The organism is Pigmentiphaga litoralis (assembly GCF_014651835.1).
In the GTDB taxonomy this organism is placed as follows: Bacteria; Pseudomonadota; Gammaproteobacteria; order Burkholderiales; family Burkholderiaceae_B; genus Pigmentiphaga; species Pigmentiphaga litoralis.
On sequence record NZ_BMXQ01000003.1, the window covers coordinates 1 to 57221 of the forward strand.

The window sequence follows — 57221 nt, forward strand, 5'->3', positions numbered from 1 at the left end:
TATACCCAGAACCCCTCGTAGCGAACGCTGCGGGGGGTTTTGCTTTTGGGGTCGCGCTGACTCCACTGCACATTCTCCTGTGCGCTGCTCCGCGCCCTCGGTGCATGGCTTCGCTGCTACCCCCGTTGCTGATAGAACGCTGACACCGCTGGTCAGCGTGCATTGGCAGCGCGTTGATATTCTGCGTCTCATCCGATCACCCGTTGTTGTGCCTTGGAAGCCGCCCGACCCGGCGCCTTCGCTGCACACCAGGAGCTGTCCATGAGCACTCAGATCCACACCTCGCCTCCCACCCGCCTTTTCAATCCTTGCGCCATCGATGCGGCCGCGACCATTGCGCGGCATGCGCAGTTGCGTGTGGCTGCCGTACCCCGCATTGGGGATGCGCCGGACGTGTTGGCAGCGATCGAAGCTGCGTTCAATCGCGTGGTGGCACAGCGTGAGGGATGGCTGGGCGAGGATGCCTATGCGGCGACGCTGTCAGCGTTCAAGCGCGACTTCGGCATGGCCGCAGCGGACTCGTGGGACACCTTATGTCATTGGCCGTTGAGCCGGGCGGCGCAGGTGCTGCATTACCTGAACGGTCGCTATGCGGAAGCGCTGGGACGCAGTCCCGAGATAGGTTGAGACGGCAGACTGTGGCCTCCGGTCACCGGATCGCGACACCCGTCAGGTGCATCACGCCCAAGTTGATGATGAGGCCGCCAACCAGCAAAAAGCCGAACAAGGTCGCGGCAAGGATCAGGGGCTTGGCGCCGGCCTGGCGGATGGCGCCGATGTGGGTGCGCATGCCAAGGGCGGCCATGGCGGTAGCGAGCAGCAGGAGGTCCAGCTTGAGCAGTACGCTGACGACTTCCCGGGGAATGATCTGGAGCGAGTTGACGCCGCTTGCCACGATGAACCATACGGCAAACCAGGGGATGCATAGCTTGCTGCGCTGGGCGCTGGCGCCCGCCGACCCGGTTGCCCCACCGGCGCCCGATTCAGCGCACTGAGGATCGTTGCGCTTGAAGCCCGACAGCAGCAAGAGGAAAGGGGCGAGCATCATGACGCGGATCATCTTTTCGATCACGGCCGTATTGGCCGCTTCCTGACCGATGGCATTGCCTGCGGCAACGACCTGCGCGACTTCGTGAATGGTCGAGCCGGCAAAGATGCCGAAGGCTTCCTGGTTCATGCCCAGCAGTGGGTACAGGAAGGGGTAGAGGAACATGGACAGCGTGCCGAACACGACGACCGTCGCAATGGCAACCGACACCTTGTGCGCCTGGCCTTTGACGACGGGTTCGCACGCCATGACCGCGGCGGCGCCGCAGATGGCGCTGCCGGCGCCGATCAGCATCGATGTTTCGCGGTCCAGTTTGAAGACCCGGGTGCCCAGTTGCACGGCAAGGGTGAACGTGAGCCCGACGATCAATGCGGCGATCAGAACGCCGGCCAAGCCTACCTGGGCGATCTGCTGGAAGCTGATCTGGAAGCCGTAAAGAATGATCCCCGCGCGCAGCAGCGTGGACTTGGCGAAGTCGACGCCCGGGTTGGCGTGGACCGCCACCTTCGCGTAGACCGTGTTGCCCAGAACAATGCCGATGACAATGGCCAGCGTCAGTGCGCTCAGCCCCAGCCCGGCCACCGCCGGAAGCATGGACAGGCCCAACGCGGCGGCGCCCACCGCTCCTGCGAGCAGGATGCCTGGCACGCGGCCCTTGAACAGGGGCGGGCGAAGGGCAAGACCGTCGGGCGCTGCGGACATGATCGACTTCCTTAGACATAAACGTTATGACGTTATGTCGGATACTAGGGGTCGTCAGGCCATGAGTACAGTTCATTTAAATTAACTTTGTATGAGCTGCGGTTATAAACTGGTCGGTTCTTGCCCCTTGCCGGTCTGCCCGCCATGCAACTGAATCTGCACCTGCTCCGCATCTTCCATCGCGTGGCGCTGCGCCAGAGCTTTTCCCGCGCGTCTGAAGACCTGTTCATCAGCCAGCCGGCGGTGTCGAAGGCGGTCAGGGAGCTCGAGCATTTGCTGGAACTGCCGCTGATCGAGCGTGGCGCGGGTGGCCCCCGGGGCAGCAAAGGGGTGCGACTGACAGAAAGTGGCGCGGCGCTGTTCGATCACGCGCGGGGCATCTTTGCGCTGGAGCGTGCGGCGGTCGAGGACATTGATCTGCGCATCAAGCTGCGACGGGGGACCCTGACGCTGGGCGCCAGCACCACGATTGCAAGCTACTGGTTGCCGCCGACACTGGGGCGGTTCGCGGAGTCCTATCCGTTGGCGTCTCCCCGGGTCGTGGTCGGCAACACGCATGAGGTGGTCGAGCAATTGCTGGACTGCCGGGTCGACCTGGCGCTGGTGGAAGGGCACGTGGATGACCCCCGGATCGACGTGGCGCACTGGCGGGATGACGAGATGGTGATCGTGGTGCCCATGGATTTTTCAGCGGGCATCGATCGGTTGCGTGCTGCGCGGTGGATCGTGCGGGAAGAAGGATCCGGCACCGGAGAGGCGAGCGCCGCCCAGCTGGCGGCGCTGGAGATCGTGCCGCAGGAACGCCTGGAAGTCGGCAGCAACGAGGCCATCGCCCGCATGGTGGCCGCAGGGATGGGGGCGGCCATCTTGCCGCGCGTGGCGATCGAGGATCTGGTCGCGCTCAAGCGGCTTGCCATCCTTTCGGTCACACCCGGAAAGCCGTTGCTGCGACCCCTGTATCGGCTCACCCTGCGCGACCGGCCGAAGAGCCCGGTGGCGGCCAGTTTCGAGGCATTGCTCGACGCTTAGGGCAGTGGCGCTCCAGCGTGCGTCACTGCACCGTTGCCTGCCGCGGCCCCTGCGGCGGGCTGCCCATATAGTTGTTATCGTCAACGAAGTAGTGTATAAAATCAACTATAAGCAAGCACCCGGAGGCAGTGCCACATGGCATACGAATTCACCACGATCACGCTCGATGTCAGCAACCATGTCGCGACGTTGACGCTGAACCGGCCCGAGAGCCGCAACGCACTGAATTCCCGCATGTGCGTGGAACTGGTGCAGGCGGCGGAGCTGCTGGCTGCCGATCCGGATGCGCATGTCGTCCTGATCCGCGGGGCGGGTCCGGTGTTCTGCGCCGGAGCTGATCTGAAAGAACGCAAGGACATGTCGACCGAAGAAATCACGGCGCGCCGGGTGCGGGGCTTTACGGCGTACGCGGCGATCGAGCGGTTGCCGCAGCCGGTGATTGCCGTGGTCCATGGCGCGGCCTTTGGGTCGGGATGTGAGATCGCCGGCGCCAGCGATTTCGTTCTGGCGTCGACCGAAGCGCGCTTCAAATATCCGGAAGTAGGTTGGGGCACCATCGGCGCAACGCAGCGCTTGCCGCGTATCGTGGGTGTGCGCATGGCCAAGGAACTGTTGTTCACGGGGCGTGTTGTTGACGCGCAGGAAGCGTTGACCCTGGGTCTGGTGAATCACGTGTACAGCGTGGACGAACTGCCTGCACGCGCGGCCGAGATGGCGGCGCAGATTGCGGCGGCAGCACCCCTGACCGTACGATTAACCAAACGCTGCGTCGATCAGGGTGTGGAGACGACACGCGAAGGCGCCATGGCGGTGGAGATGCTGGCCATTGAAGAAAACTTGCGCCATACCGACTGGAAGAAGGCGATTTCGTCATTCGGCAACAGCACCGGAGCCCAGTCATGATTGGCACACCCGTCACGCTGTACCAGGCACTGCTCGATACCGAAAAAACCTACGGCGCCAATGAAGCCTTCGTCTGCCAGGGCGAGCGCCTGACCTGGTCGCAGACGCTGGCCGGCACGCGGCGTATCGCCGCCGCCCTGCATGCGCGGGGGATCCGCAAGGGCGACCATGTCGGCATCATGATGGGCAACGGCGCGACGTGGCTGCAGATTTTTTTTGCATGCGCTGCGATCGGCGCCGTGACCGTGCCGGTCAACACGCGGTTCAAGACGGACGAGCTGGCTTTCTGCCTCAAGCAGGCGGACGTCAAACTGCTGATGTTTGTCGACAGCTTTCTGGGGATCGACTTTGTCGAGCTGCTCGAGGCAGTGGAGCCGGCGTTCGCCAGCCAACTGCCGGGTGACGTATTGCCCGAGTTGACCCATGCCGTGATGGCAGGGGATGGCAAGGCCCCGGCCGCGGCGCAGCGGTATGCGGACTTCCTGGCTGCCGGCGATGCCACGCAGGTGGACGTGGACGCATTGGCTGCGCAGGTCACGCCCGACGACATCCTGCTGATGCAGTTCACGTCGGGCACGACCTCGTTCCCCAAGGGCGTGATGCTGACGCACGCCAATATGGTGACCAACGCCTGGGCGGCGGGGCAGCGCATCGGGGTGCGCGCCGATGATCGTTATTTCAGCATCCGGCCGTTCTTCCATGTGTCCGGCACCACGCTGTCGGTGCTGGTGAGCCTGGTCTATGGCTGCTGCCTGTTGACCCTGCCGAAGTTCGATGTCGCCGAAACGCTGCGCATTCTGGACGAGGAACGCTGTACGCTGACATCCGGCAACGACACGATTTTCCTGATGATGATGGGCCACCCCGATTTCGACCCGAACAAGCTGCATCTGCGCGGCGGTTGGGCCGCGGCCGGACCCGAGGTCATGCAGCAGATCCAGGATGTGATGGGCGTGCCGAACGTCTGCAACGCTTATGGGCAATCCGAGGCATCGCCGAACGTGGTGCTGTCGGATCGCAACGATGCCTTCGAGTTGCGGGCGGCGGGCTGGGGCTTGCCGCATGAGGGTACCCAGGTGCGTATCGCCGATGCCGAGACGGGTGTCGAACCCCCGCGCGGCGAGCGGGGCGAGATCCAGGTAAAGGGATGGCACGTGATGCGTGGCTATTACAAGATGCCCGAGGCGACTGCCAAGGCCTTCACGCCCGATGGCTGGCTCAAGACCGGTGACCTGGGCGAGATGTCGGAAGACGGCCGGATCCGTATGGTGGGCCGCTTGAAGGATATGTATCGGGTGGGTGGCGAGAACGTTGCGCCGGCCGAAGTGGAAGAGACGCTGCATGCCCATCCGGCCGTCCAGCAGGCCCAGGTGATCGGCGTGCCCGATGCGCGACTGGGAGAGGTCACGGCCGCCTTCGTTTTGCTCAAGGCAGGCAAGACGGCCAGTTCGCAGGAGCTGATCGATTGGTGCAAGGGACGCTGCGCGAACTTCAAGGTGCCGCGCTACCTGGAGGTGGTCGATACCTTCGAGAACATCGGCATGACGGGCAGTTCGAAGGTGCAGAAGAACAAGTTGCGCGATCATGCGATCGTGTTGTTCGGACTCGGGTCGGGGCAGGCGCCCAAGGCGGTGCAAGGATGACCGACGTCACATTATGCGAGTGCTTCGCCCGCGACGGGCTCCAGCACGAAGTCGACTTCATTCCGACGGAAACCAAGGTCGCCCTGGTCAGGCAGTTCGCCGAGATCGGCTTCAAACGGGTCGAGGCGACGTCTTATTCGAATCCCAAGGTGGTGCCGCAGTTCGCGGACGCGAGCGAACTGCTCAAGTCCTTGCCGCGCCGCGAAGGCGTCTTCTACAAGGCGACCTGCGCGAACGTGCGTGCTGTCGAACGTGCGGTGGACGATCTGACCGCGGGCTTTGGCGCGAATGAGATCAGCCTGCTCGTATCGGCCAGCGAAAGCCATTCCATGAAGAATCTGCGGCGCAGCCGGGATGACCAGTGGCACAACGTGACGGACATGGTGCAGGCGGCGAAGGGCCAGTTCCGGCTGATCGGTACGGTATCGGTTGCCATGGGGTGTCCGTTTGAAGGCGATGTCGATCCCGCCAGCGTGATCGAGGATGTACGGCGATTCGCCGCGCTGGGTGTCCTGCACGTCGCCATTGGCGACACGACAGGCATGGCCACGCCCAAGACAGTCAAAGCCTTGTTCAGCCAGCTGCATGCCGAGGTCCCCGAGGTGCATACCGTTGCGCATTTCCATGACACGCGCGGCACGGCACTGGTGAATTATGTGGCCGCGCTGGATGCGGGCTGCCGCTATTTCGATTGCGCCTTTGGCGGCGTGGGCGGGCATCCGGCCAAGGTGAAATACGGCGGCGGGCACACCGGCAATGTGTCAACGGAAGATCTGGTCAGCCTGTTCGAATCGATGGGCGTGTCAACCGGTATCGACCTGGAAGGGATGCTGGAAGCCTCCGCGCAGTGTGAAGCCGCGCTGGGCCGCAGCCTGCACAGCCGCGTTGCCATGAGCGGACTGCATCCGCTGTTGCGGTCGGGCGCGAAGGCCGCTGCATGAACGACGACGTGCAGAGCGGCGCTGACGGTAAGCAAGACGCCGCCTCGCTCGCATCCTTGTCTGAAGGGTATGTGCCGAAGACCGTTGCATCGGGTCCCCTGGCCGGCTCGCCCATTGCCCGCTTCTCGGCCTGGCTGGGCATCGAAGTGCTGGAAGCGGATGGCGGCCGATCGGTGCTGCATCTGCCGCTCAAGCCTGAGCTGGCCAATCGGCGCAACACCATTCACGGCGGAGCGATCGCGACGCTGGTCGACTCGGCCATGGCGCTGGCGACGCGATCGGTGGAGGTCGGCCTTGAGACGCGGGGCACGGTCGACCTGAATATCCATTTTGTCTCACCCGGGCATGGCAGCCTGACGGCGACCGCGCAGGTCACGCATGCCGGTGGATCGATCGCATTCTGTCAATGCGAAGTAAGGGATACAACGCAAAAGCTGGTTGCAACGGCAATGAGCAGCTTCAAACTGCGACGCGCGAAGGCACTCTAAGGTAAATTGCAGGGGTTCCCTTAAAGAGATAGAAGAATGACCCGTCCTGTTCCCGCGAATCTGAAGGAGCTGTTCTCCTACCGCCTGAACCGTCTGGCCCACGTGTCGAGCCGCATGGCGGCCCGCGCCAATGAAAGCCAGTACGATCTCGGTTCCCGGGACTGGCGCATCATTGGCCTGCTCGGCGCCTTTGCTCCAATGTCGCTCAATGCCCTGGCGCACGAAGCCAATATCGACAAGAGCCAGGCCAGCCGCAGCGTTGGCGAACTGATCGACCGGGGCTATATCAAGCGCGGCGCCGATGAGTCCGATGGCCGGGGCGTGCGTCTCGATCTGACGACCCAGGGACGCGCGCTGTACCGCAAGGTGTTCCCCAAAGCGGTGGATCGCAATGAACGGATTCTTGAGATCCTGAGCCCCGAAGAGCGCGACGTGCTGGAACGTGCGATCGACAAGCTGACCGATCACACGCTGGGCCTGCTCGACGAACTGAAGAACAAGCCGGTGCGCGACCGCAGCAAGGCTGCCGTCAAACGCTGACCCTCCTGCAGTGTGCAGTGCGCTGACGTAGCGCAACCAAAAAAGCCCTGCCCGGGTGACCGCGGCGGGGCTTTTTTATCGCTTGAAAACGTCAACGACTGCCGCGGCGGGCACGCGGCGCAGCTGGCGCGGCCAAGGCCCCGGCCGGGGCAGATAGTTGATAAAATCAATTAAATGGTATATAAAATCAACTAGTTGCCGACCCTGTGGGGATCACGTCATCGACCCCGCGTCGTGAGGACCGATATGAATGAACTGCTGGTAGAAGATCGCGGCGCTGTCCGTATCCTGACGATGAATCGTCCCGAGAAACACAACGCCCTCAACACCGCGCTGACGCAGTCCCTGTTCGACGCGCTGCGTGATGCCGACACCGCGGCCGACGTGCATGCCGTGGTGCTGACCGGCGCCGGCAAGTCCTTCTGCGCCGGGGCCGATACGACCGAGTTCAGCGCCCTGGTGCCCGAGGCGCCGCATGCCGTCGGCGAGCGCGCACAGCTGACCACGCATCTGCACCTGGCCTTCTCGAGGATGGCCAAGCCTGTGATTGCCGCGGTGCGGGGCAATGCACTGGGTGGCGGGGCCGGGCTGGCGATTGCGTGCGACATGGCAGTGATGTCCGAAACCGTGCGCTTCGGCTACCCGGAGCTGAAGCACGGCATTGTTGCCGCAGTGGTGATGTCGAATCTGGTCCGCCAGATGGGACGCAAACAGGCGTTCGAATTGCTGGCGATGGCCGAGCCCATCGATGGCGCGCGGGCCCTGGCCCTGGGGATCGCCAATCGTGTCGAGCCGGATGACAAGGTGCTGGACGCGGCGGTGGAGATCGCGACCCGTGTGGCCAGCTGGAGCCCGATTGCCATGGCCACGACCAAACGACTGTTCCATCGCGTGGCCGACCTGACGCTGGCCGAAGGACTGGATGCAGGCCGCGATACCAATATCCTGATGCGCGGGTTTCGCGCCAAGGCGGCACCGTAATGCGGCCGCTCGATGGCGTGACCATCCTGGACCTGTCGCGGGTGCTGGCCTGCCCGTTCGCATCGATGATCCTGGCCGAGCTGGGCGCCACGGTCATCAAGGTGGAACAGCCGGGTGACGGTGACGAGACGCGCAGTTTCGAACCCAAGGTGGAAGGCGAGGGCGGCAGCGTGTCGGCCTATTACATGGCCTTCAATCGCAGCAAGCAGTCGGTGACGGTGAACTTGCGATCCCCCGAAGGTCAGGACGTGATCCGGCAACTGGCGTCCACGGCGGATGTGGTGCTGGAGAACTTTCCGGTCGGCACGCTCAAACGCTACGGCCTGGATTACGACCGCTTGCGCGCCTTCAACGAATCGCTGATCTACGTGTCCTGCACGGGCTTCGGGATGACAGGGCCCTATGCGCCGCGCAAGGGCTACGACACCGTCTTCCAGGCCATGGGCGGCATCATGAGCCTGACAGGCGAGAAGGGCGGCGGGCCGGTCAAACCGGGGCTGCCGGTGGCGGACCTGACATCCGGCCTGTGGGTGGCGATCGGCATCCTGTCGTCGCTGGTCGGGCGCGGCACGCATGGGCAAGGCTGCCATGTCGACTTCTCGATGATGGATGGGCAGGTCGGTCTGCTGTCGCTGGCAGCCGCACGCTTCTTTGCCTTGGGCGAAGTGCCGGCCAGGATGGGGACTGAACATCCAGGGCGCGTGCCTTCTGCAGCCTTCCGCTGCCGCGATGACAAGTGGGTGCAGGTGACCGGCAGCGATCAGCATTGGAAGCCGTTGTGCGACCTGCTGGGCCTGACCGAGTGGGCCGTCGACCCGGAGCTGGGCAAGAACCGCGCTCGGGTTGACCGCCGCCTGGAAGTGATGGCCGGCTTGCAGGAAGCGATCGGCAAGCTCGACCGCGATACATTTTGCCGGATGTGCGACGAGGCCAAGGTGCCGGCTGGCCCGATCCTGAGCGTGGACGAAGTGCTGACCAATGAACACGTGCTGGCGCGCGAGATGGTCGCCAGCTTTGCGCACCCGACCATCGGCACCTTCAATGCCGTGCCGGTGCCCTTCAAGTTTACCGGCTACGACAACCCCAGCCTGGCGCGGCCGCCTCTGCTGGGCGAGCACACTGAACAGATTCTGATGCAACAGCTGGGCATGAGCCGCGAGGCCGTCCAGGCCCTGCGGGACAAGAACGCGATCTGAACCAACCCGATACGACACCGCGCCCGGACACGCCTGCCAACAAGGCGATCCGACGCGACGGGCACCCACCAAGGAGAGAGACATGCATCACACGACATTACGGGTACTGAGCGTTGTTGCCGGACTGATCGCCAGCCTGGCGGCCAACGGCGTTTCGGCGCAGGCCTTTCCGACCAAGCCCATCGTGCTGGTCAATCCCTATGCGGCTGGCGGGCCGGCCGACCTGATCGCCCGCGCGCTGGCCAAGGACCTGGCCACGGAGCTTGGGCAAAGCGTGGTCGTCGAGAACAAGCCGGGCGCAGGGGCATCGATCGGTGCGGGCTTCGTGGCGCGGGCCGAGCCCGATGGCTACACCTTGCTGCTGGGCACGGCGGCCGCGCATATCGTGACGCCGCTGATCCAGAAGGTGCCGTATGACGGCATCCAGGACTTTGCCTTCGTGGCGCTGGCGCCGACGCAGCCGAATCTGCTGGTCGTGCACCCCGACGTGAAGGCCACCAACGTGAAGGAGCTGATCGCGCTGGCCAAGGCCAGTCCGGGCAAGCTCAACTATGGATCGTCCGGCGCGGGCACGTCGCCGCACCTGGGCGGGGAACTGCTCAAGCTGACCGCGAAGATCGACCTCGTACACATTCCCTATGGGGGCGCCGCGCCGGCCCTGACCGACCTGGTGGCGGGCCGTCTGCAAGCCGCGGTCATGAATCTGTCGGGCGAACTGCCGTACGTGAAGGCGGGCAAGCTGCGCGCGCTGGCGTATGCGTCGACCAAGCGGTCGCCCTTGCTGCCGGACGTGCCTACCTTTGCCGAAGTGGGCCTGGGCGGCGCCGAGTCGTCTTCGTGGTACACCGTGGCCGCGCCCAAGGGCACCCCCGCGCCGATCGTTGACAAAATCAACAAAGCGATCTCGACCGTGTATCAGCACGCCGAGTTTCGCAAGCTGATGGACGCGCAGGGCGCCGAAGTCACCGCCATGTCGCCTGAAGAGACCACGCGCTTCGTGAAGGAAGATGCCAAGCGCACCGTCGACCTCATCAAGAGCGCCAACCTGAAGCTGGAGTGACGATGGGCGACGCCGAATCGAAAGCCGGGGCATCGGTCGGCAGCTGCCTGATCGATCGGGTCGAGATCACGCCGTGCCGTCAGCGGCAGGATGATCCGACCTGGCGTTTTGCGCGCGGCACCATCACGCACGTGGATGGCTGGATCGTGGCACTGACATCGCGCGCGGGTGACGCGGGATACGGGCACGTACTGGGCACACCGATCTACGCGCCGGATGTCGCGCGGATCGAACCGGTGTTGCACGCGCTGGCCGGCGTGGTGCAGGGCAAGAATGCCTTCGAACTTGAGGCCCTGCATGCCCTGCTCGTTCCTGTAGCCGAAGACGAGGCCTGCGCCTTGTCGGGTTTCGTGAACGCCCTGTATGACCTGGTCGCGCGGACCTTGCGCATTCCGCTGCATACGTTGCTGGGCGGCAAGGTGCGCGACCGGATCGAGGCGTCGCGGCTCATCCCGCTCAAGTCGCCGGACGCCATGGCGGACCATTGTGCGCGGCTGGTGCACGAGGGCTACCGGTGCCTGAAGATCAAGCTGAGTGGCGAGGCCGATCTGGATGTGGCGCGGGTGTCTACCGTGCGTACGCGGGTCGGTGCTGCGATCACCCTGACCGTCGACGCCAACCAGGCCTACGATGCCGACGGCGCGATTGACGTGTGTCGCGCGCTGCAACCCTATGGCATTGCGATGATGGAACAGCCCGTGCCGGCAGACGATGTGGATGGGCTGATACGGGTGCATGCAAGCGGGCTGTTGCCGATCGAGGCGGACGAGTCGATCAAGACGCTGCGTGGACTGGTGACCCTGATCGGACAGGGCGCCGCGGATTCGTACAACCTGAAGCTGCATTACCTGGGCGGCATCCGCAATACGCTGATCGCGATACGGATCTGCGAAGCGGCGGGCGTCGGATATAGGTTCGGTGCGATCTTCGGGCCGCGTCTGCTGGCCGCGCAAGGGGTGGCGGTGGCGTCGGTGGCCGGGACGATCCACGCCGGCGCAGAGCTGTCTGAATTCGAGCATCTGCTGGATGATCCCTTCAGCGGTCTGACGACCGAGAACGGCGCGTTGGCGGTGCCGGACGGGATCGGGTCGGGGGTGACGTTGGGTGAGTGATGGGCTGTGGCTGAGCGGCGGGGGTGAGGTGGCGCGGGTTCCTGTCATCGCCTCGGCCGCAGGGTCCCGCGTGGTTCCTTAGTTGATGGCGTCGCGCAGTTCCGCAATCGCGGCTTCGGTCTCGCGCATCAGGCGTGCGACCAACTGGCCGGCGGGCTCCAGGGTGTCGATCAAGCCTGCACTCTGGCCCGCTTCGATCTTGCCCTGTTCGACATTGCCTTCCAGCGCCGCCAGCTTGAGCGAGCTGCCGGCGAACAAGGCATCCAGGGCCTCGTCGCCGGCACCGGACGTTTCCGCCGCGGCATAGGCCGCGGAAAATGCATTCTTGACCATGCGAATGGGTGATCGGCCTTTACCCACGACGGCCGTGTCATTGACGCGCGCCTGCAGCACCGCGTCCTTGTAGGCCTGGTGCAGGCCGGATTCCGGTGTGAGCAGAAAGCGGGTGCCGAGCAGCGCCGCGCCGGCGCCCAGGGCCAGCATCGATGCAATGCCCGCGCCATCCGCGATGCCCCCGCCGCCGATCACCGGGATCGACACCGCCTTGACCGTCGAGCGCACCAGGACCACCGTGCCGACTTCTTCGGGTCCCGGATGTCCGCCGGCTTCATAGCCCACGGCAATCACGGCGTCGACGCCCGCGTCTTCCGCCTTTTTGGCATGCAGGGGATTGGCAGTAACCTGGATCCATGTGACGCCGGCAGCCTTGAACCGCGCAATGTGCGCCTTGGGACCGCCCTGGGACGCAATGATGATGGGCACACGTTCTTCAAGCACGATGTCCAGGAATTCGGCGGCGCGTTTGTTGTAGAGCGGAACGTTGACGGCGAACGGGCGCGCCGTGCCTTCTCGCACTTCACGGATGGCGGCACGCAAGGCGTCGGGGTACATCGGCCCGGCCGCGATCACGCCCAGCCCGCCGGCCTGCGACACCGCCAAGGCCAGCGCCGCATTGGACGACGCCCAGCTCATGCCGCCCTGAATGATGGGGTGTTCGATATCGAGCAGGCGTGTGATGCGGGTGGTCAGGGTCATCGTGGCGTCCAGTGGAAGGCGGCGTCCGGCGTCGTGTCTTGATGGGATAGGGCGTTCAGTGGCCCGGGGCCTGCTGGCGCAGGGCAGTGTTGACATCGCGATTGGCCATGACAGCGTCGCCCTGAGTCATGTCGAACGCGGCATGGAACACGCGTTTGGAAGTTTGCATGGCGGCAGCCGGAAAGGCCGCAAGCCGGGCGGCCAACGCCAAGGCCGCAGGCAGCAATTCGTCTGCGGGCACCAGTTGATTGATGAGGTTCAAGGCGAGTGCGCGGTCCGCGCCGATCGGCTCGCCGGTGCCTATCAATTCGAACGCGATCTTGGGACCGACCTGGCGAATCAGGTTGGGAATAAGCAGGGCGGCCGTGATGCCGTGCTTGACCTCGGGATAGCCGAAGCGCGCGGCCGGGGATGCAACGACCAGGTCGCAACTCAGCGCCAGGCCTGCGCCGCCGCCGATCGCGCCGCCGTTGACGGCGGCAATGACGGGTGTGGTCATGCGTTGCGGCGCCAGCAGCAGGTCGACCAGCAGGGCGTTGCGTTCGGCCAGTACGGCTTCAGGATCCGGCGCGTTGCGGGATTCTTCAAGGTCCGCGCCTGCACAAAACGCCGAGCCATTGCCGGTGATGACGACGCAGCGGATGGCATCGTCGCGGTCGGCTACCGCCAATTCGTCGAGCAGCGCGCGGATCAGGCCGTTCGTCAGCGCATTGCGCTTGGCATGCCGATCCAGCGTAAGGAGTCGGGTCTGGTCCTGCGTGCTGACGAGAAGGTCGGCCATGGTGTTCCTGAAGGTGCGCTGATAGTTGACAATGATAACTAGATAGTTAACTTTGTCAACTTGTTGGGGCGGCTTGGTGGGACGCCGAGGACCTGTTCGTCACGCCTCCGCACCGGTGGCGCGGGCGCTGCAAATCGCATCGGCGACGGCCCTTGCGTGCGCTCGCAATGCGGCCGTCGCGTCAGTCCTGCAGCAGCTCCAATGCGGCTTGCATCAGGGCCGAATCCGGCTCGGCAAAGCCGTCGCAGACGGTCATGTGATTGAGGCCGGGCAGGGCCACGTCGCGCACGACGTTGTCGGGCCAGCGCTCGGCGATCAATGCGGTCTGGCGCTTGAACTCGCCGCTTTCGTCGCCACCCACCGCGGTGATCAGGCGCGCGTCCGAGCCTGGCGACATGAAGGCTGGCGACAGCATGTCCACGCGTTGCGGGGTCAGCCCCAGCGCGGCCAGGAACGGCGCCTTCGACAGCGGGTCGAGGTCGAACAGGCCGCTGATGGCAAGGCCGCCGTGGATCAGCGTCTGGGGCAGGTCATTGCCCCATTGCGGCCAGCGCGCAGCGATCATCATGGCGGTCAGATGGCCTCCGGCGGAATGCCCGCTGGTGACGATGCGCTCGCGATCGATGCGCAGGCTGTCGGCATGGCGGTACATCCAGGCATGCGCGGCCAGCATCTGGCGCACGATGCCTTCGATCGGATGGGCGGGCGCCAGCGCATAGTCGACTACGGCGACCGACACGCCTTGCCTGACGAGTTCGGGCGCGACCCATGAAAAATCCGACTTGTTCAGCGCACGCCAATAGCCGCCGTGCATGAACACGAACAGCGGCGCGTCGGCCGATTCGGCGGGAAAGAAGTCCAGGGTCTCGCCGGGCTGGTCGCCATAGGCCAGCGTGCGCATGCGCGGCTGGCGGTGACGCGCCTCGACGCTGGCTTCGGCCCAATGGGCCTGGATGGCGTGGAATTCCGGCACCCGCAAGCGAGTGTTGTAGTGCGCTTCGAAGTACTCAGGCGTGCCGGGCGTGGGGTCGGCGTCAGTCGAGGGCGTGCGTCGGGAGGTCGCCATCATCGCAGCGCCCGTTTGGCTTCCTTGGGGAAGTCGCCATCAACGTATTGCCAGATGCCGGCTTCACGGGTGAAGCGGCTGACTTCATGCATGCGCTGCGCGCGGCCCGCGAACTTGCTGCGCGCCACGAATTCGACCGTGGCGTGGTCATCACCGGTATCGGCGTGGCCGCGCAATTCGAGGCCCAGCCATTGCATGCCGGGTGGATTGGGATCGAGCGTGATGGGCCGCGTGCTGGGGTGCCAGGTATCCAGCAGGTAATCGAGGTCGTCCAGCACGAAGGCGCTGTACCGCGAGCGCATCAATGACGGCGCATCGGGCGCCTTGAGCCGGTCCGGTCCGGCGTGCCAGCGGCCGCAGCACGCCACGTAGGGCAGGCGGACGCCACAGGGGCACATTTGGTCTACAGTATCGCCTCGCTTCATTTGTCGGTACCCACCATGCTGTTTTTGCTTTCGCCCGCCAAGAAACTCGACTTCGAATCGCCGGCCCACGTCGCCAAGCACACGCAACCCCTGTTCCTGGATCAGGCCGCGTCATTGATCGAGGTGCTGCGACGCAAGTCGCCGCGCGAGATCGCCAAGCTGATGGATCTGAGCGAGACGCTGTCCACCCTGAACTCGGAGCGATACCACGACTGGACTCCCGAGTTTACGACCGAAAATGCGAAGCAGGCGGTGCTGGCGTTCAACGGCGACGTGTATGAAGGCCTGGACGCGCCGCACCTGTCGGCCAAACAGCTGGACTGGGCGCAGCAGCATCTGGTGATCCTGAGCGGCCTGTACGGCGCCTTGCGGCCGCTGGATCTGATGCAGCCCTATCGGCTGGAGATGGGCACCAGGCTGGAAACCCAGAGCGGCAAGAACCTGTACCAGTTCTGGGGTGGCGACATTGCCGCCTATCTGAACAAGCGGCTCAAGGGCAAGGACGAGCGCGTCATCATCAACCTGGCGTCCGAGGAATACTTCAAGTCGGTGGACCGCAACGTGCTGGATACCCGCGTCGTGCAGTGCGTGTTCGAAGACAAGAAGGGTGATGGCTACAAGGTCATCAGCTTCTATGCCAAACGGGCGCGGGGCCTGATGGTGCGCTACGCCATCGAGCACCAGGCGGCCGCCCCCAAGGATCTGCTGGGCTTCGACAAGGCGGGGTACACGTATGCGAAGGCTGCGTCGACCGCCGACCGCCTGGTGTTCCGCCGCGACGTTGCCGCGGACTGATCTGCGTCGTGCGCCGGCGCCGCGTCATGCAGTGCCCCCTCTTCAGGCGGCGACCGGCTTGCCCACTGGCCTGGATTTGAGCTGACCCTCGCGCGGAGCACGCAGCAGCCGCAGCCCGTTGAACACAACCAGCAGGCTGCCGCCCGCATCGGCAAACACGGCCATCCACAGCGTGGCATGGCCAGTAAACGTCAGGCCGAAAAACACGATCTTGAGCAGCAGCGCGAACGCGATGTTCTGCATCAGCACCGACGCCGTCCGCCGCGACAGGCGGATGAATTCCGGGATCTTGCGCAGGTCGTCCTGCATCAGCGCCACGTCGGCGGTTTCGATCGCCGTGTCGGTGCCTGCCGCGCCCATGGCGAATCCGATATCGGCGCGGGCCAGTGCGGGCGCGTCGTTCACGCCATCGCCCACCATGCCGATCCGGCCTTGGCCGGCCAGCTCGGTCACGATACGCAGCTTGTCTTCGGGCAGCAGGTTGCCGCGCGCATCGACAATGCCCAGCGACGTGCCGACGGCGGCCACCGTGGCGGCGTTGTCCCCTGACAGCATCACAGTGCGCACGCCCAGGGCGTTGAGTTCGGCAATGGCCTGCCGGCTAGTGTCGCGCACGGTGTCGGCCACGGCCAGCAGGGCCAGCGCCTGGCCTTTCCTTGCCAGCACCACGGCTGTCTTGCCTTGGCGCTCCAGCGTGTCCATGGCGCTGGCCATGGCGGGCGTGTCGGCGCCGATGTCCCGCATCAGGCGGGGATTGCCGACGTAGTACATGACGCCGTCGATGGCGCCCTGCACGCCGCGGCCGGGCAGGGACTGGAAGTCGGCCACGTCGGCCAGGTCAGTGGCGGCAATCCCGCGCGCAATCGCGACCGCGACGGGGTGGGGCGACAGGACGTCGATGCTGGCGGCAAGGCGGTGCGCGGCGTCGCGGGACAGGGCGGGTGATTCCGCCACGGCATCGAGCACGACGATGTCGGTCAACGTCGGCTTGCCTTCGGTCAGCGTGCCGGTCTTGTCCAGCGCGAGCGCCGTCAGGCGGCGGCCCTGCTCCAGGTACAGGCCACCCTTGACCAGGATGCCGCGCCGCGCCGCAGCCGTCAGGCCACTGACGATCGTGACGGGCGTGGAGATGACCAGCGCGCAGGGGCACGCGATCACCAGCAGCACCAGGGCGCGATAGATCCACGGCTGCCAGGGCGCACCGAAGGCCAGCGGCGCCACCACCGCGACCGCGATGGCCGCAAGGAACACGATGGGCGTGTAGACACGCGCAAAGCGGTCGATGAAGCGCTGCGTGGGCGCGCGCTGCGCCTGCGCGTCCTGCACCGAACGGGCAATCCGGTCCAGCATGGTGTCGCCCTTGCGGGTCGCCACTTCGATTTCCAGTACGCCGTCCTGATTGATGGTGCCGGCAAAGACGCGGTCGCCGGGCTGCTTGTCGACCGGCATGCTTTCGCCGGTGATGGGCGCCTGGTCGATGCTCGACACGCCGCGCACCACGACCCCATCCAGCACTACCCGTTCGCCGGGCCGCACGCGCACGATCTGGCCGATGGTCAGGGTGTCGACCGACTGTTCCTGCCACGCGCCGTCGGGCTGCCGCACCAGGGCGCGATCGGGCGCCAGCGCGGTCAGGCTGCGGATCGCATTGCGCGCGCGTTCCAGGCTCAAGGCCTCGATCATTTCGGCAATGCCGAACAGCCAGATCACGACAGCCGCTTCCGGCCATTGACCGATCAGGACGGCGCCTATCACGGCGACGGTCATGAGCAGATTAATGTTCAGCGTCAGGTTCTTGAGCGCAATCCAGCCTTTGCGCAGGGTGGGCAGGCCACCGATCACAATCGCGGCCAGGGCGAGCACGGCCGTTGGCCACGACGTTTCGTTGCCGGTGCTGTAGGCCACGACTTCGGAACCGATCGCCAGCACGCCGGCGATGCCCATGCGCCAGGCCATGGCGCGGGACACGGCAGGGGCGGGCGGCGTGGGCGCGGCGCCTTCCTGACCGGGCGCGTTCAGCAGCACCGGTTTCATGTCCAGCCCGCGGATGGTCGCCATCAGCGGCTCGGGGTTGGGCAGGTCGTGATGGACGCGCAACGTGCGTTCGATCAGGTTGAACGCGAGCTGACGCACGCCGGGCAGGGGTTCGAGCGCCTTGCGCAGCAGCCGTTCTTCGGTCGGGCAGTCCATCTGGTCGATGCGGAAGAGCGAAAACGGCGTGCCATCGGGCGCGGGCTGAGCGGCGGCGGAGGCAGCCAGGGTGGCGGTATCGGCGGCGCAGCAGGCGTCTTGGGCATGCGCGTGAGCGTGCGCATGTGCGTGGTCACGAGAGTGCTCGTGGCCGTGGTCATCGTGCGCGCAGCAGCCTGCTTCTGCGGGCGAGGCGGACGGTTTCCCGGACACGGAACGCGCCGTGACGTCATCTGCGGATGCGGGGGTACTGCCGCAGCAGCCCTTCGAGTCGGACATGGGTCCTCCAATCATGAACTCCTATTGGAAACCCTATAGCAAGTACAGAGTCAAGTTTTCTGCCCAGAGTGCGCTATGCTTCTGTAACAACGAGTCGGGAGCAACCAGCTCCCCGAAGAATCGGTTCGAGGTGCGATATGAAAATCGGCGAACTGGCCGCACGTACCAACACACCGGTGGAGACCATTCGCTACTACGAGCGTGAGGCGCTGTTGCCGCCTCCCGCGCGCACGGCGGGTAACTATCGGATTTACGGTGAAAGCCACGTGGAACGTCTGCAGATGATCCGGCACTGCCGATCGCTGGACATGACGTTGGGCGAGATCCGCCGATTGCTGGAGTTTCGCGACGCGCCGAATGCCAGCTGTGGCGAGATCAATGCCCTGCTGGACGAGCACATCGGCCACGTGGCGACCCGCATCACCGAACTGCGCGCCCTGCAAAAGCAATTGAAAAGCCTGCGGGAACAATGCCTGCAGGCCAAGGCCGCGAAAGACTGTGGCATCTTGCAGACCCTGTCCGAGGCGGTGGATCCGCCACCTCGGCACGATTCGACGCACAAGCACGGACTGCTCGGGCCAACGCACGGGTAATGTCAGGTCAGGCCGGCAGACGGGCGAAGGCCGCGCTGCGGCGAATCGACAGGCTGGTCTTGGCCATCTGTTTCAGCTGGAACACCAGCTGGCGCAGGGTAGTGACGGTATCGCCGTCCACTGCGCCCGCCGATTCGGCATCCGCCACCGCAAGGTCCAGATCGCGGGCCAGTTCCCGCAGCACTTCGGTGTCTTCCCGCGTGTCGGGCGTTCCCTTGACCGCATCGTCCAGAATGCCTTCGATCCGCCGCGTCACGCCCGCCAGTTGCGCGGGCATGGCGGGCAGCGTGGCCAATAGCGGGGCCGCCGCGCCAATCTGCGCGGCGAGCTCATGGTTCTGGATCACGAGGTTGTTCAGCTCGGCCACCGACCGCTGCTTGGACCGTGGCTCCAGCATCATCCGGTAAAAGGAATTGGCAAAGTTGCCGAACGCAATGTGCACGTTTTTGCGCGCAAGCCGGTACTCGAAGTCATCGGCCGGCTGCGCAACGCCCGTTGCCACCAGCTGCTGGCTGGCCGTCAGATAGTTGCGGTTGGCCGCGATCGCCCGCTGCACGGTCGGCTTGATCAGCCGGTATTCCCAATACGGAAGGAAGTAGCTGCAGCCCAGCGCGATGACCGAGCCGACCACCGTGTCGAGCGCCCGCTCGCCGATCACCGACAGGGATCCGGGCGCAATGAAGTGGAAGGCCAGCAGCACGAAGGTCGTGTTGAAGGTGGCGCTGGCCAGGTAATACAGCTGCACCAGGCTGTTGCCCATGACGGCCGCCAGCATCATGGCAGCGAACAGGATGAAGGTATTGTCGACGAACGAGAGCAGGGCCAGCACCAGCGCGCAGCCGATCAGGGTGCCGGTCAGGCGCTGGATATTGCGCTGTTTCGACAGCGAAAAGCCTGGCTTCATGATGACGACGATGGTCAGCACGATCCAGTAACTGTGCATGATGTGGTGCGGGATCAGCCACTCGCTCGACAGCGTCATGCCGATCGCCACCGCCAGCGTCACCCGCAGCGCGTGACGAAAAATCGGCGACGACATCCTGAGGTTGCTGGTGATGCGCGCGGGGCTGAAGTCCTGCTTGGACAGGAAGCGGCGCAGCGACGCATCCATCTTGAGCGACGACGCTTCTCCATCGCTGGCGGGGTCGGTGTCGCGATGCAGGCGGTCCAGGATCTTGGCCGCATTGCGGGCACGGCGGAAGGTCCAGATCAACGCCGTGTAGGCCTCGGGCTCCAGCTTTGGAAAGTCGGCCTTCTTCAACTGGTCGATCTCGTATTCGATCGCGCGCAGTTCGGCCTTGACGTTGATGTGCCGGTGGGTGATCTGGTCTTGCGTGATGGCCAGGCCCACGGCTTCGGTATCCAGCGCCAGCTTGTGCAGCAGATCGTGGAAGAACACGAGCAGGTCCGACCCCGCGAACACGCGGCGCAGCAGTTCATAGTCGGTGTGCACGGCCACCACCGTTTCGTGCAGGTCGACGATGTCGATGAACATCTTGAACATGCGGCCGCGGCGCGCGTCCATGCCTTCGCTGACCGCGCGTGGCAGTTCGCGCAGCACGACGTCGCGCGCGGCTTCCTGCTGCTCGGCGACCGCGGCCTGCCGTGCGATCAACTGCTGGTAATTGTCTTCCAGCTTGACGTCCGGATCGTAGAAGCGCGCCTTGACCTCGAGGTATTCGGCCGACGCGAAGATGCACGCCGCAATCGCCTGTTGTTCCTGGCGATACCACTGCAGACGCGTCACCACCAGGCTGAAGCCGGTGTACCAGAGGCCACCCGCGATCGTGACGAAGGTGTGCAGCAGGGCCTGCCCCGGGGTGAATGCGCTGTGCATGGTCAGCGTCATGAGCAGCATGCACGCAAAGCCGATCAGCCCGCCCTTGCGGCCGAACACGCTGAGCAGCGACAGGAAAAAACACAGCCCGATAACCGTGAACCACAGGCCCCACGCATAGGGCGTGGCCAGCGCGGTAATGCCCGCCGTGGCCGCGCCCAATACCGCGCACCCCAGCATCTCGTTCTTGCGATGACGCACCGGCCCCGGCTGGTCGACGATGGACACGCACATCGCACCGAACGTGGCGGCCAGCCCCAGCACCGGCAGATCGAACAGGCCCAGCAACACCATGGCAGGCACCAGCGCCCCCAGCGCCTGCCGCACGCCACCGTAAAAATAGTGGCTGTACACAAACTTCTTGATATTTTTGGTCGAGTAATCCATGCCGTGCGCTTTGTGATTCGTACACCCGGCAGTCTACGTAAAACGCAGATCCCGCGCTGATGGGGGCCGGCTTCGTATCACCGCCCCCAATTGCGGCACAGGCGATCTGGCTTCGCCAGTCGCCCAGTGCTGTCCTTGGGGATGGCGCGTTGCGCCAAAGGGGGGCTCCCAACGCCAGTCCGCCAGTGCCGCCCCTGGGGGAGGCGCGTAGCGCCCGGGGGGGGACTACCTCGTGCTTAGGATGATGCGAGCGAGTTTGTCGTAGTCGCCGTCGAAATGGTGACCACCGGGCAATGCCACCACCTTGATCTTTGCCGGATCGACCGTCGGGCAGCCCGAGTCCTTGGCTTCATCCAGCCCGTAGATGCACGTCGTGGTGCCGGCCGCGAGTTTCTCGGTCTCGGGCGCGATCGGCAGGCCGTTGGACGGCGCGGAGATCCAGTTGGTCACCTGGAATTCGAAGGCGGCTTTCTTGCCCAGGCCCATCAAGACTGTTTGCGGGATGTGCTTGCGGGTGGCGGCGGGCATGCGATTCATGACGAAGGGCAGCACGTCGGCGCCTTGCGAATAGCCGACCAGGATCACCTTGCTCTTGTTCCATCGCGTCAGATAGAAGCGGATCAGGCGGTCCATGTCGGCGGTGACCGAGGCGGGTGTGCGTTTGCTCCAGAAGTAGCGCAGCGAATCCAGGCCGACGGTCGGCACGTTCATCTTGAGCAGGGACGCAGCCACGTCGCGGTCCAGGCCAGCCCAGCCGCCATCGCCGCTCAAAAGAATGACCAGGGTGTCGCCGGGCGCCTTGCTCGGGATCTCGATCACGGGCAGGTCGGCGATGGTGGCGGGGGGAACGGGCGGCGCGGCAGGGCGCTCGGCATTCAGCTTGTTGAAGGCGGTGGTGTACGCGCCGACCCAGGGGGCGGCGGCATCGTCGCGCCGGGCGGGGAGGGTCACGGCCTGCAACTGGACGCCCGGCACGGCCTTAATGAAGGCCTGGGCAGCGCCGGGCGTGCAGGCAGGGTTGGCCACCGGCGCAGCGGCCTGCGGATCCTGCAGCGCGATCCAGGGGTGGTCCAGCTTTTTGGCAGGCAGCAGTTTGGCGCCTGCGGCCGATGTGGCCTTTTCAAAATGCACGCCTTCGCCATTGCACAGGGGCTTTTGCATCGGCAGCACGGGGCAGAAGTCCACGGTGAGCAGGCCGCCGAAACGCGTGACCGGGGCCTGCGCGTTCATTGCATAAGCCAGCGACGCGCCCGCGCCCTGTCCCACCAGGATAGGCGGGAAGTAGGTGGGCAGGTGTTCGTAGGCCTGGATGAAGCGGCTCAGGTTTTCCATGTCGCCATCGGGCATGACGCACTTGCCCTTGTCGGCTTCCAGGTTGGCCAGCAGCTTGGCCGTGTCGATCCCGGCGACCATGGTGCCCTGGCGCGCCAGCGCTTCGGCCTGCACCCTGGCGGCGGCATCCCAACCGGCCGCGCCAGACAGCAAGAGCGCAAAGCCCTTGGCCGGACCGGCCGGCTTGTAGACCGGCAGGTCGTTGAACCGGCCGTGCGTTATGGTTTCTGGAGAGGTTGCCGGAGAAATAGCCGGAGACGCCGCCTGGGCGCCCGATCCGGCCAGCAGCAGGGCGGCGCCCAGCACGGCAAGCACGCGGTGTTTCATTTGGCGATGACTCCCTTGAGTCCGCCGCCGATCAGGGCGGCCGTGTCGGTAAGCGCAAACAGCGGGTTGATGCCGCCCTGGGCAACCAGATAGCGCGCTTCCCAGACGGGATCGAACTTGTCCTTGAAGCTGCGTAGGCCGCGAAAATTGTAGAAACGTTCACCGTACTGGAACATGAGCCGGCCGAACCGGTGCCAGCGCGGTGCAAGCTGGTGATCCACCATGCCTGACATGGGCGCCATGCCCAGACTGAACCGCTGATAGCCCAGCGACTGGAAGTGCAGCATCAGTTTGGCGAACAGGAAATCCATGGTGCCGGCGGGCGAGTCGGGCCGCTGGCGCATCAGGTCCACGCTGACTTCAACCCGCAGCACTTCGGGCGACATCAGCGTCGCGAAGGCAACGATGCGCCCCTTGGCGCGCACCACCGCGACCGGCTGGCGCTGGACGTAATCGTCATCGAAGGCGCCCAGCGAAAAGCCTTTTTCCTGTGCGTTGTGCTGGGCCAGCCACAGGTCGGAAATCTCGCGGATCTCATCCAGGACGGTGTAGACATCGGGCGGTGGCACGATCTCGAAGCTGGATCCCTCGCGTTCCGCGCGGCTTACGCCATGGCGCACGTTGGCGCGGCGCGATCCCTGCAGGCTGAAGTCGTGCAGCGTCACATAGGCTTCTTCGCCCAGCTTGAAAGCACGCAGGCCGGCATCCAGGTACAGCGGCAGCGTTTGCGGCCGGGCCTTGTAGAACGCCGCGCGCCCGCCGTGCGCATGGGCCATTTCAATGAAGCGCCAGACCAGTTCCGGCCATTCCTTGGCCACACCGACCGGGTCGCCCAGGGCGATCCACGAACGGCCCTGCTTGCCGTACATGATGAAGGACTTGCCCGAGGGCGAAAACAGCAGGCTCTTGTCGCCCATGAGCGCCAGGCAGGCATCGGCCGCCGCCTGGGCGCGCACGACGGCGTCGGCCCTGGCCAGGTCGTCGGCGCTGGGCGGGGCGGACGTGCCGGCAGGCTGGCGGAACAGCTGCCACAAGCCGAACACCAGCGCGATGATGGCCACGGCCATCAAGGCCCGCATCGATCGCGACGCGCTGCTGTCCATGGCAAATTCCCACCACATGCGGTCGGCATAATCGACATCGCGGTAGGCAAAGAACAGGATCCACATCAACGCCGCCAGCACGCAGGCCACGGCAATCAGCCAGCCCTTTTCGAAGGTCTGCGTGAACAAGGACGAACGGCGGTAGAACTGCTTGCGCGACGTGATCAGCAGCACGGCCAGCAGCCCCATCACGGCCAGTTCCGACACCGCAATGCCCTTGGGAAGCGCCAGCACGCCTGCAACCATGGCCGCGCCCAGGGCGGCCCACCAGGCCGCATCCAGCCGGTGCAGCAGGCCCCGCGACACGAACAGCAGCACGAGGCCCATCACGCTGCCGATCAGGTGCGCCGCCTCGACCACGAACAGCGGCACATTCAGTTCCAGCAATTCGGCCACGGCGTCACTGGTAGTGGGCGTGACGCCCGACACCAGCAGCATGATTCCGGCGATACATGCCAGGCCGGCCAGCAGACCGGGCGTCAGCTTCATGGCCGCCCGGCCCACCTTGGCGACTGCCGTGCTGCGCAATTCGAACGTGGCCAGCATGATGGCCGCGACGATCAACGGCAGGATGAAGTAGATGCCGCGATACAGGATCAGCGCGCCGGCGATCTGCTCCGTGGGCGCGCGCCCGCCGCAGGCCAGCAGGATCACCGCCTCGAACACGCCCAGGCCGCCGGGCACATGGCTGATCACGCCCAGGGCCATGGCCACGGCGTAGAAGGCGACGAAAGTGGGCAGGTCGATGACGTTGTCAGGCAGCAGGAACCACAGGGCGGCCGCGGCGGCGCTGAGGTCGGCGGCCGAGATCACCAGTTGGCGGATCGCCAGGCCGGCATTGGGAAGCGGCACCTTCCAGCGGCCCGCGATCGGCAGGGTGGTAAAGCGCGCGCAGAGCAGCACGAAGCCGGCAATGCCCACCAGCACCAGGCTCGACAGGCCCTGCAGCGCCCAGGCGGGCATCTTGAGGAGGTCAGCCACTTGCGGCGCGCCCCACAGCAGGCCGGCCGCGCCGAACGCGGTCATGCCCAGGCCGAAGGCGCCCGCATTGAAGGCGATCGCCTGCGCCACCTTGCTGGCTTCCACGCCCGCCGCGGCGTACAGCCGCATGCGTACCGTGCCGCCCGTGAGCACGCCCAGGCCCACGGTGTTGCCGAGGGCATAGGCCACGAAAGAGGTGAGCAGGATGGTCGGGCGGGGCACCTTGGCGCCCACATAGGCCAGACTGGAAAAGTCGTAGCCGGTCAGGATCAGATAGCTGAGGGCGGTGGCGAGCACCGCAAAGACCAGATCCAGATGCGGCGTGGCGGCTGCCGCGGCGATCACGTCCAGGTAGTGCACCTGGCTGAGCAGCACCTGCAGCGCGTCGATCAGCAGGACGGCCACCACCAGCACGATGGCGGGCACGACCCAGGGGCGCAGGGTGGACCACTTCGAGCGGCGTGCGGGTTCTGGCGCCTCGGCGGGCGCCGCCGTGGGAGGAGCGAGCGAGGGTGAAGGCTTCATGTCGCTAGATCTTAGTCCAATGCCAAAGTCGTCGAGGCTCGCGTTCTGCGCGCGTGTCCTTTCAGCGAGTGACCGTTGTCTCCTCACACGAAGCCAGGCGGCGCGAGTTTAGCATCGGCGCCTGGCGAAACCCGGCTTTCGCCGCGCGCTAGCGGGTCAGATTCGGCGTCGGGTGGTATTGGTACAACCAACTCTCGGACACGACCGTATCGGCATGCTTGAGCGCCAGGCGCAACTCCACCGGATCCGTGCCGTCCACGGTCAGGTCGAACTGGGCGCGCCAGTGCCCCGCCACGCCATTGGGCACGGGCTCGGCAAAGATGTACGAGAAGGTCCCGCGGGACGTCCACAGGTCCAGTTGCGGCTTTTCGCCATAGGGAATGTTGGCGAGGCCGCCGCCCAGGAATTCGACCATGAACTTGCGCACGCCCTGCGGCCGCGCATTGCCGGGCTGGCCGCCATTGCCCAGGCGAGTCGCGACGCAGCGCGCCAGGGCAGGCGGGAAGGGCTCGTTGGCCGACCAGTACAGCTTGTAGCCCAGGCGATAGCTCGACCCCTTGGTGGCCGGCGCCTTTGGCACCCACATGGCGACGATGTTGTCGTGGATCTCGTCGTCGGTCGGGATCTCGATCAGCTGGATGGCGCCTTCGCCCCAGTCATTGGTCGGCTCGACCCATAGAGACGGCCGGCGGTCGTAATAGACGCCATCCAGGTAGTGATCGAAATTGCGGTCCCGCTGCAGCAGGCCGAAACCGCGCGGGTTCGTGTCACTAAAGGATGACGCCATGGTGCGCGGCGGGTTGTTCAGCGGCCGCCACAGGTATTCGCCCTTCCGGTTCCACATGGCCAGGCCGTCGGAATCGTGCACTTCCGGGCGCCAGTCGACCGCCGTGGTCTTTTGCGCTTCCGAGTACCAGTACATCGAGGTCAACGGGGCGATGCCGAATCGCGCGATGTCCTTGCGCACGAACAGCGCGGCGTCGATGGTCATGGTGACATCCGCCTTGCGCGTCATGTCGAAACGGAAGGCGCCGGAGATGCTCGGGCCGTCCATCAAGGCATAGACCGTCACGGTGTCGGCGCCGTCTTTGGGCGTCTCGAACCAGAACTGCGTGAAGTTGGGAAATTCTTCGGGGCGCTCGTGTTCGGCCACGTCGATGGCGACGCCGCGGGCCGACAGGCCGTATTGGTACAGCTCGCCGATGGCGCGGAAGTACGAGGCGCCCAGGAACGCCACCCAGTCGTTCTTTTTCCAATCCAGCTTGCCCTGGTCGCCGGTGCGGCTTTCCTGAAAGCGAAAGCCGGCAAAGCCGCTGCCCGCCGGCAACTGGTGCGCGGGGCTGTCGGCAGGCATGTTGAAGTAATCGTCCTGGTACACGATTTCGCGCGCGGTCAGCCCGGCGCGATCGCGAGTCAGCACATGCATCTGCACGGGTGACAGGAAATAGCGTCCCAGGTGGAAGAAGGTGACGGGGAACTGGCCAGGGCCGTCGGCAAACACGGCGTATTCAGGCTTGAACTGGATCTGGCCGTGCGCCGCGTAGTCGATCTTGTCGAGGATATCCTGCGGGGGCCGCTTGGGCGGCTGGTAGGCCTTGCCGGCCATGTCCCTGGCCCGCGCCACGAGGGCATCGAAGGAAAACGGCGTGCGTTTGCCAAAACTGATCTGGGCGGCGGAGGCCGTTGGCAGGTAGCCCATGGCCGCCAGAGTGGCGGTACTGGCCGCGGTGGCGAGAAACGTACGGCGATCGATCATACGGTGCGCAGGTCCTTGTTCTGGTTCGGTTTTCTTTGAAAGGCATCTTAGCTGGGCAGTGCGCGCAGAGCAGGCGCGGGGTGGACGAACTCATCCGTTTGCCCATTGTTTGGGCAGCAGGCGCAAGCTTTTGTTCCGCAACGGTTTTTTGAGTTTCCACAGGCGCTGTCCCCATGGTTGTCCACACGCCGCTGGGACAACTCGCGTTGGCTCATCCTTTGCAACGTTTTGCAAACTCCGTGCGCAAGTGTGTAGCCATGAAGCCGGCGCGCCGGGCGGCGTATGATGCGGCCACCCGAGGCCCTTTGCCCGGTCAGGAAAGCGGCATGCAACAGACATCCATGGTCATCAATTCGGTCGCGTATCGCGACGGCGGCAAGGTCGGCGACGTGCCGATGGCCGATATCAGTGAAGTCCTGAAAGAGGCCGGCACGTTTGTCTGGCTGGGGCTGTACGAGCCCGACGACGCTCTGCTGCGCGACGTCCAGTCCGAATTCGGCCTGCATGAACTGGCCGTGGAAGATGCCCTGCACGCGCACCAGCGCCCCAAGATCGAAACGTATGGCGACACAGTGTTCGTGGTCCTGAACACGGCGCAACTGGTGGACGAACACATCGTGTTTGGCGAAACGCATTTGTTTGTCGGCAGCAACTTCATTGTGTCCGTTCGCCACGGCGCGTCGACGACCTATGCATCGTTGCGGGAAAAATGCGAGCGGACGCCGCAGCAGCTGGGGCGTGGACCCGGCTACGTGCTGTATGCGGTGCTCGATTTTGTCGTCGACCATTACCAGCCGATCGCCAACCAGCTTGAAGACGTCTTCCAGGATCTGGAAAAGGATATCTTCAACGACCGCTTCGACCGCGCCGCGATCGGCCGTCTGTACCAACTGAAAAGCCAGTTGCTGCGCCTGCGGTCAGCGGTCTTGCCGGTGCAGGAAATCTGCTCACAGCTGATCCGGTTCCACGACAACCTGGTGCCCAAAGAACTGCGCGCCTACTTTCGCGACGTGGAAGACCACGTCAACCGCATCGTGGCGCTGCTCGACGCCATCAGCGAAATGCTGACGACCGCCATCCAGGTGAACCTGGCGATCGTGACAGTGGGGCAGGGCGAGGTGGTCAAACGCCTGGCAGGGTGGGGCGCCATCCTGGCCATTCCGACCGTGGTCTTCAGCCTGTACGGCATGAACTTCGAGGTCATGCCCGAGCTGAAGTGGCACTACGCCTATCCCACGGTGGTCGCCGCGACCATCGCCGGCTGCTGCGTGCTGTACCGGCGGCTGCGGCGCGCCGAGTGGATCTGAACGGCAGAGGGAGTCCGCCCCCGGGCGCCTAACGCGCCGGCGTCGGCCCCACCTGCAGTTGCCGGTTGCGCATCAGGGTATAGATACCGCCGGCCATGACGACTGCGCTGAAGATGCCGACCGCCGCGAACAGCCCGAAGGCATCGGCCAGCACGCCGACCGCCAGGGCGGGCAGGGCGTTGCCCCCCACATATCCCGCCACATAGAACCACGACACCACGGTCACCCGTGACGTCGACGGTGCGATGTAATTGGTCAGGCCAGCCGCGCCCACGAAAGCCGCGCCATAGCCCAGCCCCGCGAACGCCGTGGCCACGAGGAAACCCACGGGACTGTGCATCCAGGCCGACACGAAAAAGCCGACTTGCGCCAGCGCCACCACCAGCACGCCCCACGTGATGGAGGTCTGGAAGCGCACCGTCCGGAACGCGAGCTGGCTGACGCTGCCCATGGCCTGGAACAGGAACACGAGCAACCCGGTCAGGGCGGGATTGACGATGCCGACCAGGTGCGTCGCGATGGTCGAACTGGCCGCCATGAAGACGGATCCGACCGACCACGACATCATCAGCGCCGCCATGGCAATCAGGAAGGGAAAGCCCAGCGAGGTGAACAAGGTGCGCGCGGACACGGGCGGCGCGCCCGTGCGCTGGCTGGGCGGCACGAACGGGCGATGCACCCACGGCGACGCAAGGATGCCGACAAAGGCGCAGAGGGCAGTCGCAAGGATGGCAAGGAATGGCAGTACCGTCGGCCACAGGTCCCATTGCAGCGCCAGCCCGCTCAGCACAGGCCCAAGCGCCCCGCCTGCCGTGAACGCCAGGGTGCCGATGACCGCCGCGCGCTGCTGGTCGCCGCGCGGGTCCAGTTCCACCAGCGCCGCGTTGGCCGCGCCCACCATGGCGCCCGTGCCGGCCCCCGCGAACAGCCGCCCCACCAGCAGCCATGCCGGCGTGCTGGCAAACGCAAAGATCACCGAGCCCAGGCCGATCACCCCGAGCCCCGACAGCACGATCACCCGCCGGTCCCGGATGCGGTCCGCGATCCGGCCCAGCAGCGTCAGGGACATCAGCACGCCGATCGCATAGGTGGCGAAGACCGCCGACACGAAGCTGGAGCTCAGGTGCCAGATTTCCTGGTAGTGCGGATAAAGCGGGGACGGCACGCTGCTGCCCAGCAGCGCGGACGCAATGGCCAGCGCGACGAACACGCGCGTGCGGACGGTGGAGGGGAGCGTCGGACAATCAGTAGGCACGTCTACCAAGCTTTGCATGAGGTGATTGACTATTCATTGAACCGCATTTTGCTGCGTATTCCCAAGACCGGACCTTCATGACGCGCTTTCCTCCAATGGCGTCGTCGATTGCTTGATGTATTGCAGATCGGCTTCATCCAGCGCAAACCATTCACCTTCCAAACGCTTATGTGCAAAGTGCCTGTGCAATCCGGTTTCAGCAGCGGTGTAGTCAGGCGTGTGAAACGAGTATTCCAGGGAGTTCACGAACGGGAGTTTGACGCCAAACAGTCTCATGCGATCTCGGAGATTCACCGTTTTGCCAATTTTGTAGCCGTACGGTGATTTCAAAAAATAGATATGTCCGGGAATGGCATTTCGGCTGCTGCTGGCCTGGGGCGTGTGATTGGACAGACTGCGGTGTGGACGGAGCCGTGGCAGGGTTGGCTCGGCGCTCAGATGTTCTGCAAATAAGTCATCCAGGCCATATCGGTCGACCACTGCATCTGCAAACTTGAAGAAATCTTTCGTGCGCCAGTGGGTTGCTCCGCTGGGCTTTGGCTTCAGGATCGTGTCGGTTTCAGCCCACTCTACGTAGACAGTAGTGTCCGAGCCCAGCGCTTCACAAATGGCAAATGCATGAACCCGTCCAAACTCTTGTGCTGCGTCCCATGACGCTAGCAGGATGCGGTGGTGAGGCCGAAGCTTGGCGGCGAGGCCTTCAGGGATCGTCCATGTCGCCTTGGTGGCGGTATCAAGCATGCCCTGGTGCGAGGGCGTAAGGCGAAGGAACCAGTAGGTGTTCATAGTGTTGTGAGTCGCTTGGTGGGCTAGATGACTTTTGTGTCTGTTGCGGTGGGTCAGTTATCAGGGACGAGAGCCGCGCATGGCAGCGTCATACATGGCGCGTGTCCGTTCTTCGATCTGTTCCGCAAGCTGCAAGACGGGATTCTTAGCAAGCCAGCCTCCAGTTCGGTCCAGCGCCTGTTCAAACGGGCTAACTCCCTTCTCATCTGGCGTAAGGAGAAGTATGAGGCGCTCCCCAATGGTGCTATGCGTCGTATTGTCCAGCCAGAGTCCGTCCGTGATAGCACCGACAGTGTGCTTGTCCAGCGGAATGACGCAGGCGCCGCCTTCCTCCCCTGCTTGATAGAGCGCGGGAATGATTTTGTTTGGTTGCAAAGGGTCTGGATAGGCTATCAGCCAGTACACGTACTGAAGGTGTGCATGATTTCTGCCGTCCAGTTGTCCAGTGGGCGAATTTTTTTCGATGTCCCACTCATCCTTCGGGGGCACGGCTTGGGGCACGAACGCCCTCATGTTCTTGAGCTGCGTCAAAAAAGTGGCCTCATGTGTCTTAGGATCTGACCGGCGGGGCGCGACATCCCATAAGTCGCCATAGCCCAACAATGCGTGGGGAACATAAAAGAACCCTGCGTCCTGAATGTGGCCGCAGTCAAAATAGGCAGAAAGTTGGGACCTGTCCCCGCTATTGAAATAGCTGCGGTTCCAATAAAAAACCTGGTCAGGGTCCAAATACCGCTCAAGGTAGTCTTCGTCGTCGTCGGTTGCGCCCGATATCGGCTCGAACATATTCCAGTGAGGCCAGGTGCATCGCGTTCCCAGTCGAAGCCGCTGGGTCGCAGTCCGACTGTACAACTCGGACCACCCCCACTTCTGATCAAGCTTGCGCACGATGGCAGCCAAGGTATCGGCGATCAGCTTGTTTTGGTCCCATTCAAGCGCCTCGCCCGCCAGTACATCCATGGCGGTACCCTTCCGGAGCTCATACTGAAGTTCGGCAGCGTCCTCTCCGGTGATCCGCGCAAGCGCTTCGACGACCCGTTCGTAAGATTGAAGATGCAACCGTGGCCTGCGTACCGTTGCATCCGCTCCTTCCGGAAGCGTGACACGGTACAGCTCTCGGCTTGTGACCGCACCCGCGACGTCCGCCTTCCGGCCCTTGAGCTTTTCCGCTCGTGCTTCGAGCATGTCATGAAGGCGGCGAGCAAGCACGCACGCTTCGTCTAAGGTCAACTTTCCTTGTCTTAACTTGTTCGTGCGGCGATCTTCTTTGGCCCGCCGCTTGGTGAAATCCAGTCCGGCGGCGCGGACAACGTCGAATCGCTCTTTGAATCGCTTGATATGGTCCATGGTGATCTCAGTGAATGCTCGCCCGGAAATCTCGGCTACGACCGTCCCGGATGACCCGTCGCGTTCGCCAACCTGCTGTCACTACTGTTCCGTCAGCAAGCTCTATCAAATAGGCGTTCAGATGGCATGACGTCTTTGCCATCGCCTTTGCGCCAATTTCGTCCATCAGGCGACGACGCGAACGCTTGTCGAAGTACACAAGGCTTGCGTCGTTCAGGGCGCGTTCGCGGTTGCCGTATCGAATGAGCCAGTCGATAACGCAACCGGGAATGGCGCGCTGTTGCATGCGAATCTTGGCGTGGTGAGTACTTAGTGCAAGAGAAGCCATCGCTACTTCATTCCAGTCGTTGTTGATGGACAAATCTTCGCCCGATAGACACAGCGTCGTCGTCCCCCAATTGCGGTTGTAACTAACGCCAGCTGGGGAAATTAAGCAATGTTCGTAGGGAAAATTATCAACTGCGAAGGGAAATATTCGTACTTTTTGGGGAAATAGCCGAATACCCAGGTCGTTTGTTCATACGGTGCAGCCGGGTGCGTACCGTCAGGCGATGGCAGTCGAGCAGGGCAGCTGTTATGGACAGCGATGGGCGAATAGCAAGTCTTGCCGCGGCCGACAGTGCGTTACTCAGAAAGTCGGGGGGCTACGGTCAGTCGGCGGGCGTGACGCACTGCTGCGTCAGCTGCCGCTGTATGTAAGATGTCTTTTAGCCAACTGGGCGGGTGACGCAGTTGCAAGCTGGAATCGTCGGCCCGGGTAATGTCTGCAAGAAGCAGTATGGGATCGATGGTGGAGAGGAGGAGGATCGAACTCCCGACCTCGTCATTGCGAACGACGCGCTCTCCCAGCTGAGCTACCCCCCCACGTGCAGAAACTATATCAGTGAGTGTGCGGACTCGCAAATGCGCGAGCGGGGCGCCCTGGCGCGGTTTTGTCCTGGGCCGGGCACACCACTTGGTGCGGCTAGGACCACCGGTTTCATGACTTGCAGCAATGAGCTCAGAACCTCGACTTATGACTAACAAGTCGAGGGGCAGGAAAGTGCACGGATATGGCCTAAATCCCCGTAGATCGAGGGGAGAACGCGTGGAAATGCCCTCGGGTTTGATAAACTCATCTCATTACCTCGACGGAATGTGACTGGCCATGGCCGCTTTCAACACCGAGCGCGTTACCAGCGTTCACCACTGGAACGATACGCTTTTCAGTTTCAAGACCACGCGCGATCCTGCCCTGCGCTTTCACAACGGGCACTTCGTGATGATCGGGCTGGAAGTCAACGGCAAGCCGCTCATGCGCGCCTACAGTATCGCCAGCGCCAATTACGAAGAACACCTCGAGTTCCTGAGCATCAAGGTGCAGGATGGCCCGCTCACGTCGCGGCTGCAGCACCTGAAAGAAGGCGATCCCATCCTGGTCAGCCGCAAGCCGGTCGGCACGCTGGTGGTTGACGACCTGCTGCCAGGCAAGAACCTGTACCTGTTCGCGACGGGCACGGGCCTCGCGCCGTTCATGAGCATCATCAAGGACCCGGACGTGTACGAGCGTTTCGAGAAGGTCGTGCTGGTCCATGGCGTGCGCTTTGGCAGCGAGCTGGCCTATGCCAACTACATTGGCGAGGAACTGCCCAACAACGAGTACTTTGGCGAGATGGTCCGCGACAAGCTGATCTACTACCCCACGGTTACGCGCGAGCCTTTCCGCAACATGGGCCGCATCACCGACATCATCGACAACGGCAAGCTGGCGTCCGGCGTCGGCCTGCCGCCGCTCGATCCGGCGCATGACCGCGCCATGCTGTGTGGCAGCCCGCACATGCTGACTGACATCAGCGCGATGCTGGACCAGCGTGGGTTCAAGGTGTCGCCGCACACCGGCGAACCGGGCGATTACGTGGTCGAACGCGCGTTCGCCGAGAAGTAATCGGCAGGCAGGCGCATCCGGCCTGCTTCCGCCGTCCGTCACGACAGGGCGCCTTCGGGCGCCTTTGTCGTTTCCGGTGGGCGGGCAGCAGCGTGCGTGTGGCGCCGGAACGACTAGTGGGCTTTACGGATGGCGGCGATCTCGCGGATCCGCTTCACGGTGTCGAGATCCGCGGCAACGTAGGCCTGCTTGCGGATTTCCACCGTCGTTTCGTCCATGTCGTCGCTATCTTCCGCCAGGTCCAGTTCGTAGGTAAAGCGCAGGAAAATGGCGCCTTCTTCCGGCTCTTCCACCGTCACCGTCGCTTCACTGCGCGGCCAGCGGTCGGTGGCCGGAGCCAGCACCCGGACTTCATGCATGGGCGTCAACGTGACACGGTCATGAACCTGGAAGGGGCCGAAGTCCAACACGCGCGTCAATAGCGTTTGCCCACTCTGCTCTTCCTGTGTTTCGATGACGCAGCTTTCTAATCCCATGATGAATTCGGTTGGATGATGGGCACGGAGTACCAAACCGTGCCAGATGTCCATGCGGGTAAGGGGTTGGATCAGCGGAACCCGCGGGTCGTTGATCTGCACGAGGTGTTCGAAAGTCAGCATAGTGTCGGTCTAGAAATCGGGAGTGGTCATGCTGCGGGTCCTGGGTCAGGGCGCCGCCGATATCGCCCGCCGCACGTCGGCGGGTCTGGAAGGCGGTCAGCCAGCGCAGCGTTGGGGCCGCCCCGCGGGGTCGTCGTGCCAGAAACCGGCGGCGACCGGAACGCGGGCAAGCAAGTGCGGTAGATATTCACGAATCATCATAACGTGCCTACAAAGCTCAGAATTGCGATTGTCACGCGCCGTTTCGGCGCGCGTTTCGGTGGCGCCGAAGCCTACGCTGAAAACCTGACCCGAGTTCTGATTCAGACCCACGACGTACGCGTCATCTGCCAGGAGTTCGACAGCCCTGTGCAGGCCCCGTTCACCCACGTCCCCTGCAACCGGCTGCTGCCGCGCTGGCTCAACCAGCTCTGGTTCAACCTGTGCTGCCACCTGCTGGTGCGCCACGGTTATGACATCGTCCACTCCCACGAAAACAGCTGGGTCGGCAACGTCCAGGTGGTGCACGTCATGCCGGTGCGCTACAGCCTGTTCCTGCACAACCGGTCGCTGCTCAAGCGGATCGGCGCCCTGCTGAGCCCGCGGCTGATCAGCTACCTGCTGCTGGAACGGCTGCGCTTTCGGGTACGGCCCAATCGCGTCCTGGTGGCGCCTGCGCACCAGACCATCGACCAGTTGCAGGCCGCGTACAAGCGCCTGCCGCCCATGGTCACCATCCACCCCGGCGTGACACTGCCCAACGACGTGCAGACGCGGAACGAGGCGCTTGAAAGCTTGGGCCTGGACCCGTCTGCCGTCTATTGCCTGCTGGTGGCGAACGATCCGCTGCGCAAGGGCTTCATGACGATTCTGTCTGCCCTGGAATCGCTGGATCCGCTGTATCACCTGATCGTGCTGGGCGGCCCCGCTGACAGCCCCGACACGCTGCGCGAGGTGATTCCCCCCGCCCTGGCTGACCGAGTCCACGCGTTCGCCGCCCGGCCCGACGTGTGCCGTTTCTATGCGTCCAGCGACGTGTACGTGCACCCGACGCTGCAGGACTCCTTCGGCATGGCGCCGCTGGAGGCCATGTCGTTCGGCTTGCCGGTGATCCTGAGTTCCAAGGAATACTGCGGCTTTAGCGCCTGCGTCGAAGCGGAGCACGACGCGTTGGTGGTGGCGGATCCGCGCGATGCCTGCGAGCTTGCAGCGGCGATCCAGCGCATCACGCAAGACGCGGTGCTGCGCGGCAAGCTGCGCACGAATGGCCTGGCGCTGGCTGCGCGGTTCGACTGGCGGCAGGTGGAGCAGGCGTTTGTAAAGACGTATGCGAAGGTGCTGGACAAGTCGCTGGTGTGAAGGTCTGCAACGCCCGTTAACGTGCCATCCTGTCATCGCGGTAGAAGCACTGATGGTTCTACCGCGACTGCAACTGCTTGCGTCGTCTTCATACAATCAGCTCCTGCATCTAGGAGCATGCATGATCCCCGCTTGGAATCCCGAAGGTATTCTTCCGCCCATTCGCCCTGGCGTCGCCGGGCACCATGGCGATCGATCGCCGTACAAGGCTTCGTTGGATGCCTTCATCGAGGTCATGGGCAGCTCTGAAGCTCGCCTGGACATTGTCGCGGGCCTGTTGGCATTTCGGCGCGCCATCCATGACATCGGGATTGATACGGGGTTTCAGTGGATCGACGGCAGCTTCACTGAAAATGTGGAGATGCTGGAAGGCCGGGATCCACGAGACGTCGACGTTGTGACGTTTTTTCACGTTCCTGCCGGCGAGACTCAGGCGTCGCTACTCCGAAAGTGTCCTTGGCTTTTTGACCAAGCCTATGTGAAACACACGTATAAGGTCGATTCGTATTGGGACGTCTTGGGCACGCCCACCGAAGAGAGATCGGTTCGGCAGATATGTTAGTGGTACAGCATGTGGTCACACCGAAGAACTGGCACGTGGAAAGGCTTTGTCCAGATTGACCTGGATGGCAGCCAGGATCCATACGCCACGCAAGCGTTGACTCAAGCCAAAGCGGATCGCGGAGTGACGTCATGAACCAACGCATCGATATGCTGACTTCCGAAATCAACGAGTTGCTGGACTTGCTGAACAGCCTGGATGACGGCGCGGTTATCCAACGGCTTTCGCTGGAAGGCCGATTGATTGCAGCTCGGCAAGAGCTGGGCAGAGTGGAGGCCACGCCAGAGCCGCTGCGCGCTCGCCTGACGTTCCGTGGGCGCCCGGTATTGGGGAGTCATGGTATCGCAGCCGACTTTGGCGGCAAGGCGTCGAATGCTTTTGCCGATGCTTTCGCGGCGGTCGTCGCAGGGCTCAATGAGAACCTCCAACTGATGGGACCTATTCCCGACAGGGTCAAAAATCAGCTGTTGATTACGGGGACTGCTCAAGGGTCATTTGGTTTCGAGTTTGAATTGCCCCCTGCAGCCGGTTTGTTTCCCGAACATGAAAGAACCGGCGAAGCCCTGGCAACGATCCAGTCCTTGTTCGAAGCGTCGGCCCAAGGGAGTGATGACGACGTGGCGGAACTCGTCGACGCGATTCACCCCCGCGCAGTCAAAAAGGTTTCCGAATTCTTGTGCCTGCTTTCGCAGTATCACGCTTGGTGCGGACTGGAATTCAAGGACAAGGTATTCAGGTTTGAAGGCGCTGAGCAGCTTGAACGTTCCGCCGGGCGTCTTGCCGAAGGGAATATCCGGGAAGTCAGAGAAACCCATCAGGGAATGTTTCTTGGCGTGCTTCCCAACAGTCGTTCGTTCGAATTCCAGACCGCCAATGGTTTCATCAAAGGCAAGCTCGGGATGACGATCGAAGATCCTGATGTCATCAACCGTCAGTGGTTGAGGCAGGAGACGCGTATCACACTGAGCGTGATCCAGGTCGGGCAGGGGCGCCCGCGATACACCTTGTCGGCGCTACCCGAATGACATCCTTGCTGTGCCGCTATGGCAACGCCTGCGAACGACAGGTCAGTACGGCCTGAGATACAGTTTCAATCATGACGACGACGCGCAACTCCCGCCCCATTCCGATCCTGATGTACCACCAGTGCGCGACGCCGCCGGCCAAGGGCACGCCGTTTCGCAGCCTGACGGTGGACCCGGCCGTGTTTGCGCGGCACATGCGCGGGTTGAAGGCGCTGGGGTATCGGGGGCTGTCGATGCGGGATCTGCAGCCGTATCTGCTCGGGGAAAAGCAGGGCAAGGTATTCGGACTGACGTTCGATGATGGCTTTGTGAACGTGGCCGAGAATGCGGTGCCGGTCCTGGCGGACCTGGGTTTTACCGCGACCAACTATTTCGTGGCGGCACAGGTGGGGGGCACGAATGCCTGGGATGCCGAGAAGGGCGTGCCGACGGCGCGGCTGATGGACGGGGCGCAGATCCGGGCGTGGGCGCAGGCGGGGCACGAGGTGGGCTCGCATACCCTCGCGCATGCGAACCTGAAGGAATGTGCGGTGGACCAGGCGCGCGAGCAGATCGCCGGGTCGCGCAAGATGCTGCAGGACGTGAGCGGCGAGCCGGTCGATGCCTTCTGTTATCCCTACGGCTACTACTTGCCCGAGCAGTGTGCGCTGGTGGCCGAGAGTGGCTACACCACTGCGACAACGACGCGGCGGGGGCGGGTGCAGCCGGGCCAGGACATGCTGGAGCTGTCCCGGGTGCACGTGCTGCGGTCCACGCACTTTGCGTCGATGATGATCAAGCTGTTCACGCCGCGCGAGGAACTGCGCGGGCGTTGAGGGGCAGGCAGCGCGCTGACACGCGGTGTGGCGTCCTGGATGCCACTACCGCGTTCCGGCCGCCTTGCTGGCGGCGGTGCATCCCTTCGGTTTATTCCGGTTCGATCCCGGCAGCCTTGATGATCTTGCCCCACTTCTGCGATTCGGCTTTCTGGAAGCTGGCCAGTTCGCCCGGTGTGGTGGTGTAGGGCTCGGTGCCGGTGGACTCGTAGAAGGACTTGGCGGCGGCCGAGGTGGATGCCTTGATCAGCAGTTCATTGAGCCGCGTCACCACCGCGCTGGGCGTGCCGGCGGGCACGTAGGCGGCAAACCAATAGCCCATTTCATACCCCGGCACGCCGGATTCGGCGATGGTCGGGACGTCGGGCGCCAGCGGTGAACGCTTCTGGCTGGTGACGCCCAGGGCGCGCAGCTTGCCGCTCTTGACCTGCGGCAGGCCGGTGGCGGCGTCGGTGATCATCATGCTGATCTGGCCGCCCAGCAGGTCGGTCACGGCCAGCGGGTTGCTCTTGTACGGCACGTGCAGGATCCTGGCGCCGGTCATCTGCTGCAGCAGTTCGCCGGCAATGCGGCTGGACGAGCTGCCGCTGCCGAAGCTGAGCTTGCTGGGTTCTTTCTTGGCCAGGGCGAGCAGTTCCTGCACGCTCTTGACCGGCAGGTTGGGGTTGACGACCATGATCTGGCCGCCCTTGCCCAAGGCGGTGACCGGCGCGAAGTCCTTGACCGGGTCATAGGGCAGCGATTTGTACAGGTGTTCGTTGGCGGCGTGGGTCGTGTTGGTGGTGATCAGCACGGTGTAGCCGTCGGCCTGCGCGCGGGCGGCCGATTGCGCGCCGATGATGGCGCTGGCGCCCGGCTTGTTCTCGATGACGACGGTCTGGCCGCTGGCTTCGGTCATGCCCTGGCCGATGGCGCGGGCGATCTGGTCGGTGGCGCTGCCGGCCGCGAACGGCACGACGAAGGTGACGGGGCGGGCGGGATAGGTCTGCGCCATGGCGGTCAGTGGCGCAGTGGCCAGCGGCAGGGCCGCGGCGACGAGGCCGGCGAGAACGAGGCGGCGGGGATGCAAGGTCATGGTGATGGGTCTCCGAAATTCTTGTTGTGGGTCAAAAGCAATCAATGGCAGTCGATGCGTGGCATCCGTGCGTCGTCAGTCGATGGCCCGTTCGATGATGCCGTCGCCATTGGCGTCGAAGCCGGGCGGCGGAGTCACGGGCATGTCCAGCAGCCAGAACGACAGGCCTTTGCCGTGGGCATCGAGGTTGAGCGAGCCGTTCACGCCGCCATCCAGGACATCATCCAGAACGAAGTTCATGGCGCACAGGGTAGGCAGCAGGTAGCGCTCGACATGCGCCGGTTGGCGATAGCCGAACCAGCGGGCCACGGCGTCGGCCGTGACCTGTTCGACGAGCAGGTCGTAGTGGGCCGGATCGTAGGCGATCAGGCTCAGGTTGGATCGGTTGCCCTTGTCGCCCGCGCGGCTGTGCGCAAGGCGATACAGGGGTACGGTGCCGGAAGGCTGGGCGGTCAGTGTCATGCCGTGCTCCCCGGGGTCAGCATGCGCCAGCCGCTGCGCACGGCCGCGCGCGGAACGAAGCATGAAATGAGATTGAGCCGCGGCTTGAGCGTGGTGCGCACGCCGCCACCGCCGGCCGGGCCGTTGGTGTAAAGCGCCGTGACCTCGCGCACGATGCGCTGGGCCTGCCGCTTGTCGTGCTGCGAGCAGGCGACGCGCAGGCGCACGTCGCGGGCCGTGCCGATGGGTGCGCCGCGCAGCATGTCGCCGCGGTCGTCGCCCAGGATGCTGACGGCGCCAATCAGGTCGATGCGCACGGGCAGGTCGGGCCCCAGGCGTTGGAGGATGACGTCGGCAGCCAGGCGTGCACGCGCTTCGGCACGCGGACCGGCATACGAAATTTCGGCTTCGGCCAGCCAGCCACCGCGATAGCACACGTTGACCTTGAGGCGGTCCGGGCGGGCGTGCCCGGTCACGCCGCCGAGCGCGACCCGATGGTTGCCAAGATCCACTACCTGGGCCTGGCTGATGTCAGCCACCACATCGGGCGTCAGGTAGCGCGCCGGATCATGCACTTCATACAGCAGCTGTTCCTTGACCGTGCGGGGATCGACGCAGCCGCCGGTGGCGTCGGCCTTGCCGATCACGCAGCCGCCGTCGGCATCGATCTCGGCGATCGGAAAGCCGACTGCGTGCAGGTCGGGTACGTCCTTGAAGCCCGGGTCGGCAAAGTAGCCGCCCGTGACCTGGGTGCCGCATTCGAGCAGATGGCCTGCCATCGTCGCGCGGCCCAGGCGTTTCCAGTCGTCTGCGGCCCAGCCGAAGTGGGCCATGGCGGGGCCGACCGCCAGTGACGGGTCGGCCACGCGGCCCGCGACCACGATCTGCGCGCCGCCGCGCAAGGCGTCGGCGATCGCTTCGGCGCCCAGGTAGGCATTGGCGCTGACCACGTCCAGGTCGTCGAATTGGGGGCCAATGCATTCGCGCAGCAGGTCGCGATAACCGGGACCCGACAGGTCGTCGCCCTGCACGATGGCGATGCGGGCGTCGGTGATTCCTTGCGCGCTGGCAAGCTCGTGCAGGCGCTGTGCGGCGCCGGGCGGGTTGGCCGCGCCGAAGTTGCCGATGATGGCGATGTCGTGACGCAGGCAGCGTTCGATGACCGGGCCGACGAGGTCGTCGAGCTGGGGATCGAAACCGCCTTGCGGATGGTGTTCGCGTTCGAGTTGCGCCAGCGCCAGGGTGCGCTCGGCAAGCGTCTCGTACATCAACGCCGCCGGACCGCCGCGGGCGATCAGGGTGTCCACCACCGGGCCCGCCGCGTCCGTCCTGTCTCCAGAGAAACCCGAGGCCGACCCGATCAGAAAGGGAGCTGTTGGCATGGGATTGTCTTTTGTGCTTTTATGAAAGCCCACTATAGGGGCGGAAAAATCATCCGTAAAATAGAAAAAAAAGATCGATTGATCCAAAAAACGGATGAGTTGATAACCGGGTTCGAGGAAGACAGCATGAGAACGACAGAATGAGAACGACAGGGTGACGCCGGCATGAACCTGACGAATATGTCGACGCGGCAGCTGCGCGCGTTCATCGCACTGGTTGAAGAACGCAACTTTACGCGCGCGGCTGACAAGACCTTCCTGTCGCAGCCGGCGTTCAGTGCCTTGATCCGGTCGATCGAGACCGTGGCCGGCGTGCGGCTGTTCGACCGGTCGACGCGGCATGTCGAACTGACGCCCGAAGGGGTGCTGTTCGAAGGGTCGGCGCGGCGCCTGCTGGGCGATTTCGAATTGGCCATGGAAGAATTGAGCGACCATGTGGCCAAGCGCAAGGGAAGGGCCTCGGTGGCGGCCTTGCCATCCTTGGCATCGGGCTGGCTGCCGGGCGTGCTGGGGGAATTTCGCGCGGAATTTCCCGGCGTGGCGCTGGAACTGCATGACGCCTTGCTGGAACCCTGTTTGAGTCTGGTGCGCCTGGGCCGGGTCGATTTTGCGCTGGCCGCGAATGGCGCCGACATGAGCGACTTCACGACTGAGCTGCTGTGCGTGGACAGCTTCTATCTGGTCTGTCGCAAGGACCACCCGTTGGCGCAGTTGCCGACGGTGCGGCTGCGCGACGTGGCCGACTACCCCTTCATTCAGCTGGCCCGGTCGAGCAGTGTCCGCCAGCACCTGGATGCCGCCTTGCACCCGGTGCAGATGCAGACGGCGTTTGAAGTCGAGCACCTGGCCACCGTGACGGGGCTCGTCGTGGCTGGACTGGGTGTGAGCCTGGTGCCCGAGATGACGCTGTCGCAGTTTTCGCACCCGGATGTTGCGGTGATTCCGCTGTCGATCCGCGGGCCGACCCGGTCCTTGTACCTGGTGCGGCGGCGGGACCGGTCGATGTCGGCAGCGGCCGAGGCGCTGTATGCGCTGGTCAAGGCGCGCCGGCCGTCGTTTCCGGCGGGCAAGAGCGGCGGAAAGTCTGGTGCGAAGTCAGCGAAGCGGCCCGCCCGGCCCAAGGCAACCGCAGCCTGAACCATCGCCGCCACCGACGCGTCGCCAGGTACCGCGCTGCGGGGCCGAACCGTTGACCGAACAACCGAACAATTGGTCATCCGATCAACCCATCATCCGATCAATCGATCAACATCGGCAGCACCATCATCTGCTGCCCGTTGATGTGCATGCGCCGCTGCAGCGCATTGACCGCCTGGTTGTGCAGCAGGCGGGTGAACAGGTTGTCGCGCTTGAACACCAGCTTGCTCGCAAAGAAGAGCGTGTTGGGATAGGTCTCCAGCGTTTCATTGCACAGCTTTTCCAGGGTCTGCACCGCATCGGTCCCGTACCCCAGTCGGCTGTCGGCCGCCATGCCGTAGCTGTTGCAGAAGCGCTCGAAAAACTTCAGCGACGTGGCCGCCTGCATCCGCATCGCTTCCAGCGCCTCGGGCCCGCCATAGACCCGCGCATCCACCGTGCGGGCGTTGATGAACACAAAATTCTTGAAGTGGTCCGGGAACATGCGCTGCACCCACAGCAGCGCATGCAGACCGCCGCCGCGGCTGGACCCGACCAGGAACGCCGCCGTGGGCGCTTGCGGATCGAGCGAGGGCGGATTGCATTCGGACCCGAAGGCTTGATTGGCAAAGATCTCGTCGACCAGGGCGATGCGCCGGCGGGTGTCCTGGTAGTGCGCACGAATGCCAAAGCACGCCAGGATCAGGGCCGACGTGATCAGCAGCGTGGCCCAGCCCCCTTCGTAGAATTTTTCGACCACCGTCACCATCAGGATGGCGCTGGTCATCGCCAGCGCGACCAAGGACAGCGCCAGCCGGCGTTTCCAGTGGCGGCGGTGCGCGGGGTTGCGCCGGTTCGCGATCCAGTAGCGCGACAGCCCGGCCAGCGACAGGGTGAAGGTCAGGAACACGTTGATCGAATACAGCACCACCAGCAGCGACACCTTGCCGCCGGTCAGGATCAGGATCGCCAGGGCCGCGATGCCCATCAGCAGAATGCCGTTTTCAGTCACCAGCCGGTTGGACAGGTAGCGGAAGCGGTGCGGCACCCATGAATCGGCCGCCATGTTGGACAGCACCGAAGGCCCGCCCAGAAAGCCGGTGTTGGCCGCGACGAACAGCAGGCCGGCTTCGAAGATCAGCACCAGCGTCAGTGCGACAACCAGGCCGCTGCCGGTCAGCCCCATTTCGCCCAGGATGTCCTGGAACACGACGGCGTTCAGCGTCTGTCCTTCCACCGGGGCGGCCGCCCACAGCAGGTAGAGCAGGATGATGCCGCCGGCCGTGAACGCCAGGCTGATCGCCATCAGCATCATCGTCATCTTGCCGGTACGCACCACGGGTTCGGCCAGGCGATCGACGTTGTTCGACACCGCTTCGATCCCCGTGTAGGTGCCGCCACCCAGTGAATAGGCCTTCATGAACACGGCCAGCACGAACAGCCAGCCGGCCTCTTCGGTAAAGCTGTCCAGCTCGGCAAAGGTGTCGGGAATCAGGGCGGGCAGGCCGTCGGCATGCGCAAAGATGCCCCAGCCGATCAGAATCACATGGGTGATCACGAAGCCGATAAAGATCGGCAGCAGGAAACGGATGCTTTCCTTGGCGCCGCGCAGGTTGAGCCATAACAGCAGCAGGACCATGGCGCAGGCTGTCCAGGTCTTGAACGGCTGCCAGGTGGCGGGAAGCAGCGAGAACAGCGCGTCGGTGCCGCTGGCCACCGAGATGGCGATGGTCAGGACGTAGTCAACGATCAGCGCCGACCCGGACACCAGGCCGGCTGTCGGCCCGAGCAGGGCGGTCGACACCCGGTAGCCCCCCCCGCCCGTCGGGAACAATTCGATCACCTGGTTGTAGGCCAGCGCCACGACGAACACCGTGATCGCGGTAGCCACGGCAAGGAACAGCGCCAGGTGCGTGTGGGTCCCCAAGGCGCGGAAGGCCTCTTCAGGGCCATAGGCCGACGACGACAATCCATCGGCGCCCAGGCCGACCCAGGCCAGGAAGGCCGCAAGCGCGATCGAGTGGCGGGTATCGGCGGACAAGGGGTCGCGGGCCTTGCCCAGCAGGCGTTCCCGCCACGACGATGCTTTCATACCTAGGGTTCCAGAGGGGCGGTGGCTGGACGCTCGAACGCTGGCCTGCGTTGCACGGCGCTTGCGAATGTTAACGGGGATATTGTTACCTGGTCGTTCAAACCGGTGCTATTGGACTTGGATTTCTGATAGCTTTGTACATGGCGCGCCGCGTTGGCCGTTTCGCCGCCGTCTCCTTCCGCATCCCAGGACTTCACCATGACGAAAGAAATTCTTCACACCGACCAGGCGCCCGCTGCCGTTGGCCCGTATTCGCAAGCCGTTGCCGTGCCGGCCGGCGGGAAGGTGGTGTATCTGTCGGGCCAGATCGGCCTGGAGCCGTCCACCGGCGTCATGGTCAACGACACGTTCGACGCGGAAGTGCGCCGGGCCTTTGCCAACATGACGGCGGTGGTGACCGCGGCGGGCGGCACGCTGGCGCAGGTCGTGAAGCTGACCCTGTTCCTGACCGATCTGTCCAAGTTCGGGCAGGTCAACGACATCATGGCCGAACTGATCCCCCAGCCTTTTCCGGCGCGCTCCACCGTGGGCGTCAAGGAATTGCCCAAGGGCGCGACCTTTGAAGTCGAAGCGATCCTGGTGATCTGATTGCCTGTTGCCGAGTCGCCTGCCAAGGCTCCCGCCAAGGTCCTGTCCGTCCAGCAACGCAAGATGGCGAAGCTGGGCCTGCACGGTCCTGAAGACCTGATTCTTCATCTGCCGATCCGGTACGAAGACGAGACGGCCATTACGCCGATCGCCCGTCTGATTCCCGGCATGTGGGCGCAGGTGGAGGGCGAAGTCACGAGTTGCGAAGTCACGTACCGGCCGCGCAAGCAGCTGAAGGCGTCGATTCGTGACGAGTCGGGCGAACTCGGCCTGCGTTACCTGAACTTCTACCCCAGCCAGCAGAAGCAGCTGGCGGTCGGCCGGCGCATTCGTGCACGGGGCGAGGCGCGGGGCGGCTTTTTCGGCATGGAGATGGTGCACCCGCGCACGACGGTCGCCAGCGACGTGTCGCGCCTTCCGACCTCGCTGACCCCGGTCTATCCGACCACGGAAGGCCTGCCGCAAGGCGTGCTGCGCAAGGCGATTGCCGAGGCCCTGCAGGACGCCGATCTGTCGGACACGCTGCCTGAATCGCTGCGCCAGCAGTACGACCTGATGGGGTTTGCGCAAGCGGTCCGGCTGCTGCATTACCCGCCGGCCGACGTCGACCCGGAAGGCCTGACCGCCCGCGCCCACCCGGCCTGGCTGCGAGTGAAGTTCGATGAACTGCTGGCGCAGCAGCTGTCGCTGGCCAAGGCCCGCGCCGCGCGGCTGGACAAGCGTGCCGTGCGCCTGCCCTTGCGCAAGGGGGACGACACCGTTGTGTCCCGGCTGCTGGCGACGCTGCCGTTTGGCCTGACGGGTGCGCAGCAGCGCGTGCTCAAGGAGATTGCGGCCGACCTGGCCAAGCCCAATCCCATGCATCGCCTGCTGCAGGGCGACGTGGGCAGCGGCAAGACCGTGGTGGCGGCGCTGGCGGCCGCGCAGGCGATCGACAACGGCTACCAGGCGGCCTTGATGGCGCCGACCGAAATCCTGGCCGAGCAGCACTACCGCAAGCTGGTGGACTGGTTCGCGCCGCTGGGCATCAAGGTGATGTGGCTGACCGGCAGCCTGAGCGCCAAGGTGCGGCGCGAGGCCGTGGCCGCCATCGAAAGCGGCGAGGCCCATCTGGCCGTGGGCACCCAGGCGTTGATCCAGGACCAGGTCACGTTTTCCAGGCTGGGCCTGGCCATTGTCGACGAGCAGCACCGCTTTGGCGTGGGCCAGCGGCTGGCCTTGCGGGGCAAGGGCGGCGGCAAGGCCGGAGCGGACCTCTACCCGCATCAGCTGATGATGACCGCGACACCGATTCCGCGCACCCTGGCCATGACTTTTTTCGCCGACCTGGACGTGTCCGTCATCGACGAGCTGCCCCCGGGCCGTACGCCCGTCGTGACCAAGCTGCTGTCGGACGCGCGTCGTGACGAGGTCGTGGCGCGTATCCATGAGGCGGCGCGGACCGGCCGCCAGGTCTACTGGGTCTGTCCGCTGGTCGAAGAAAGCGAGACGCTGGAACTGCAGACCGCCGTCGACACGCATCTGGCGCTGACCCAGGCCTTGCCGGGCTTGCGTGTCGGGCTGGTGCATGGCCGTCTGCCCACGGCGGAAAAAGCCGCCGTCATGCAGGCCTTCAAGGCGGGCGAGATCCACCTGCTGGTCGCCACGACCGTGATCGAAGTGGGCGTGGACGTACCCAATGCATCACTGATGGTGATCGAGCACGCCGAACGGTTTGGCCTGGCGCAGCTGCATCAGCTGCGCGGGCGGGTAGGGCGCGGCGCCGCCGAATCGGTGTGCGTGCTGCTGTTCCAGACGCCGCTGTCCATGATTGCCAAGGCGCGCCTGCGCACCATGCACGAGACCACCGATGGCTTCGAGATCGCGCGGCGGGATCTGGAACTGCGCGGGCCGGGAGAATTCCTGGGCGTGCGCCAGTCGGGTCTGGCACTGATGCGTTTTGCCGACCTGGAAACCGATATCGAGATCGCCGAACAGGCGCATGAGGCCGCGGCATTGCTGCAGGCTACCCAGCCGGACGTCGTGGCGCGTCACCTGGCGCGCTGGATGCGCGGCCGCGAAGATTTTCTCAAGGCATGAGCCGGAGGCAGGGCAATGACGCTGACCGAGTTGAAGTACATCGTGGCCGTGGCGCGCGAACGGCATTTCGGACGCGCGGCCGAAGCCTGTTTTGTCAGCCAGCCGACACTGTCGGTGGCGATCCGCAAGCTGGAAGACGAGCTGGGCGTGACGATCTTCGAGCGGGGCGGCTCGGAAGTCGGCGTGACGCCGATCGGCCAGCGGGTGGTGGCGCAGGCGCAAAAAGTGCTGGAAGAAGGCGCTAACCTGAAGGAAATCGCCAAGCAGGGGCATGATCCGCTATCGGGCGCCTTGCGAGTGGGCGTGATCTACACGATCAGTCCGTATCTGTTGCCGCAGCTGATTCCGCGCCTGATCGAACGCACGCCGCAGATGCCGCTGCTGCTGCAGGAATACTTCACGGTGCGGCTGCTTGAATTGCTGCGCCAGGGCGAGATCGACTGCGCCATCATGGCCCTGCCGCTGCCCGACGCGGGCCTGGTGATCCAGCCTTTGTATGACGAGCCCTTCGTGGTGGCGGTGCCAAAGAAGCATCCGTGGGCCAACCGGAAAAGCGTGGCATCGGAAGAGCTGAAGAACGAGACGATGCTGCTTCTGGGCAGCGGGCACTGTTTTCGCGACCAGGTGCTGGAAGTCTGCCCCGAGCTGGCGCGGTTTTCGGCGTCGAACGATGGCATTCAGCGCACGTTCGAAGGGTCGTCACTGGAGACGATCCGGCATATGGTGGCGTCGGGCATCGGCATCACCGTGGTGCCCAAGACGTCGGTGCCGGCACATCCGGATGAGCGTGAGATGCTGGCCTACATTCCGTTCGAGGATCCGGCGCCCGATCGCCGGGTGGTGCTGGCGTGGCGCAAGAGCTTTCCGCGCACCCAGGCCATCGAGGCGCTGGTGGCCGCCGTGCAGGACTGCGATCTGAACGGCGTGACAATGATTTCCGAGGCAGCGCAAGAGGTCTGAACGTTGTCTTGTAATGCGGCGAATGATCGCCATCTGGTAATTTGTTCATAGGTCTCGAACAACAACGAGGGGAGTAAACGATGGTCAAGAAAGTTAGCACGAAAGTCCCGGAACCCGTGAAGGTTTCCGCCGGCAAGAACATGAGCCAAACCGCCGTGGTCGCGCCACGCATCGACATCGGCATTTCGGATGCCGACCGCACCGCCGTCGCGGGTGGTCTGTCGAAGCTCCTGGCCGACACCTACACGCTGTATCAGATGACCCATAACTTCCACTGGAACGTGACGGGTCCGATGTTCAACACGCTGCACACGATGTTCATGACGCAGTACACCGAGCTCTGGAATTCGATCGACGACGTGGCCGAACGTATCCGCGCCCTGGGTCACTTCGCCCCGGGTACCTACCGCGACTTCAACCAGCTCTCGTCGATCGAAGAGCCGGTCAATGTGCCCGAAGCGCTGGACATGGTCCGCCTGCTGGTGTCGGGTCACGAAGCCGTGGCGCGCACCGCTCGCGAGACCTTCGCGATGGCCGATGCCGCCAACGACCAGCCAACGGCCGACCTGATGACGCAGCGCCTGGACATCCACGAAAAGACCGCGTGGATGCTGCGCAGCATCCTGCAGTAATCGACAGCGATGTCATGGGACCGGCGCCAGCCGCGTCCCGAAGGGAACCGCGGCAGGCGCCGCGGTTTTTTTTCGCCTGCGAATCCGCCCGCCACCCCCTCCAAAAAATTAGTTGAAACCTAAAGGTTTTCGGCTACAGTTATTGGAAGAGACCCCCCGCGCGCAGACGCGGGACCACCACAACGCCGTTGGAGGCCAGCATGGAGCGTTCGGCGCACATCGATAGCTTTTCGCGGGATCATTTGCCCGACCCAGGGCTGTGGCCCGACTTCCTGCTCGACAACCCCGACGTGGCCTATCCGGCGCGCATCAACTGCGCGGCCGAGCTGGTCGACGGCGCCGTGGCGCGCGGGCAGGGCGAGCGTCCGGCGCTGCACTGGCTGGGTGAAACCGGTCCGGCATCCCTGACTTATCGGGACTTGCAGCGCGCCGTCAACCGCGTTGCGCACGTGCTGACCGGCGACATGGGCCTGGTGCCCGGCAACCGGCTGCTGCTGCGCGGCCCGAACAACGCTGGCATGGCCATCGCCTGGCTGGCCGCGGTCAAGGCGGGGCTGGTGGTCGTGCCGACCATGCCGCTGCTGCGCGCCACCGAACTCAAGCAGATCATCGACAAGGCCGAGGTCACCGCCGCCCTGTGCGACGTGCGGCTCAAGGATGATCTGGTTGCATGCACGGACGACGGGCAGGCCCACTATTGCGCGTCGCTGCAGCGCGTGGTGCTGTTCAACGCCACCGGCGCGAACGACGCCAGCGCGCAGGAACTGGAAACGCTGGCCGCCGGCAAGCCCGACCACTTCGATGCCTGCGATACCGCGATCGATGACGTGTGCCTGATCGCGTTCACCAGCGGCACCACCGGGTCGCCCAAGGGGTGCATGCACTTTCATCGCGACGTACTGGCGATGTGTGACCTCTTCCCGCGCCATGTGCTGAAAGCGACGCAGGACGACGTGTTTTGCGGCACGCCGCCGCTGGCCTTTACCTTCGGGCTGGGGGGCATGCTGTGCTTTCCGCTGCGGGTGGGCGCATCGGTGGTGCTGGCCGAGCGCCTGACACCCGAGTCCCTGCTGCAGACCATCCAGGATTTCCGCGCCACCATCGTGTTCACGGCGCCCACCTTTTATCGCCAGATGGCGGCGCTGGTCGGCAGCTTTGATCTGTCGTCCTTGCGCGCCAGCGTGTCGGCGGGCGAAGCCTTGCCCGACGCTACGCGGCAGCTCTGGAAGCAGGCCACCGGCCTGGAAATGACGGACGGCATCGGCAGCACCGAGATGATCCACATCTTCATTTCGAGCACTGGAAGCGACGTGCGCAAGGGCGCCATCGGCAAGCCCGTGCCGGGATATGAGGCCTGCATCGTCGACGAGCAGATGCAGCCCGTGCCGCCGGGTACCCCGGGCCGTCTGGCGGTGCGCGGTCCGACCGGATGCAAATATCTGGCCGATACCCGCCAGGCCACGGCCGTGCAGAACGGCTGGAACCTGACCGGCGACAGCTTCCTGATGGATGCCGACGGCTACCTGTTCTACCAGGCGCGCGCCGACGACATGATTATTTCGGCCGGCTACAACATTGCCGGGCCGGAAGTGGAAAGCGCCTTGCTGCTGCATGAGGCCGTGGCCGAGTGTGGGGTGGTGGGGGCGCCGGACGCCGAACGTGGCCAGGTGGTAAAGGCGTTTGTTGTCTTGAAGCCGGGATTCACGCCTGACGACGGCATGGTCAAGACGCTGCAGGATTACGTCAAGGCCACGATCGCGCCCTACAAGTATCCCCGCACGATCCAGTTCGTGGAGGGACTGCCGCGCACCGAAACCGGGAAACTGAAGCGTTACGCGCTGCGCACCTGAACGCGCGTTCGTTCGATCTGGCCCTTGGGCCCCCGGGCTTGTTACGATGGCGGGATGACTTCCGCCTCTATCTCTTTGGCGCAGCGTGTCGGCCTGTATGCGCGGCTGGTGCGCATCGACAAGCCCATCGGCATTTTGCTGCTGCTGTGGCCCACGCTGTGGGCCCTCTGGATCGCCAGCAACGGCGCGCCTGCGCCGTATCTCGTATTTGCGTTCGTGCTCGGGACGGCCCTGATGCGATCGGCCGGCTGCGCCATCAACGATTACTTTGACCGCGATGTGGATCTGCACGTGGCGCGCACCAGGGACCGGGTGCTGACGTCCGGACTGATCTCGCCAAAAGAAGCCCTGCTGGTCGCGGCCGGACTGGCGCTGGTGTCCTTCCTGCTGGTGCTGCCCATGAATTACCTGGTGTGGGCCCTGGCCGTGGTGGCGGCTTTTCTGGCCGTCAGCTATCCCAAATTCAAGCGTTTTTTTGCCATCCCCCAGGCCTATCTGGGCATCGCGTTTGGCTTCGGCATTCCGATGGCCTTTGCGGCCGTCCTGGGCACCGTGCCCGCCATCGGCTGGCTGATGCTGCTGGCCAATATCGTCTGGGCCATTGCCTATGACACCGAATACGCCATGGTGGACCGGCCGGACGACCTGAAGCTGGGGCTGCATACGTCGGCCATTACCTTTGGCCGCTACGACGTGCTGATGGTCGGCATCTGTTATGCCGTCACGCTGGCCATGCTGGGCGGGATCGGTGTTTCGCTGGGCTACGGCTGGGCCTTTTATCTGGGGCTGGCGGCCGCGGCGGCGATCGCGGTGAGGCACCTGGTGTGGATCCGGCACCGCGAGCCAGGCCCATGCTTTCGTGCCTTCCTGAACAACACCTGGTTCGGCTTTGCCGTGTTTGCGGGCATCTTCGTCCAGACGTCCGTGCTGTCCCGCGCCTGATCGGCGGTCCGCGGGCAGGGGCCCGGCGGGTCGACGCACGCTTATAATCCTTCCTTTTTGCGCCCACCGCCATGTCGCTGATTGCCGACCATCTCCAGGCCGTGAGGCAGCGTATCGATCGTGCCGCGCAGGCCTGCGGGCGCGACCCGGCGGCCGTCACGCTGATGGCCGTGTCCAAGACCTTCGATGCCGACGCCGTCCAGGCCGCCATCGACGCTGGCCACACGGTGTTCGGCGAAAGCTATGTGCAGGAAGCCATCGCCAAGATGGACGCGCTGCAGGCTGCGCGCGGCCCGCTGGCCTGGCACTTCATCGGTCCCTTGCAAAGCAACAAGGCGCGCCAGGTGGCCGAGCACATGGACTGGGTCCACAGCATCGACCGCCTGAAGATTGCGCAGCGCCTGTCCGATCTGCGGCGGGAAGGCCTGGCCCCGCTGCAGGTCTGCCTGCAGGTGAATCTGGACAATGAAGCCACCAAGAGCGGCGTGGCCCCCCATGACGTGCTGCCCCTGGCGCAGGCCGTGCACGGGTTGCCACGGCTGCAGCTGCGCGGCCTGATGTCGATCCCGGCGCCGTCCGACGACCCGGCGGTGCAGCGCGCCGCCTTTGCCCGCCTGGCGGCGCTGCAACAGCAGTTGCGGGACGCAGGCCTGCCGGTCGACACCCTGTCGATGGGCATGTCGGACGACCTGGAAGCGGCGGTGGCCGAGGGCGCCACGATCGTGCGTGTGGGCACCGCGATCTTCGGCAACCGCGCCTATGCCTGACCGGCCGGCGCGCCACGGCGTTTCCCTTCTTCTTTCTTCCTTCTTCCTTCTGCCGACGGGTGTGCTGCCCGTCGTCCTCGACTCTTTCTGACGGTTCCTGCTCATGCGCTCTGAAGACCTTTCCATTGCATTCATCGGCGGCGGCAATATGGCGTCTGCGCTGGTGAGCGGCCTGGCGGGCAAGCTCTGCCCCATCGGCAACATCCACGTGGTCGAGGTCAACGACGACTTGCGCGAGGCCTGGCGCGCCCGCGGCGCGTCGGTATCGGCCGAGCCCGACGAAGCTCTGGCTCATTGCCAGGTGTGGGTCTATGCCGTCAAACCGCAGGTGATGAAAGCGGTGGCGATCGCGACCGAACCCTTCCTGCGCGACAGCCTGGTCATCAGCATTGCGGCCGGCATTCGTGCGGCCGACCTGGCGCGCTGGCTGTCGGCGACGCGGCTGGTCCGCTGCATGCCCAATACGCCGTCCCTGATCGGCGCGGGGATTTCGGGCCTGGCCGCCTTGCCGGGCACGCCGGACGCCGACCGCGACCTTGCAGGACAGATTCTTGCGTCGGTGGGCGAGGTGGTGTGGGTCGATGATGAGTCGCAGTTGGATGGCGTGACGGCCCTGTCGGGCAGCGGTCCGGCCTATGTGTTCCTGATGATCGAGGCGCTGATTGAAGGCGGGCTGGCCGTCGGGCTGGATGTCGGTCAATCGCGCTCGCTGGCGCTGGCGACCCTGTCGGGCGCGACGCGGCTGGCCGCGGAGTCGACCGAGCCGCCGTCGCTGCTGCGCGAGCGCGTCACCTCGAAGGGGGGCACCACCGCGGCGGCGCTGGCCGTCATGGAACAGGATGGCTTCAAGGCCACGGTGGTGCGCGCCATGCAGGCAGCGGCCGACCGGGCACACGAGATGGGCGATGAATTCGGCAACTGAACCTCCTGCACCAGATCGTCCCGCTTCTGCGGCCGCGGCAAGCGCGGCGGCCGTCGTCACTGACCCGGCGGCGGCCGACCTGCCATCGTCGGTCGCGCGCCACCGACCCTTCGTGCTGTTCTGGTTCGGCCGCGTGCTGTCGACGCTGTCGTTCCAGATGCTGTCGGTGGCGGTGGGCTGGCAGGTCTACAACCTGACGGGCCGCGCGCTGGACCTGGGCCTGGTGGGACTGGCGCAGTTTCTGCCCATGGTGGTGCTGACCTTTGTGGTGGGGCATGTGGCCGACCGTTACGACCGGCGGACCATTGCCAGTATCTGCATGGCCGTGGAGGCGGTGGCGGCGGGCGTGCTGGCGTTCGGCACGTATGAAGGCTGGCTGACGCGCGACGCGATCCTGGTGATCGTGGCGATTGGCGGCGCGGCGCGAGCGTTCGAATCGCCGACCATGGCGGCGCTGGTGCAGGGCGTGGTGCCGCGGGCCATGCTGCCGCAGGCCGCGGCGTGGTCGACATCGGCCACCCAGACCGCGCAGATCCTGGGCCCGGCGTTGGGTGGCCTGCTGTTCGGCTTTGGATCCACCGTGGCGTATGTCGTGGCCTGCGTGTTCTTTGGCCTGGGCGCCCTGGTGGTGTCGCTGATCCGGATCGAACGCGCCATTGCGTCCAAGGAACCCGTCACGTTCAAGTCGGTGTTCTCGGGGATCAGCTTCATTCGCAGCCGGCCGGTGATCCTGGGCACGCTGTCGCTGGACCTGTTCGCCGTGCTGCTGGGCGGCGCGACGGCGCTGCTGCCCATCTACGCCAAGGATATCCTGCATGCCGGGCCCTGGGGGCTGGGCCTGCTGCGGACCTCGCCCGCGCTGGGCGCCCTGGCCATGTCGGTATTTCTGGCGCACTACCCGATCAAGAAGAACGTCGGGCCGATGCTGTTTGCGTCGCTGGGCGTGTTCGGTCTGGCAACCATCCTGTTCGGGCTGTCGACCAACATCCTGCTGTCGATGGGCGCCCTGGTGCTGCTGGGCGCGGCCGACGTCGTCAGCGTGGTGATCCGCTTTACGCTGGTGCAGCTGCAGACGCCCAACGACATGCTGGGCCGCGTCAGCGCGGTCAACTCGCTGTTCGTGGGCACGTCCAACCAGCTGGGTGAATTCGAATCCGGCGTAACAGCAGCCTTGTTCGGCGTCGTCCCGGCCGTGCTGATCGGCGGCGTGGGCACCATTGCCATTGCCGGCCTGTGGATGTTCCTGTTCCCGGCGCTGCGGCGCCTGCGGACGCTGGAGGGCTGATGCCGTTCGAGCCCATGTCGCGGTGGCAGTTCGTGCGCGCCATTCTCGCCATGGGCGCGATCGTGCTCAGTTCCAATCTGCTGGTCCAGTTTCCCATCAATGACTGGCTGACCTGGGGCGCATTCACCTATCCGGTGGCCTACCTGGCCATCGATCTCGTCAACCGGCGACATGGCCCGCAACGGGCGCGGCGGGTGGCGTGGGTCGGGTTCGCGGTGGCGGTCCTGGCGTCATTGATGCTGGCTCCGCCGCGCATCGCGATCGCGTCCGGCACGGCCTATATCGCATCGCAATTGCTGGACATCCAGGTGTTCGATCGGCTGCGTCAGGGGAACTGGTGGCGTGCGCCACTGGTCTCCACAGTCTTGTCGGCCACGCTCGATACCGCGCTGTTCTGGAGCATCGCGTTCTCGGGCCAGGGCCTGCCCTGGACATCCTGGGCGGCCGGCGACCTGGCGGTCAAGCTGGCCATCGGCATCAGCATGCTGCTGCCGTTCCGACTCCTGATCCGGCGCACCCCCTCCGGTCGCTGAACTCACACGCGCCGCTCTGGCGTAGGACTTACATGCGCCGCCTGGCGGCGCTGGAGGAAATCCTGAATGGCCCATCACCCCGTCCTTGACGCCGTTACCGAGCGCATCATCCGGCGCAGCGGCACCCGCCGGGACGACTGGCTGGCCGAGACCCGCGCCCGTGCCGGTGCGCGGGTTGCCCGCAGCCAGATCTCGTGTACCAACCTGGCCCATGGTTTCGCGGCCATGCCCAAGGAAGCCAAGTTCCGCATCCGCGAGCAGCAACGGCCGAACCTGGCGATCGTGTCCGCCTACAACGACATGCTGTCGGCGCACCAGCCACTGGAAGCCTACCCGGCATGGATCAAGGAAGCCGCGCTGCAGGCCGGCGCCACGGCCCAGTTTGCCGGCGGGGTGCCCGCCATGTGCGATGGCGTCACGCAGGGCCAGGAAGGCATGGAGCTGTCGCTGTTTTCGCGCGACGTGATCGCCATGTCCACCGCGATTGCGCTGTCGCACCAGATGTTCGATGCGGGCCTGTACCTGGGCGTGTGCGACAAGATCGTGCCGGGGCTGGTCATTGGCGCCCTGTCGTTCGGCCATCTGCCGGCCATCTTCGTGCCGGCCGGGCCGATGACGACGGGCCTGAGCAATGATCAAAAGGCCCGCACGCGCCAGCTCTACACCGAAGGCAAGGTCAGCCGCGAAGTGCTGCTGGAAGCCGAGGCGCAGTCCTACCATGGACCCGGCACCTGTACCTTCTATGGCACGGCCAACTCCAACCAGATGCTGATGGAGTTCATGGGACTGCATCTGCCGGGCAGTGCCTTTGTGAATCCCGGCACGCCGCTGCGTGAAGCGCTGACGCGCGGCGCGGCGCGGCGGGCCGTGCAGCTGTGCCACGGGTCGGACGCGTACACCCCGATCTGCGAGGTGCTGGACGTGCGCGCCTTTGTGAACGGCATTGTCGGCCTGATGGCCACAGGCGGGTCGACCAACCATACGCTGCACCTGGTGGCGATGGCGCGGGCGGCCCGCATCGTGCTGAACTGGGATGACTTTTCGCACCTGTCGGACGTGGTGCCGTTGCTGGCGCGCGTGTATCCGAACGGCAAGGCCGACGTCAACGAGTTCCATGCCGCGGGTGGGCTGGGCTATGTGATCGGGCAATTGCTGGATGCCGGCCTGCTGCATGAAGACGTGACGACCGTGGCCGGCCGCGGCCTGTCGGCGTATACGCAGGAACCGTGGCTGGACGACGGCCGCCTGGCCTGGCGCGCAGGGCCGGCCGAGCCCTTGAACCAGGACATCGTGCGGCCGTATTCCGAGCCGTTCTCGCTGGACGGCGGGCTCAAGTTGCTCAAGGGCAATGTGGGCCGCGCGGTGATCAAGGTGTCGGCTGTCAAGCCGCCGCATCGCATCATCGAGGCGCCGGCCATCGTGTTCCAGGAACAGGACGACGTGCTGGCCGCCTTTGATCGGGGCGAACTGGAACGCGACTTCGTGGCGGTGGTGACCTGGCAAGGCCCGGCCGCGAACGGCATGCCCGAACTGCACAAGCTGACGCCGACCCTGAGCATCCTGCAGGAACGGGGGTTCCAGGTGGCGCTGGTGACCGATGGGCGCATGTCGGGCGCATCGGGCAAGGTGCCGGCCGCCATCCATGTCACGCCCGAGGCCTTGTCGGGTGGGGCGATCGGGCGGATCCAGACCGGCGATATCGTGCGCCTGGATGCCGAAGCGGGCACGCTGCACGTGCTGGGCCCCGTGGACTGGCTGCAGCGCGCGCCGTTCGACCACGACCTGTCGGCGCATGTGAACGGCATCGGACGCGACCTGTTCGGGAATCTGCGCAAGACGGTCAGCGCCGCCGAGCGGGGCGCCTGCACGCTGTTCGAGACCGATGAGGCCGTCAACCCGGAAGGCACGGCCGAAGAGGACGATTGAGGCCGGAGGAAGAATAAAAAACGGCGCATCGGATCGATGCGCCGTTTTTTTGCCTGGGCCACGCTCGCTGGCGCGGCCCGCATTGCGTCAGATCATTCGGTGAAGAACGCGAAGCGGATCAGGAAGAGGATGGCCACCACCCACGTTGCCGGGTGGATCTGGCGGATGCGGCCCGTGAAGGCCTTCAGCACCACATAGCTGATGAAACCGAAGGCCAGGCCGGTGGCGATCGAGTAGGTGAAGGGCATGGCCAGGGTGGTCAGCGCGGCCGGTACGGCCTCGGTCACGTCTTCCCAGTCCACGTCGATCAGTTCCCGCATCATCAGGCCGGCCACGTACAGCAGCGCGGGCGCGGTGGCGTAGGCAGGGATGGACCCGGCCAGCGGCGCGATGAACAGGGCGGCCAGGAACAGGATGCCGACCACCAGCGCGGTCAGGCCCGTGCGGCCACCGGCCTGCACGCCCGACGCGCTTTCAACGAAGGCCGTGGTGCTGCTGGTGCCGAGCAGGGAACCGGCCGTGATGGCGGTGCTGTCCGCAAACAAGGCGCGGCCAATCCGGTTCTTGGAACCTTCGAGCAGACCGGCCCGCTTGGCCACGCCCATCAGGGTGCCGGTG

General features: G+C 64.7%; 51 protein-coding genes and 1 tRNA gene (1 of these 52 running past the window's edge). 31 read left to right on the top strand and 21 right to left on the bottom strand.

The window, feature by feature from the left end; genetic code table 11:
• Nucleotides 1-261: 261 nt before the first annotated feature.
• Entirely contained in the window at nucleotides 262-627 is a 366-nt protein-coding gene (locus IE116_RS23015) for a hypothetical protein (RefSeq protein ID WP_189615914.1), read from the top strand.
• Nucleotides 628-649: 22 nt separating this feature from the next.
• Here IE116_RS23015 and IE116_RS23020 read toward each other — a convergent pair whose 3' ends face one another.
• Nucleotides 650-1750 carry a YeiH family protein gene (locus IE116_RS23020; protein ID WP_189615915.1) on the bottom strand — a complete coding sequence of 367 codons (1101 nt, stop codon included), beginning with the start codon at nucleotides 1748-1750 and terminating at the stop codon, nucleotides 650-652.
• Nucleotides 1751-1894: 144 nt separating this feature from the next.
• Between IE116_RS23020 and IE116_RS23025 the strand changes: the two genes are divergently transcribed.
• The 10 genes from IE116_RS23025 (at nucleotide 1895) to IE116_RS23070 (ending at nucleotide 11643) form a co-directional block, all read left to right on the top strand.
• Nucleotides 1895-2779, top strand: a complete 885-nt coding sequence (locus IE116_RS23025; protein WP_229828836.1) for a LysR substrate-binding domain-containing protein — start codon at nucleotides 1895-1897, stop codon at nucleotides 2777-2779.
• Nucleotides 2780-2914: 135 nt separating this feature from the next.
• On the top strand, nucleotides 2915-3682 hold the full coding sequence (locus IE116_RS23030; RefSeq protein WP_189615917.1) for an enoyl-CoA hydratase/isomerase family protein: 768 nt from the start codon (nucleotides 2915-2917) through the stop codon (nucleotides 3680-3682).
• Nucleotides 3679-5325, top strand: coding sequence for an AMP-binding protein (locus IE116_RS23035; RefSeq protein WP_189615918.1), 1647 nt, complete (start codon nucleotides 3679-3681; stop codon nucleotides 5323-5325). Before IE116_RS23030 ends, IE116_RS23035 begins: the two co-directional genes overlap by 4 nt.
• The gene (locus IE116_RS23040; protein WP_189615920.1) at nucleotides 5322-6266 is read left to right on the top strand and encodes a hydroxymethylglutaryl-CoA lyase; all 945 of its coding nucleotides are present in this window, start codon (nucleotides 5322-5324) and stop codon (nucleotides 6264-6266) included. The genes IE116_RS23035 and IE116_RS23040 overlap by 4 nt, the downstream gene beginning before the upstream one ends.
• On the top strand, nucleotides 6263-6754 hold the full coding sequence (locus IE116_RS23045; RefSeq protein ID WP_189615929.1) for a PaaI family thioesterase: 492 nt from the start codon (nucleotides 6263-6265) through the stop codon (nucleotides 6752-6754). The genes IE116_RS23040 and IE116_RS23045 overlap by 4 nt, the downstream gene beginning before the upstream one ends.
• Before the next feature lie 36 nt (nucleotides 6755-6790).
• Complete coding sequence (locus IE116_RS23050; protein ID WP_189615931.1) at nucleotides 6791-7294, top strand: MarR family winged helix-turn-helix transcriptional regulator; 504 nt, start codon at nucleotides 6791-6793, stop codon at nucleotides 7292-7294.
• A 246-nt stretch (nucleotides 7295-7540) separates the two neighbouring features.
• On the top strand, nucleotides 7541-8275 hold the full coding sequence (locus IE116_RS23055) for an enoyl-CoA hydratase/isomerase family protein (RefSeq protein WP_189615933.1): 735 nt from the start codon (nucleotides 7541-7543) through the stop codon (nucleotides 8273-8275).
• Nucleotides 8275-9471, top strand: coding sequence for a CaiB/BaiF CoA transferase family protein (locus tag IE116_RS23060; RefSeq protein ID WP_189615935.1), 1197 nt, complete (start codon nucleotides 8275-8277; stop codon nucleotides 9469-9471). Before IE116_RS23055 ends, IE116_RS23060 begins: the two co-directional genes overlap by 1 nt.
• An 82-nt stretch (nucleotides 9472-9553) precedes the next feature.
• Entirely contained in the window at nucleotides 9554-10531 is a 978-nt protein-coding gene (locus IE116_RS23065; protein ID WP_189615936.1) for a Bug family tripartite tricarboxylate transporter substrate binding protein, read from the top strand.
• A gap of 2 nt (nucleotides 10532-10533) precedes the next feature.
• Nucleotides 10534-11643, top strand: coding sequence for a mandelate racemase/muconate lactonizing enzyme family protein (locus IE116_RS23070; protein ID WP_189615938.1), 1110 nt, complete (start codon nucleotides 10534-10536; stop codon nucleotides 11641-11643).
• A gap of 78 nt (nucleotides 11644-11721) precedes the next feature.
• On the opposite strand, the gene IE116_RS23075 is transcribed toward IE116_RS23070, so the two are convergent.
• The 4 genes from IE116_RS23075 to IE116_RS23090 form a co-directional block, all read right to left on the bottom strand.
• Nucleotides 11722-12678, bottom strand: coding sequence for an NAD(P)H-dependent flavin oxidoreductase (locus IE116_RS23075; protein WP_189615940.1), 957 nt, complete (start codon nucleotides 12676-12678; stop codon nucleotides 11722-11724).
• Nucleotides 12679-12733: 55 nt separating this feature from the next.
• Complete coding sequence (locus IE116_RS23080) at nucleotides 12734-13459, bottom strand: enoyl-CoA hydratase/isomerase family protein (protein ID WP_189615943.1); 726 nt, start codon at nucleotides 13457-13459, stop codon at nucleotides 12734-12736.
• 181 nt (nucleotides 13460-13640) lie between these two features.
• Nucleotides 13641-14528 (bottom strand): alpha/beta hydrolase, encoded by an 888-nt coding sequence (locus tag IE116_RS23085; RefSeq protein WP_229828839.1) that lies wholly within the window; start codon nucleotides 14526-14528, stop codon nucleotides 13641-13643.
• The gene (locus tag IE116_RS23090) at nucleotides 14525-14950 is read right to left on the bottom strand and encodes a YchJ family protein (RefSeq protein ID WP_189615944.1); all 426 of its coding nucleotides are present in this window, start codon (nucleotides 14948-14950) and stop codon (nucleotides 14525-14527) included. Before IE116_RS23090 ends, IE116_RS23085 begins: the two co-directional genes overlap by 4 nt.
• Nucleotides 14951-14965: 15 nt before the next feature.
• Here IE116_RS23090 and yaaA point away from each other — a divergent pair, with 15 nt between their 5' ends.
• Nucleotides 14966-15745 (top strand): peroxide stress protein YaaA, encoded by a 780-nt coding sequence (gene yaaA / locus IE116_RS23095; RefSeq protein ID WP_189615945.1) that lies wholly within the window; start codon nucleotides 14966-14968, stop codon nucleotides 15743-15745.
• Between the two features lie 42 nt (nucleotides 15746-15787).
• Here yaaA and IE116_RS23100 read toward each other — a convergent pair whose 3' ends face one another.
• Nucleotides 15788-18214 carry a heavy metal translocating P-type ATPase gene (locus IE116_RS23100; protein ID WP_229828842.1) on the bottom strand — a complete coding sequence of 809 codons (2427 nt, stop codon included), beginning with the start codon at nucleotides 18212-18214 and terminating at the stop codon, nucleotides 15788-15790.
• A gap of 137 nt (nucleotides 18215-18351) precedes the next feature.
• On the opposite strand from IE116_RS23100, the gene cadR reads away from it, so the two are divergent.
• Nucleotides 18352-18807: a Cd(II)/Pb(II)-responsive transcriptional regulator gene (gene cadR, locus IE116_RS23105; protein ID WP_189615947.1), complete on the top strand. Its 456-nt coding sequence runs from the start codon at nucleotides 18352-18354 to the stop codon at nucleotides 18805-18807.
• A gap of 7 nt (nucleotides 18808-18814) precedes the next feature.
• Here cadR and IE116_RS23110 read toward each other — a convergent pair whose 3' ends face one another.
• The 4 genes from IE116_RS23110 to IE116_RS23125 all read right to left on the bottom strand — a co-directional run bounded on the left by IE116_RS23110 (nucleotide 18815) and on the right by IE116_RS23125 (nucleotide 27055).
• Nucleotides 18815-21031, bottom strand: coding sequence for an FUSC family protein (locus IE116_RS23110; protein ID WP_189615949.1), 2217 nt, complete (start codon nucleotides 21029-21031; stop codon nucleotides 18815-18817).
• 225 nt (nucleotides 21032-21256) lie between these two features.
• Nucleotides 21257-22690, bottom strand: a complete 1434-nt coding sequence (locus tag IE116_RS23115; protein WP_189615950.1) for a virulence factor family protein — start codon at nucleotides 22688-22690, stop codon at nucleotides 21257-21259.
• The gene (mprF, locus tag IE116_RS23120) at nucleotides 22687-25299 is read right to left on the bottom strand and encodes a bifunctional lysylphosphatidylglycerol flippase/synthetase MprF (RefSeq protein WP_189615952.1); all 2613 of its coding nucleotides are present in this window, start codon (nucleotides 25297-25299) and stop codon (nucleotides 22687-22689) included. Before mprF ends, IE116_RS23115 begins: the two co-directional genes overlap by 4 nt.
• Before the next feature lie 148 nt (nucleotides 25300-25447).
• Complete coding sequence (locus IE116_RS23125; protein ID WP_189615954.1) at nucleotides 25448-27055, bottom strand: OpgD/OpgG family glucan biosynthesis protein; 1608 nt, start codon at nucleotides 27053-27055, stop codon at nucleotides 25448-25450.
• Between the two features lie 326 nt (nucleotides 27056-27381).
• Between IE116_RS23125 and IE116_RS23130 the strand changes: the two genes are divergently transcribed.
• Nucleotides 27382-28362 carry a magnesium and cobalt transport protein CorA gene (locus IE116_RS23130; protein ID WP_229828844.1) on the top strand — a complete coding sequence of 327 codons (981 nt, stop codon included), beginning with the start codon at nucleotides 27382-27384 and terminating at the stop codon, nucleotides 28360-28362.
• A 28-nt stretch (nucleotides 28363-28390) separates the two neighbouring features.
• On the opposite strand, the gene IE116_RS23135 is transcribed toward IE116_RS23130, so the two are convergent.
• The 5 genes from IE116_RS23135 to IE116_RS23155 form a co-directional block, all read right to left on the bottom strand.
• Entirely contained in the window at nucleotides 28391-29617 is a 1227-nt protein-coding gene (locus IE116_RS23135) for an MFS transporter (protein WP_189615957.1), read from the bottom strand.
• 75 nt (nucleotides 29618-29692) lie between these two features.
• The gene (locus IE116_RS23140) at nucleotides 29693-30358 is read right to left on the bottom strand and encodes a GIY-YIG nuclease family protein (RefSeq protein ID WP_189615959.1); all 666 of its coding nucleotides are present in this window, start codon (nucleotides 30356-30358) and stop codon (nucleotides 29693-29695) included.
• A 105-nt stretch (nucleotides 30359-30463) separates the two neighbouring features.
• Nucleotides 30464-31750, bottom strand: coding sequence for a hypothetical protein (locus IE116_RS23145; RefSeq protein WP_189615961.1), 1287 nt, complete (start codon nucleotides 31748-31750; stop codon nucleotides 30464-30466).
• Nucleotides 31751-31757: 7 nt separating this feature from the next.
• On the bottom strand, nucleotides 31758-32111 hold the full coding sequence (locus IE116_RS23150) for a hypothetical protein (RefSeq protein ID WP_189615963.1): 354 nt from the start codon (nucleotides 32109-32111) through the stop codon (nucleotides 31758-31760).
• Nucleotides 32112-32538: 427 nt separating this feature from the next.
• A tRNA-Ala gene (locus IE116_RS23155) sits at nucleotides 32539-32614 on the bottom strand.
• Nucleotides 32615-32897: 283 nt separating this feature from the next.
• Here IE116_RS23155 and IE116_RS23160 point away from each other — a divergent pair.
• Complete coding sequence (locus IE116_RS23160) at nucleotides 32898-33674, top strand: ferredoxin--NADP reductase (protein ID WP_189615965.1); 777 nt, start codon at nucleotides 32898-32900, stop codon at nucleotides 33672-33674.
• Nucleotides 33675-33787: 113 nt separating this feature from the next.
• Here the strand turns inward: IE116_RS23160 and IE116_RS23165 are convergent, their stop codons facing one another.
• Nucleotides 33788-34273 (bottom strand): SRPBCC family protein, encoded by a 486-nt coding sequence (locus IE116_RS23165; RefSeq protein WP_189615967.1) that lies wholly within the window; start codon nucleotides 34271-34273, stop codon nucleotides 33788-33790.
• A 204-nt stretch (nucleotides 34274-34477) separates the two neighbouring features.
• On the opposite strand from IE116_RS23165, the gene IE116_RS23170 reads away from it, so the two are divergent.
• The 4 genes from IE116_RS23170 to IE116_RS23185 all read left to right on the top strand — a co-directional run bounded on the left by IE116_RS23170 (nucleotide 34478) and on the right by IE116_RS23185 (nucleotide 38013).
• Nucleotides 34478-35611 (top strand): glycosyltransferase family 4 protein, encoded by a 1134-nt coding sequence (locus IE116_RS23170; RefSeq protein WP_189615969.1) that lies wholly within the window; start codon nucleotides 34478-34480, stop codon nucleotides 35609-35611.
• A 121-nt stretch (nucleotides 35612-35732) separates the two neighbouring features.
• Complete coding sequence (locus tag IE116_RS23175; protein WP_189615971.1) at nucleotides 35733-36173, top strand: DUF6932 family protein; 441 nt, start codon at nucleotides 35733-35735, stop codon at nucleotides 36171-36173.
• A 131-nt stretch (nucleotides 36174-36304) separates the two neighbouring features.
• Nucleotides 36305-37198, top strand: coding sequence for a hypothetical protein (locus tag IE116_RS23180; protein WP_189615972.1), 894 nt, complete (start codon nucleotides 36305-36307; stop codon nucleotides 37196-37198).
• 71 nt (nucleotides 37199-37269) lie between these two features.
• Nucleotides 37270-38013, top strand: coding sequence for a polysaccharide deacetylase family protein (locus tag IE116_RS23185; protein ID WP_229828847.1), 744 nt, complete (start codon nucleotides 37270-37272; stop codon nucleotides 38011-38013).
• A 91-nt stretch (nucleotides 38014-38104) separates the two neighbouring features.
• On the opposite strand, the gene IE116_RS23190 is transcribed toward IE116_RS23185, so the two are convergent.
• The 3 genes from IE116_RS23190 to IE116_RS23200 form a co-directional block, all read right to left on the bottom strand.
• Complete coding sequence (locus tag IE116_RS23190; RefSeq protein ID WP_189615974.1) at nucleotides 38105-39088, bottom strand: Bug family tripartite tricarboxylate transporter substrate binding protein; 984 nt, start codon at nucleotides 39086-39088, stop codon at nucleotides 38105-38107.
• Between the two features lie 75 nt (nucleotides 39089-39163).
• Nucleotides 39164-39550, bottom strand: coding sequence for an AtuA-related protein (locus IE116_RS23195; RefSeq protein WP_189615975.1), 387 nt, complete (start codon nucleotides 39548-39550; stop codon nucleotides 39164-39166).
• Complete coding sequence (locus IE116_RS23200; RefSeq protein ID WP_189615977.1) at nucleotides 39547-40911, bottom strand: acyclic terpene utilization AtuA family protein; 1365 nt, start codon at nucleotides 40909-40911, stop codon at nucleotides 39547-39549. The genes IE116_RS23195 and IE116_RS23200 overlap by 4 nt, the downstream gene beginning before the upstream one ends.
• 165 nt (nucleotides 40912-41076) lie before the next feature.
• Between IE116_RS23200 and IE116_RS23205 the strand changes: the two genes are divergently transcribed.
• Nucleotides 41077-42048 (top strand): LysR family transcriptional regulator, encoded by a 972-nt coding sequence (locus IE116_RS23205; RefSeq protein ID WP_189615979.1) that lies wholly within the window; start codon nucleotides 41077-41079, stop codon nucleotides 42046-42048.
• Between the two features lie 100 nt (nucleotides 42049-42148).
• Here the strand turns inward: IE116_RS23205 and IE116_RS23210 are convergent, their stop codons facing one another.
• On the bottom strand, nucleotides 42149-44119 hold the full coding sequence (locus tag IE116_RS23210; protein ID WP_189615981.1) for an APC family permease: 1971 nt from the start codon (nucleotides 44117-44119) through the stop codon (nucleotides 42149-42151).
• 198 nt (nucleotides 44120-44317) lie between these two features.
• Between IE116_RS23210 and IE116_RS23215 the strand changes: the two genes are divergently transcribed.
• From IE116_RS23215 to edd, 11 genes are all read left to right on the top strand, one after another.
• Nucleotides 44318-44707: a Rid family detoxifying hydrolase gene (locus tag IE116_RS23215; RefSeq protein ID WP_189615984.1), complete on the top strand. Its 390-nt coding sequence runs from the start codon at nucleotides 44318-44320 to the stop codon at nucleotides 44705-44707.
• Nucleotides 44708-46786: an ATP-dependent DNA helicase RecG gene (recG, locus tag IE116_RS23220; protein ID WP_268249250.1), complete on the top strand. Its 2079-nt coding sequence runs from the start codon at nucleotides 44708-44710 to the stop codon at nucleotides 46784-46786.
• Between the two features lie 15 nt (nucleotides 46787-46801).
• Nucleotides 46802-47746 (top strand): LysR substrate-binding domain-containing protein, encoded by a 945-nt coding sequence (locus tag IE116_RS23225; protein WP_189615985.1) that lies wholly within the window; start codon nucleotides 46802-46804, stop codon nucleotides 47744-47746.
• A gap of 140 nt (nucleotides 47747-47886) precedes the next feature.
• Nucleotides 47887-48378: a Dps family protein gene (locus IE116_RS23230; RefSeq protein WP_189615987.1), complete on the top strand. Its 492-nt coding sequence runs from the start codon at nucleotides 47887-47889 to the stop codon at nucleotides 48376-48378.
• Nucleotides 48379-48578: 200 nt separating this feature from the next.
• Nucleotides 48579-50228: an AMP-binding protein gene (locus IE116_RS23235; protein WP_189615989.1), complete on the top strand. Its 1650-nt coding sequence runs from the start codon at nucleotides 48579-48581 to the stop codon at nucleotides 50226-50228.
• A 54-nt stretch (nucleotides 50229-50282) separates the two neighbouring features.
• A complete protein-coding gene (gene ubiA / locus IE116_RS23240) occupies nucleotides 50283-51170 on the top strand; it encodes a 4-hydroxybenzoate octaprenyltransferase (RefSeq protein ID WP_189615992.1) in 888 nt (295 codons plus the stop codon).
• Between the two features lie 71 nt (nucleotides 51171-51241).
• On the top strand, nucleotides 51242-51937 hold the full coding sequence (locus IE116_RS23245) for a YggS family pyridoxal phosphate-dependent enzyme (RefSeq protein ID WP_189615993.1): 696 nt from the start codon (nucleotides 51242-51244) through the stop codon (nucleotides 51935-51937).
• 103 nt (nucleotides 51938-52040) lie between these two features.
• Nucleotides 52041-52859, top strand: coding sequence for a pyrroline-5-carboxylate reductase (gene proC, locus IE116_RS23250; RefSeq protein ID WP_189615996.1), 819 nt, complete (start codon nucleotides 52041-52043; stop codon nucleotides 52857-52859).
• Entirely contained in the window at nucleotides 52843-54144 is a 1302-nt protein-coding gene (locus IE116_RS23255) for an MFS transporter (protein ID WP_189615998.1), read from the top strand. The genes proC and IE116_RS23255 overlap by 17 nt, the downstream gene beginning before the upstream one ends.
• Entirely contained in the window at nucleotides 54144-54677 is a 534-nt protein-coding gene (locus IE116_RS23260; RefSeq protein ID WP_189615999.1) for a queuosine precursor transporter, read from the top strand. Before IE116_RS23255 ends, IE116_RS23260 begins: the two co-directional genes overlap by 1 nt.
• A gap of 66 nt (nucleotides 54678-54743) precedes the next feature.
• Complete coding sequence (edd, locus tag IE116_RS23265; RefSeq protein WP_189616001.1) at nucleotides 54744-56603, top strand: phosphogluconate dehydratase; 1860 nt, start codon at nucleotides 54744-54746, stop codon at nucleotides 56601-56603.
• Between the two features lie 92 nt (nucleotides 56604-56695).
• On the opposite strand, the gene IE116_RS23270 is transcribed toward edd, so the two are convergent.
• Nucleotides 56696-57221 carry the end of an NCS2 family permease gene (locus IE116_RS23270; protein WP_189616003.1) on the bottom strand. It continues 764 nt past the right edge of the window, so 526 of the gene's 1290 nt are visible here — the last part of the coding sequence; the start codon falls outside the window, past its right edge; it ends in the stop codon at nucleotides 56696-56698.

Bases quoted from the DNA above. Each gene is read 5' to 3' on its own strand.
- IE116_RS23015 (WP_189615914.1), top strand. From the start codon at position 262: ATGAGCACTCAGATCCACACCTCGCCTCCCACCCGCCTTTTCAATCCT.
- IE116_RS23020 (WP_189615915.1), bottom strand. From the start codon at position 1,750: ATGTCCGCAGCGCCCGACGGTCTTGCCCTTCGCCCGCCCCTGTTCAAG.
- IE116_RS23025 (WP_229828836.1), top strand. From the start codon at position 1,895: ATGCAACTGAATCTGCACCTGCTCCGCATCTTCCATCGCGTGGCGCTG.
- IE116_RS23030 (WP_189615917.1), top strand. From the start codon at position 2,915: ATGGCATACGAATTCACCACGATCACGCTCGATGTCAGCAACCATGTC.
- IE116_RS23035 (WP_189615918.1), top strand. From the start codon at position 3,679: ATGATTGGCACACCCGTCACGCTGTACCAGGCACTGCTCGATACCGAA.
- IE116_RS23040 (WP_189615920.1), top strand. From the start codon at position 5,322: ATGACCGACGTCACATTATGCGAGTGCTTCGCCCGCGACGGGCTCCAG.
- IE116_RS23045 (WP_189615929.1), top strand. From the start codon at position 6,263: ATGAACGACGACGTGCAGAGCGGCGCTGACGGTAAGCAAGACGCCGCC.
- IE116_RS23050 (WP_189615931.1), top strand. From the start codon at position 6,791: ATGACCCGTCCTGTTCCCGCGAATCTGAAGGAGCTGTTCTCCTACCGC.
- IE116_RS23055 (WP_189615933.1), top strand. From the start codon at position 7,541: ATGAATGAACTGCTGGTAGAAGATCGCGGCGCTGTCCGTATCCTGACG.
- IE116_RS23060 (WP_189615935.1), top strand. From the start codon at position 8,275: ATGCGGCCGCTCGATGGCGTGACCATCCTGGACCTGTCGCGGGTGCTG.
- IE116_RS23065 (WP_189615936.1), top strand. From the start codon at position 9,554: ATGCATCACACGACATTACGGGTACTGAGCGTTGTTGCCGGACTGATC.
- IE116_RS23070 (WP_189615938.1), top strand. From the start codon at position 10,534: ATGGGCGACGCCGAATCGAAAGCCGGGGCATCGGTCGGCAGCTGCCTG.
- IE116_RS23075 (WP_189615940.1), bottom strand. From the start codon at position 12,678: ATGACCCTGACCACCCGCATCACACGCCTGCTCGATATCGAACACCCC.
- IE116_RS23080 (WP_189615943.1), bottom strand. From the start codon at position 13,459: ATGGCCGACCTTCTCGTCAGCACGCAGGACCAGACCCGACTCCTTACG.
- IE116_RS23085 (WP_229828839.1), bottom strand. From the start codon at position 14,528: ATGATGGCGACCTCCCGACGCACGCCCTCGACTGACGCCGACCCCACG.
- IE116_RS23090 (WP_189615944.1), bottom strand. From the start codon at position 14,950: ATGAAGCGAGGCGATACTGTAGACCAAATGTGCCCCTGTGGCGTCCGC.
- yaaA (WP_189615945.1), top strand. From the start codon at position 14,966: ATGCTGTTTTTGCTTTCGCCCGCCAAGAAACTCGACTTCGAATCGCCG.
- IE116_RS23100 (WP_229828842.1), bottom strand. From the start codon at position 18,214: ATGTCCGACTCGAAGGGCTGCTGCGGCAGTACCCCCGCATCCGCAGAT.
- cadR (WP_189615947.1), top strand. From the start codon at position 18,352: ATGAAAATCGGCGAACTGGCCGCACGTACCAACACACCGGTGGAGACC.
- IE116_RS23110 (WP_189615949.1), bottom strand. From the start codon at position 21,031: ATGGATTACTCGACCAAAAATATCAAGAAGTTTGTGTACAGCCACTAT.
- IE116_RS23115 (WP_189615950.1), bottom strand. From the start codon at position 22,690: ATGAAACACCGCGTGCTTGCCGTGCTGGGCGCCGCCCTGCTGCTGGCC.
- mprF (WP_189615952.1), bottom strand. From the start codon at position 25,299: ATGAAGCCTTCACCCTCGCTCGCTCCTCCCACGGCGGCGCCCGCCGAG.
- IE116_RS23125 (WP_189615954.1), bottom strand. From the start codon at position 27,055: ATGATCGATCGCCGTACGTTTCTCGCCACCGCGGCCAGTACCGCCACT.
- IE116_RS23130 (WP_229828844.1), top strand. From the start codon at position 27,382: ATGCAACAGACATCCATGGTCATCAATTCGGTCGCGTATCGCGACGGC.
- IE116_RS23140 (WP_189615959.1), bottom strand. From the start codon at position 30,358: ATGCTTGATACCGCCACCAAGGCGACATGGACGATCCCTGAAGGCCTC.
- IE116_RS23145 (WP_189615961.1), bottom strand. From the start codon at position 31,750: ATGGACCATATCAAGCGATTCAAAGAGCGATTCGACGTTGTCCGCGCC.
- IE116_RS23160 (WP_189615965.1), top strand. From the start codon at position 32,898: ATGGCCGCTTTCAACACCGAGCGCGTTACCAGCGTTCACCACTGGAAC.
- IE116_RS23165 (WP_189615967.1), bottom strand. From the start codon at position 34,273: ATGCTGACTTTCGAACACCTCGTGCAGATCAACGACCCGCGGGTTCCG.
- IE116_RS23175 (WP_189615971.1), top strand. From the start codon at position 35,733: ATGATCCCCGCTTGGAATCCCGAAGGTATTCTTCCGCCCATTCGCCCT.
- IE116_RS23180 (WP_189615972.1), top strand. From the start codon at position 36,305: ATGAACCAACGCATCGATATGCTGACTTCCGAAATCAACGAGTTGCTG.
- IE116_RS23185 (WP_229828847.1), top strand. From the start codon at position 37,270: ATGACGACGACGCGCAACTCCCGCCCCATTCCGATCCTGATGTACCAC.
- IE116_RS23190 (WP_189615974.1), bottom strand. From the start codon at position 39,088: ATGACCTTGCATCCCCGCCGCCTCGTTCTCGCCGGCCTCGTCGCCGCG.
- IE116_RS23195 (WP_189615975.1), bottom strand. From the start codon at position 39,550: ATGACACTGACCGCCCAGCCTTCCGGCACCGTACCCCTGTATCGCCTT.
- IE116_RS23200 (WP_189615977.1), bottom strand. From the start codon at position 40,911: ATGCCAACAGCTCCCTTTCTGATCGGGTCGGCCTCGGGTTTCTCTGGA.
- IE116_RS23205 (WP_189615979.1), top strand. From the start codon at position 41,077: ATGAACCTGACGAATATGTCGACGCGGCAGCTGCGCGCGTTCATCGCA.
- IE116_RS23210 (WP_189615981.1), bottom strand. From the start codon at position 44,119: ATGAAAGCATCGTCGTGGCGGGAACGCCTGCTGGGCAAGGCCCGCGAC.
- IE116_RS23215 (WP_189615984.1), top strand. From the start codon at position 44,318: ATGACGAAAGAAATTCTTCACACCGACCAGGCGCCCGCTGCCGTTGGC.
- IE116_RS23225 (WP_189615985.1), top strand. From the start codon at position 46,802: ATGACGCTGACCGAGTTGAAGTACATCGTGGCCGTGGCGCGCGAACGG.
- IE116_RS23230 (WP_189615987.1), top strand. From the start codon at position 47,887: ATGAGCCAAACCGCCGTGGTCGCGCCACGCATCGACATCGGCATTTCG.
- IE116_RS23235 (WP_189615989.1), top strand. From the start codon at position 48,579: ATGGAGCGTTCGGCGCACATCGATAGCTTTTCGCGGGATCATTTGCCC.
- ubiA (WP_189615992.1), top strand. From the start codon at position 50,283: ATGACTTCCGCCTCTATCTCTTTGGCGCAGCGTGTCGGCCTGTATGCG.
- IE116_RS23245 (WP_189615993.1), top strand. From the start codon at position 51,242: ATGTCGCTGATTGCCGACCATCTCCAGGCCGTGAGGCAGCGTATCGAT.
- proC (WP_189615996.1), top strand. From the start codon at position 52,041: ATGCGCTCTGAAGACCTTTCCATTGCATTCATCGGCGGCGGCAATATG.
- IE116_RS23255 (WP_189615998.1), top strand. From the start codon at position 52,843: ATGAATTCGGCAACTGAACCTCCTGCACCAGATCGTCCCGCTTCTGCG.
- IE116_RS23260 (WP_189615999.1), top strand. From the start codon at position 54,144: ATGCCGTTCGAGCCCATGTCGCGGTGGCAGTTCGTGCGCGCCATTCTC.
- edd (WP_189616001.1), top strand. From the start codon at position 54,744: ATGGCCCATCACCCCGTCCTTGACGCCGTTACCGAGCGCATCATCCGG.